Source organism: Thermogladius calderae 1633 (genome assembly GCF_000264495.1).
GTDB classification, from domain to species: Archaea; Thermoproteota; Thermoprotei_A; order Sulfolobales; family Desulfurococcaceae; genus Thermogladius; species Thermogladius calderae.
In genome coordinates, this window is record NC_017954.1 from 676,709 (window position 1) to 734,379 (window position 57,671).

59 protein-coding genes and 1 tRNA gene (3 of these 60 only partly in view) are annotated in these 57,671 nt (G+C 54.6%); 28 read left to right on the forward strand and 32 right to left on the reverse strand.

Translation table 11 applies throughout. From position 1 onward, the window contains the following. A protein-coding gene (locus TCELL_RS03900; RefSeq protein ID WP_014737420.1) for a hypothetical protein crosses the window boundary here: on the forward strand, positions 1-8 show its 3' portion. It extends 592 nt beyond the left edge of the window; the window shows 8 of its 600 coding nt (coding positions 593-600); the start codon falls outside the window, past its left edge; it ends in the stop codon at positions 6-8. Here TCELL_RS03900 and TCELL_RS03905 read toward each other — a convergent pair. From TCELL_RS03905 to TCELL_RS03925, 5 genes are all read right to left on the reverse strand, one after another. Continuing rightward, positions 1-768, reverse strand: partial view of an ABC transporter ATP-binding protein gene (locus TCELL_RS03905; RefSeq protein ID WP_014737421.1) — the 5' portion only. It extends 6 nt beyond the left edge of the window; the window shows 768 of its 774 coding nt (coding positions 1-768); its start codon is at positions 766-768; its stop codon lies off the left edge, out of view. The two genes, TCELL_RS03900 and TCELL_RS03905, sit on opposite strands and share 14 nt — an antisense overlap. Continuing rightward, a complete protein-coding gene (locus TCELL_RS03910) occupies positions 765-1,649 on the reverse strand; it encodes a FecCD family ABC transporter permease (RefSeq protein WP_162097834.1) in 885 nt (294 codons plus the stop codon). The genes TCELL_RS03905 and TCELL_RS03910 overlap by 4 nt, the downstream gene beginning before the upstream one ends. A gap of 88 nt (positions 1,650-1,737) precedes the next feature. Continuing rightward, a complete protein-coding gene (locus TCELL_RS03915; RefSeq protein ID WP_048163071.1) occupies positions 1,738-2,865 on the reverse strand; it encodes an ABC transporter substrate-binding protein in 1,128 nt (375 codons plus the stop codon). Positions 2,866-2,939: 74 nt separating this feature from the next. Further along, positions 2,940-3,722 carry a diphthine synthase gene (dph5, locus tag TCELL_RS03920; RefSeq protein ID WP_048163073.1) on the reverse strand — a complete coding sequence of 261 codons (783 nt, stop codon included), beginning with the start codon at positions 3,720-3,722 and terminating at the stop codon, positions 2,940-2,942. Between the two features lie 3 nt (positions 3,723-3,725). Continuing rightward, complete coding sequence (locus TCELL_RS03925; protein WP_014737425.1) at positions 3,726-5,069, reverse strand: hypothetical protein; 1,344 nt, start codon at positions 5,067-5,069, stop codon at positions 3,726-3,728. A gap of 118 nt (positions 5,070-5,187) precedes the next feature. Here TCELL_RS03925 and TCELL_RS03930 point away from each other — a divergent pair, with 118 nt between their 5' ends. After that, positions 5,188-5,967 carry an isopentenyl phosphate kinase gene (locus TCELL_RS03930; protein ID WP_014737426.1) on the forward strand — a complete coding sequence of 260 codons (780 nt, stop codon included), beginning with the start codon at positions 5,188-5,190 and terminating at the stop codon, positions 5,965-5,967. Here TCELL_RS03930 and TCELL_RS03935 read toward each other — a convergent pair. Then, on the reverse strand, positions 5,964-6,383 hold the full coding sequence (locus tag TCELL_RS03935; RefSeq protein WP_014737427.1) for a hypothetical protein: 420 nt from the start codon (positions 6,381-6,383) through the stop codon (positions 5,964-5,966). The genes TCELL_RS03930 and TCELL_RS03935 overlap by 4 nt on opposite strands. Before the next feature lie 61 nt (positions 6,384-6,444). Between TCELL_RS03935 and TCELL_RS03940 the strand changes: the two genes are divergently transcribed. Continuing rightward, positions 6,445-6,657, forward strand: a complete 213-nt coding sequence (locus tag TCELL_RS03940; protein WP_014737428.1) for a hypothetical protein — start codon at positions 6,445-6,447, stop codon at positions 6,655-6,657. Between the two features lie 23 nt (positions 6,658-6,680). On the opposite strand, the gene TCELL_RS03945 is transcribed toward TCELL_RS03940, so the two are convergent. The 3 genes from TCELL_RS03945 to TCELL_RS03955 form a co-directional block, all read right to left on the reverse strand. Continuing rightward, the gene (locus TCELL_RS03945) at positions 6,681-8,147 is read right to left on the reverse strand and encodes a DUF2139 domain-containing protein (protein WP_014737429.1); all 1,467 of its coding nucleotides are present in this window, start codon (positions 8,145-8,147) and stop codon (positions 6,681-6,683) included. Positions 8,148-8,285: 138 nt separating this feature from the next. Then, on the reverse strand, positions 8,286-9,146 hold the full coding sequence (locus tag TCELL_RS03950) for a protein-tyrosine phosphatase family protein (RefSeq protein WP_014737430.1): 861 nt from the start codon (positions 9,144-9,146) through the stop codon (positions 8,286-8,288). 357 nt (positions 9,147-9,503) lie between these two features. Next, positions 9,504-10,952, reverse strand: coding sequence for an MFS transporter (locus TCELL_RS03955; protein WP_014737431.1), 1,449 nt, complete (start codon positions 10,950-10,952; stop codon positions 9,504-9,506). Positions 10,953-11,078: 126 nt separating this feature from the next. Between TCELL_RS03955 and TCELL_RS03960 the strand changes: the two genes are divergently transcribed. Further along, positions 11,079-11,582 (forward strand): hypothetical protein, encoded by a 504-nt coding sequence (locus TCELL_RS03960; RefSeq protein ID WP_014737432.1) that lies wholly within the window; start codon positions 11,079-11,081, stop codon positions 11,580-11,582. A 46-nt stretch (positions 11,583-11,628) separates the two neighbouring features. Continuing rightward, a complete protein-coding gene (locus TCELL_RS03965) occupies positions 11,629-12,513 on the forward strand; it encodes a hypothetical protein (RefSeq protein ID WP_014737433.1) in 885 nt (294 codons plus the stop codon). A gap of 6 nt (positions 12,514-12,519) precedes the next feature. Here TCELL_RS03965 and TCELL_RS03970 read toward each other — a convergent pair whose 3' ends face one another. After that, the gene (locus TCELL_RS03970) at positions 12,520-13,797 is read right to left on the reverse strand and encodes a vWA domain-containing protein (protein ID WP_048163686.1); all 1,278 of its coding nucleotides are present in this window, start codon (positions 13,795-13,797) and stop codon (positions 12,520-12,522) included. An 8-nt stretch (positions 13,798-13,805) separates the two neighbouring features. Next, a complete protein-coding gene (locus tag TCELL_RS03975; protein ID WP_014737435.1) occupies positions 13,806-14,948 on the reverse strand; it encodes an AAA family ATPase in 1,143 nt (380 codons plus the stop codon). 91 nt (positions 14,949-15,039) lie between these two features. Here TCELL_RS03975 and TCELL_RS07490 point away from each other — a divergent pair, with 91 nt between their 5' ends. Beyond that, a complete protein-coding gene (locus TCELL_RS07490; protein WP_014737436.1) occupies positions 15,040-15,186 on the forward strand; it encodes a hypothetical protein in 147 nt (48 codons plus the stop codon). A gap of 30 nt (positions 15,187-15,216) precedes the next feature. On the opposite strand, the gene TCELL_RS03980 is transcribed toward TCELL_RS07490, so the two are convergent. After that, a complete protein-coding gene (locus TCELL_RS03980) occupies positions 15,217-16,368 on the reverse strand; it encodes a DUF401 family protein (protein WP_014737437.1) in 1,152 nt (383 codons plus the stop codon). Between the two features lie 87 nt (positions 16,369-16,455). Here TCELL_RS03980 and TCELL_RS03985 point away from each other — a divergent pair, with 87 nt between their 5' ends. Then, positions 16,456-16,725, forward strand: coding sequence for a hypothetical protein (locus TCELL_RS03985; protein ID WP_014737438.1), 270 nt, complete (start codon positions 16,456-16,458; stop codon positions 16,723-16,725). Further along, positions 16,722-17,564 (forward strand): XdhC family protein, encoded by an 843-nt coding sequence (locus TCELL_RS03990; RefSeq protein WP_014737439.1) that lies wholly within the window; start codon positions 16,722-16,724, stop codon positions 17,562-17,564. Before TCELL_RS03985 ends, TCELL_RS03990 begins: the two co-directional genes overlap by 4 nt. A 6-nt stretch (positions 17,565-17,570) precedes the next feature. Here the strand turns inward: TCELL_RS03990 and TCELL_RS03995 are convergent, their stop codons facing one another. Further along, positions 17,571-18,752: a DUF763 domain-containing protein gene (locus TCELL_RS03995; protein ID WP_014737440.1), complete on the reverse strand. Its 1,182-nt coding sequence runs from the start codon at positions 18,750-18,752 to the stop codon at positions 17,571-17,573. A gap of 120 nt (positions 18,753-18,872) precedes the next feature. Here TCELL_RS03995 and TCELL_RS04000 point away from each other — a divergent pair, with 120 nt between their 5' ends. Both TCELL_RS04000 and TCELL_RS04005 read left to right on the forward strand, forming a co-directional pair. After that, the gene (locus TCELL_RS04000; protein ID WP_014737441.1) at positions 18,873-19,403 is read left to right on the forward strand and encodes a nicotinamide-nucleotide adenylyltransferase; all 531 of its coding nucleotides are present in this window, start codon (positions 18,873-18,875) and stop codon (positions 19,401-19,403) included. Beyond that, positions 19,393-20,154: a competence/damage-inducible protein A gene (locus tag TCELL_RS04005; protein ID WP_052307214.1), complete on the forward strand. Its 762-nt coding sequence runs from the start codon at positions 19,393-19,395 to the stop codon at positions 20,152-20,154. Before TCELL_RS04000 ends, TCELL_RS04005 begins: the two co-directional genes overlap by 11 nt. A 7-nt stretch (positions 20,155-20,161) precedes the next feature. Here the strand turns inward: TCELL_RS04005 and TCELL_RS04010 are convergent. From TCELL_RS04010 to TCELL_RS04030, 5 genes are all read right to left on the reverse strand, one after another. Next, positions 20,162-20,273: transfer RNA gene (locus TCELL_RS04010), tRNA-Met, on the reverse strand. Between the two features lie 69 nt (positions 20,274-20,342). Next, a complete protein-coding gene (locus tag TCELL_RS04015; RefSeq protein WP_014737443.1) occupies positions 20,343-21,275 on the reverse strand; it encodes an ABC transporter permease in 933 nt (310 codons plus the stop codon). Between the two features lies 1 nt (position 21,276). Then, positions 21,277-22,341 carry an ABC transporter permease gene (locus TCELL_RS04020; protein WP_014737444.1) on the reverse strand — a complete coding sequence of 355 codons (1,065 nt, stop codon included), beginning with the start codon at positions 22,339-22,341 and terminating at the stop codon, positions 21,277-21,279. Further along, positions 22,329-23,909: an ABC transporter ATP-binding protein gene (locus TCELL_RS04025; RefSeq protein WP_048163076.1), complete on the reverse strand. Its 1,581-nt coding sequence runs from the start codon at positions 23,907-23,909 to the stop codon at positions 22,329-22,331. The genes TCELL_RS04020 and TCELL_RS04025 overlap by 13 nt, the downstream gene beginning before the upstream one ends. Positions 23,910-23,943: 34 nt before the next feature. After that, entirely contained in the window at positions 23,944-24,969 is a 1,026-nt protein-coding gene (locus TCELL_RS04030; RefSeq protein WP_014737446.1) for a BMP family lipoprotein, read from the reverse strand. Between the two features lie 165 nt (positions 24,970-25,134). Between TCELL_RS04030 and rimI (TCELL_RS04035) the strand changes: the two genes are divergently transcribed. The 7 genes from rimI (TCELL_RS04035) (at position 25,135) to TCELL_RS04065 (ending at position 32,147) form a co-directional block, all read left to right on the forward strand. Then, the gene (gene rimI / locus TCELL_RS04035) at positions 25,135-25,605 is read left to right on the forward strand and encodes a ribosomal protein S18-alanine N-acetyltransferase (protein ID WP_014737447.1); all 471 of its coding nucleotides are present in this window, start codon (positions 25,135-25,137) and stop codon (positions 25,603-25,605) included. Positions 25,606-25,702: 97 nt separating this feature from the next. After that, positions 25,703-26,986, forward strand: a complete 1,284-nt coding sequence (locus tag TCELL_RS04040) for a homocitrate synthase/isopropylmalate synthase family protein (protein ID WP_014737448.1) — start codon at positions 25,703-25,705, stop codon at positions 26,984-26,986. A 5-nt stretch (positions 26,987-26,991) separates the two neighbouring features. Further along, positions 26,992-28,206 carry a 3-isopropylmalate dehydratase/homoaconitate hydratase family large subunit gene (locus tag TCELL_RS04045; protein ID WP_014737449.1) on the forward strand — a complete coding sequence of 405 codons (1,215 nt, stop codon included), beginning with the start codon at positions 26,992-26,994 and terminating at the stop codon, positions 28,204-28,206. Next, entirely contained in the window at positions 28,206-28,718 is a 513-nt protein-coding gene (locus TCELL_RS04050; protein ID WP_048163692.1) for a LeuD/DmdB family oxidoreductase small subunit, read from the forward strand. Before TCELL_RS04045 ends, TCELL_RS04050 begins: the two co-directional genes overlap by 1 nt. After that, positions 28,703-29,728, forward strand: a complete 1,026-nt coding sequence (locus tag TCELL_RS04055; RefSeq protein WP_014737451.1) for an isocitrate/isopropylmalate dehydrogenase family protein — start codon at positions 28,703-28,705, stop codon at positions 29,726-29,728. Before TCELL_RS04050 ends, TCELL_RS04055 begins: the two co-directional genes overlap by 16 nt. A gap of 157 nt (positions 29,729-29,885) precedes the next feature. After that, positions 29,886-30,926 carry a threonine synthase gene (gene thrC, locus TCELL_RS04060; RefSeq protein WP_014737452.1) on the forward strand — a complete coding sequence of 347 codons (1,041 nt, stop codon included), beginning with the start codon at positions 29,886-29,888 and terminating at the stop codon, positions 30,924-30,926. Positions 30,927-30,986: 60 nt separating this feature from the next. Beyond that, entirely contained in the window at positions 30,987-32,147 is a 1,161-nt protein-coding gene (locus tag TCELL_RS04065; RefSeq protein WP_014737453.1) for a cystathionine gamma-synthase family protein, read from the forward strand. A gap of 14 nt (positions 32,148-32,161) precedes the next feature. On the opposite strand, the gene asd is transcribed toward TCELL_RS04065, so the two are convergent. Genes asd through TCELL_RS04085 form a run of 4 tightly spaced genes read right to left on the reverse strand, consistent with a single transcriptional unit; the run spans position 32,162 to position 36,301 of the window. After that, positions 32,162-33,226 carry an aspartate-semialdehyde dehydrogenase gene (gene asd / locus TCELL_RS04070; protein ID WP_014737454.1) on the reverse strand — a complete coding sequence of 355 codons (1,065 nt, stop codon included), beginning with the start codon at positions 33,224-33,226 and terminating at the stop codon, positions 32,162-32,164. Beyond that, entirely contained in the window at positions 33,223-34,341 is a 1,119-nt protein-coding gene (locus tag TCELL_RS04075) for an amino acid kinase family protein (RefSeq protein ID WP_014737455.1), read from the reverse strand. Before TCELL_RS04075 ends, asd begins: the two co-directional genes overlap by 4 nt. A gap of 3 nt (positions 34,342-34,344) precedes the next feature. Then, on the reverse strand, positions 34,345-35,364 hold the full coding sequence (locus tag TCELL_RS04080) for a homoserine dehydrogenase (RefSeq protein ID WP_014737456.1): 1,020 nt from the start codon (positions 35,362-35,364) through the stop codon (positions 34,345-34,347). After that, the gene (locus TCELL_RS04085; protein ID WP_014737457.1) at positions 35,357-36,301 is read right to left on the reverse strand and encodes a homoserine kinase; all 945 of its coding nucleotides are present in this window, start codon (positions 36,299-36,301) and stop codon (positions 35,357-35,359) included. The genes TCELL_RS04080 and TCELL_RS04085 overlap by 8 nt, the downstream gene beginning before the upstream one ends. Positions 36,302-36,498: 197 nt before the next feature. Between TCELL_RS04085 and TCELL_RS04090 the strand changes: the two genes are divergently transcribed. From TCELL_RS04090 to TCELL_RS04120, 7 genes are all read left to right on the forward strand, one after another. After that, positions 36,499-37,497, forward strand: a complete 999-nt coding sequence (locus TCELL_RS04090; RefSeq protein WP_014737458.1) for an ABC transporter ATP-binding protein — start codon at positions 36,499-36,501, stop codon at positions 37,495-37,497. A gap of 74 nt (positions 37,498-37,571) precedes the next feature. Continuing rightward, complete coding sequence (locus TCELL_RS04095) at positions 37,572-38,306, forward strand: hypothetical protein (protein ID WP_014737459.1); 735 nt, start codon at positions 37,572-37,574, stop codon at positions 38,304-38,306. Continuing rightward, entirely contained in the window at positions 38,303-39,085 is a 783-nt protein-coding gene (locus tag TCELL_RS04100) for a hypothetical protein (RefSeq protein ID WP_014737460.1), read from the forward strand. The genes TCELL_RS04095 and TCELL_RS04100 overlap by 4 nt, the downstream gene beginning before the upstream one ends. A 271-nt stretch (positions 39,086-39,356) precedes the next feature. Then, entirely contained in the window at positions 39,357-40,001 is a 645-nt protein-coding gene (locus TCELL_RS04105) for an energy-coupling factor ABC transporter permease (protein ID WP_014737461.1), read from the forward strand. After that, entirely contained in the window at positions 39,998-40,279 is a 282-nt protein-coding gene (locus tag TCELL_RS04110) for a PDGLE domain-containing protein (RefSeq protein ID WP_014737462.1), read from the forward strand. The genes TCELL_RS04105 and TCELL_RS04110 overlap by 4 nt, the downstream gene beginning before the upstream one ends. Position 40,280: 1 nt before the next feature. Next, positions 40,281-40,949: a hypothetical protein gene (locus TCELL_RS04115; RefSeq protein WP_014737463.1), complete on the forward strand. Its 669-nt coding sequence runs from the start codon at positions 40,281-40,283 to the stop codon at positions 40,947-40,949. Further along, positions 40,943-41,653, forward strand: coding sequence for an energy-coupling factor ABC transporter ATP-binding protein (locus tag TCELL_RS04120; protein ID WP_052307216.1), 711 nt, complete (start codon positions 40,943-40,945; stop codon positions 41,651-41,653). The genes TCELL_RS04115 and TCELL_RS04120 overlap by 7 nt, the downstream gene beginning before the upstream one ends. Here TCELL_RS04120 and TCELL_RS04125 read toward each other — a convergent pair. The 7 genes from TCELL_RS04125 to rimI (TCELL_RS04155) all read right to left on the reverse strand — a co-directional run bounded on the left by TCELL_RS04125 (position 41,588) and on the right by rimI (TCELL_RS04155) (position 50,252). Continuing rightward, on the reverse strand, positions 41,588-42,484 hold the full coding sequence (locus tag TCELL_RS04125) for a ribose-phosphate diphosphokinase (protein WP_014737464.1): 897 nt from the start codon (positions 42,482-42,484) through the stop codon (positions 41,588-41,590). The genes TCELL_RS04120 and TCELL_RS04125 overlap by 66 nt on opposite strands. 234 nt (positions 42,485-42,718) lie before the next feature. After that, complete coding sequence (locus tag TCELL_RS04130; RefSeq protein WP_157864700.1) at positions 42,719-45,502, reverse strand: glycoside hydrolase; 2,784 nt, start codon at positions 45,500-45,502, stop codon at positions 42,719-42,721. Positions 45,503-45,611: 109 nt separating this feature from the next. Continuing rightward, positions 45,612-46,328, reverse strand: a complete 717-nt coding sequence (locus TCELL_RS04135) for a hypothetical protein (protein ID WP_048163083.1) — start codon at positions 46,326-46,328, stop codon at positions 45,612-45,614. A 4-nt stretch (positions 46,329-46,332) separates the two neighbouring features. Further along, the gene (locus TCELL_RS04140) at positions 46,333-47,661 is read right to left on the reverse strand and encodes an ATP-binding cassette domain-containing protein (protein WP_048163085.1); all 1,329 of its coding nucleotides are present in this window, start codon (positions 47,659-47,661) and stop codon (positions 46,333-46,335) included. Next, complete coding sequence (locus TCELL_RS04145; protein ID WP_048163087.1) at positions 47,630-48,223, reverse strand: ECF transporter S component; 594 nt, start codon at positions 48,221-48,223, stop codon at positions 47,630-47,632. The genes TCELL_RS04140 and TCELL_RS04145 overlap by 32 nt, the downstream gene beginning before the upstream one ends. A gap of 66 nt (positions 48,224-48,289) precedes the next feature. Then, on the reverse strand, positions 48,290-49,588 hold the full coding sequence (gene asnS / locus TCELL_RS04150) for an asparagine--tRNA ligase (protein ID WP_014737469.1): 1,299 nt from the start codon (positions 49,586-49,588) through the stop codon (positions 48,290-48,292). Positions 49,589-49,694: 106 nt separating this feature from the next. Next, positions 49,695-50,252, reverse strand: coding sequence for a ribosomal protein S18-alanine N-acetyltransferase (rimI, locus tag TCELL_RS04155; protein WP_014737470.1), 558 nt, complete (start codon positions 50,250-50,252; stop codon positions 49,695-49,697). Positions 50,253-50,301: 49 nt separating this feature from the next. Between rimI (TCELL_RS04155) and coaBC the strand changes: the two genes are divergently transcribed. From coaBC to TCELL_RS04170, 3 genes are all read left to right on the forward strand, one after another. Continuing rightward, entirely contained in the window at positions 50,302-51,522 is a 1,221-nt protein-coding gene (gene coaBC, locus TCELL_RS04160) for a bifunctional phosphopantothenoylcysteine decarboxylase/phosphopantothenate--cysteine ligase CoaBC (protein ID WP_238528994.1), read from the forward strand. Between the two features lie 135 nt (positions 51,523-51,657). Next, a complete protein-coding gene (locus tag TCELL_RS04165) occupies positions 51,658-52,608 on the forward strand; it encodes a cation efflux transmembrane domain-containing protein (protein ID WP_014737472.1) in 951 nt (316 codons plus the stop codon). A gap of 75 nt (positions 52,609-52,683) precedes the next feature. After that, positions 52,684-53,892, forward strand: a complete 1,209-nt coding sequence (locus TCELL_RS04170; protein ID WP_048163090.1) for an aminotransferase-like domain-containing protein — start codon at positions 52,684-52,686, stop codon at positions 53,890-53,892. Positions 53,893-53,898: 6 nt separating this feature from the next. Here TCELL_RS04170 and gcvH read toward each other — a convergent pair whose 3' ends face one another. Both gcvH and glyA read right to left on the reverse strand, forming a co-directional pair. After that, positions 53,899-54,339, reverse strand: a complete 441-nt coding sequence (gene gcvH, locus TCELL_RS04175; protein WP_014737474.1) for a glycine cleavage system protein GcvH — start codon at positions 54,337-54,339, stop codon at positions 53,899-53,901. A 10-nt stretch (positions 54,340-54,349) separates the two neighbouring features. Further along, entirely contained in the window at positions 54,350-55,663 is a 1,314-nt protein-coding gene (gene glyA, locus TCELL_RS04180; RefSeq protein WP_014737475.1) for a serine hydroxymethyltransferase, read from the reverse strand. Positions 55,664-55,728: 65 nt separating this feature from the next. Between glyA and TCELL_RS04185 the strand changes: the two genes are divergently transcribed. Continuing rightward, on the forward strand, positions 55,729-56,832 hold the full coding sequence (locus tag TCELL_RS04185; protein ID WP_048163696.1) for an ATP-NAD kinase family protein: 1,104 nt from the start codon (positions 55,729-55,731) through the stop codon (positions 56,830-56,832). Between the two features lie 5 nt (positions 56,833-56,837). On the opposite strand, the gene gcvT is transcribed toward TCELL_RS04185, so the two are convergent. Beyond that, positions 56,838-57,671, reverse strand: the 3' portion of a protein-coding gene (gene gcvT, locus TCELL_RS04190; protein ID WP_014737477.1) for a glycine cleavage system aminomethyltransferase GcvT. It continues 282 nt past the right edge of the window; only the last 834 of its 1,116 coding nucleotides appear in the window; its start codon lies off the right edge, out of view; the stop codon is at positions 56,838-56,840.

Below are 57,671 nucleotides of genomic sequence, written 5' to 3' on the forward strand. Positions count from 1 at the left end.
CAGGGTAGTCGAGTAGTCTGGTATTAACATGCTCCTACCCGAAAGGGTGGTCGCGACCAGCCGTGTCTTGAAAACTCTTTCGAGGGTACTTACATGCTCGGTTAGTTCTTCGGCTTTGAAGTCTCTTAGTACGATACCCTTGTCGAGCAGTACAATCCTGTCGCACACTAGTGAGGCGAAGACTGGGTCGTGGGTAGACACGGTGACTAGTTTATCCACCGCGATACTCTTGACTAGTATGGATAGGCGGGACTTGTTGTAGAGGTCTAAATGAGTGTCTGGCTCGTCTAAGAGGACAACGAGAGGGTCTTTGACGAGGGCCATTGCCAGTAATACTTTTTGGAGCTCGCCGCTACTCAACTCGTTAAGTGCTCTGTCGAGCAGGTCTGTAACACCTAATATCCGGCTCACCTTCTCGACATACTCGAAGTCTTTTTCGGTGTAGAAAAAGCCCGGCGAGCAGGGGTACCTCGCACTCAACAGAGCCTCTCTCACTCTTAGCTTTATGGAGCTTGGTCGAATGTCCGTGACGTAACTTACGAACCTGTGGATGTCCCGCTTATCGATCTTAACACCTCCCGCGGTGATCGATATGTTGCCCTTATAGTTCACGATGCCGGCGACAGCCCTCAACAGGCTGCTTTTGCCCGCCCCGTTTGGGCCTAGAACACAGTTAACCACACCGTTCTGGAACCTCAGCTTGTCGACTTTCAGCGCGGTCACGCCACCGTATTCCACGGTGAGGCTTGTTACGTCGACTACTATCATCTCGAACCACGCACTTCACGGATCAGTAGCCCGAGGAAGAATAGCCCCCCTAGTGCCGAGACAACGCCCCCTGCTGGCACCTCGCCCACGCTGGCTACCAGAGCTTTCCTCGCGATCAGATCTGTTGCCAGAAGCAAAGTACCAGACGTCACTGACGAGTACATTATGACGACTCTGTTGTCGCTCGTCTTTGTCAAAAGCCTTGTGAGGTTCGGTGTTATAAGACCCACGAACCCGATCGTACCGAAGAAACCGACAACAACACTGGCTACACCCCCCGCTATGAGGGTTGACAGGAGTCGAGTGATAGACGGCTCAACGCCGAGTTGCCTGGAGTAAATGTCGCCGAGTAGGAGCACGTTCAACCTCTTGGCGAGTAGAACATAGCTCACTAAAACGACCGCTGTTGCTGCTATCAGGTACGGCATGTACTCTCTTGAAGGGGTGACAAAGGAGCCCAATAGGAGTGCTTGAGCGTAGGGCTGTTTCTCAAGTATGTAGTATGACAACAGGAATGAAGCACCCGAGAAAACGCTTGCGACGCCTACTCCCGACAAAATGTAGGACACCTCGCTTCCTCCCAGGAGGTTCGCGATGCTTATAGAGAGCAGAAGACCGCTCAACCCGCCCGCGAGGCTTGAGGCGGCAACCTCGGTTATGTCGACAACGCCCGCGACAGCTATGGTTAGATATGCGGCGAACAGAGACGTCGAGCCAACACCCAAAACGTAGTGGTCTACGAGCGGGTTCCTGAGGGATGCTTGAAGGACGCTACCGGCAAAGCCGAGTATAAACCCCGAGAGAAACGCGTAGAGGTCTCTGTGAAATCTGTAGTCCCTTAGAACCGCCGGGATGGGATTGACGAAATCTACCAGGTACACAATTAGAACAGTGGTGACCAGTATCAGGGTATTGACAAGGAGCGATCTCCAAAAAACGATTTTGTCATTGTAGACTCCGGTCATAAACTCAGCCTTTCTTGGTCCGCCTCCCCGTCAGCAACCCGGCTGCGAACGCTATGACGAGAGAAGACACTACTAACGCTAGGACCCAGCTGGACTGGTACGTTGTTTTCTCGATCGTAATAGTCATCGTGAAAGTCGACGTCTCGGTCTTAGTCTCCGTGTACGTCACTGTTGCCGTTTGTGGAGTAGTAGTCGTAGTAGGCAGTGGTACCGCTTTACTCAAGGCGTCGTAGAGTACGCTGGGTACTAGGGCTACTAGTGGTGAGGGCCTACTTAGTATGTCTGTCTCCGTGGAATTCAAGTAAACTACCTTGGCACCCAGGCTAGCTAGACCACTTTTTTCCACGTCTTCACGGGTGACCCCCATAGAGGCCACGATGACCACGTCTGGTCTCCAAGCGGCAATATCCTCGATGCTCACAGCTCTCCATCCGTAGGATCCGGCGGCGTTCTTGAGTCCCAGCCTGGACACGAGGTCGTTGAAGTACGTTGACTTGCCAGCTACCCAAATACCCTGGTATATCCCCACTACGTACAAGACGCTTAACCCAGCGTATCCGCTTAGCAGTCTCTTACCTTCATTTAACTGGGCTTCTATGTTGTTTATTAGTTTGGTTGCCTCGCCCGTTCTGTTGAAGATCAGCCCTATCGTGTATATGTCCGAGTAGACGTCTTCGATACTGGTGGCACTACCTCCCTTTAAGTATACTACAGTGAGGTTGTACTCGACGAAGGTGTTCAGGAGTGGTCTGTGCGCACCAGCGTCTGCTAGGACTAGGCCTGGCTGGAGTGACAGGATTTTCTCGATGCTTATCGCACTCCACCAGTAACCGCCTACATCGGTCACGTTTCTGGACTGGAACTGACTAGAGGCGTTCATAAACCAGTCGCTGTAGGAGTAGTGGTCTACGCCGACTATCTCGTTAGAGAGGTTCAACGCAAGTAGCGTCTCCGTGATAGACGGGGACAACGAGACTACTCTCTGTGGCGTACGCGTCAGGTTGACAACTCTGCCGAGCGCGTCGGTGATCGTCAGCGTACTCGCGTGCGATACGGCGGATAACTCCGTTACGTGATAAAGCGCGAGGGCTGTGAACACCAGTAGCAGCAACGCCTTCTCTTGCTTGGACATTTCGTCCAACACCCTGGCTAATTGAAATACCCCCGGGACCTTAAAAGCGTTGACTCAGCTAGGCCATTGCGTCGCTAAAGACGCTTCACTAGCCTCTCGTACAGTTTCTCCGGTAGACCGCAGTTGTACCTTAAGCTCTCCACCTCCATGAAGTGGAGGTCTCCCGTGACTATGAGGGAGTGCGGGGGGCCGGGGTACTCGTACCCCCCGAGGTTCGGGACTAGATCTGCCACCATGTACTCGTCGCTGAACCCCAACCTCGCTAGCCCCACACCGACTCTCCCGGCTAATAGCCCCTCCTTGTCCCCCTCCAGTAACATGCTTACAGCCTCCTGGACGGTCATCGCCTTCGACTCCTCAGCCCTCCAGTCGAGTAGTATAAGTGTGTGCAGACCTCTAGAGGTGTTGTCCTGTATAACTCTCAGCACGTAGTCGACGGAGGAGGGGTCGTACGTCAGGGTCACAGTCCTGCCCAGCTTGTAGAAGTGAAGCCCACTCCTACTGAAGGCTAGAGAGACCACTGTTAGACCGTTCACGACTTTCACTTCCACACCTCTTTTAGCGGCCTCTACTCTTATGGCCTCGTGGGTTGTGGCTATTAGCGGGTCGCCTGGTACAAGTATAGCTACTTTCCTCCTCGCCGCTTCTTCGACGATCCTCTCAATGCCCACGCCTTCCAGGTCGCTACGCTTAGCGAGCCTGACCTCTTTGCGCCCGATCAGTTCTATGATCCTGTTGATGTCCTCGTGGATGCTAGTGTACGTGTCGATGATTACGAGGTCGGCTGACTCGATCGCCTGGATCGCCTGTAGTGTTAGGTCCTCGTACTTCATCCCTATACCCACTAGCAAGAGCAACACTTACCACCCTATCGAGCGCCAGGCAACTCTCATTACGTAAATGATCGCAGCGTTGTAAACTAAGGTTACCATGATTGAGGTGAGGGGCATAGCGTTGTAGAGGCTCCTGAAGATGAAGTAGGACGTGGGGCTGGACTTTAAGAACGAAATGACGACCGCCAGCGGGTTGTGGTACCCGTAGCTAGCGTAGAATATTCCCTCGGCAGGTTCCCAGCTAGAGTCCTCCACAATGTATATGTCCCCTCCGACGATCACCGCAGTGTAGAACGTAAAAAACGGGTATATCGCGAGGCTCCACATGGGCAGGGCTACGCTCACCTTCCTTAGCTTAAGGCCTAGACCCCCTCCTAGTATGGCCGACATTGCTATGAGAAGGGGGGTCAACCAGGTCAGGTAGTTGAGACCACCCACTTTGTTGAAGACCAATATTCCACTAACGACCAGAACGTAGTAGAACAGCGCTTTCTCCCTGTACACTCCCATGCGGATTAGCTTGTAGAAAAAGTAAGCCATGAACGCTACGAAGGGCACGACCCAAGCCCACGTAATGAACTCTGGTAAGAGCTGGACGTTGAACGATACCGCGTAGAGGGGTATCGCCCACAAACTCAGGTCTTGCGGGTAGCGGAAGCCGTGGAATAAGAGGCTTTTTGCGACGAAATCTACCGGGTCGTACAGTAGGAAGGGGAGCGAGAACAGTACGATAGGCGCGACGAAGTACACAAGAGCCTTTACGAGCGCCTTCTTGAGCCCGTGGCGTTTGAGTATGTAGGCGAAGGGGATCAAGGCGATGAACACGAAAATCTGCTTAAGAAGAGTAACGAGAGACGCTACTAGCAGGCTTTTTTCCGCTTTACCCTCCTCGAGAAGTATCATGGACAACAGGATGAGCAAAGCTACGAGGAGATCGAACTGAAAGCCCGCCAAGGTTGAATATGCGCTCAGATTAATCAGCCACAGTAGGCCGGCCGCGTACCCGTACCTCCTCCGGAGGATGAGATAGATGAAGTTAAAGCTCAATATGAAAGGTATCTTGTCGACCAGGACTACTAAAGGGTTTAAGGGGCCTGCCTCGAACTTGAGTAGGTTTGCGAGACTTAGCCCTAGCCAGTGGAAGAGTAGGAACGTGTAGACTGTCAAAGGAAAGTAGGCTGTCTTCGAAGCTAGAGAATACGTTTTACTCAAGCCGTACTTGGTCGCTATATCGTACCACTGCTCGAAGTACCTGTAATCGTAGTAAGCGGTTGTGAAAGGCGCTGCAAACGCTATGAAGATATTGGCCACTATTAACGGGATCCAAGACCTCTCCAGCCTCTCGACGAAACGATTGACGACAAAGCGCATGTACTTAAACCACCGCACGAGTTTTTAATCGCATTCAAAATCTAGATTAGGCGATCGAAGATAAAAATAGGCTAAGGGAAGATGAGCGGCGGTGAACCCCGCGGACCTAAGTGGACCTGTGGTCTACCTTAAAGCTGGAGGTAGCTTCCTGACGATCAAAGAAAAGCCTTTCAGCCTTAACTTCCGCGCTTTGAGTTCCCTAGCTAGGATCCTGAAGGGGGTTCCAGCCGAGTTACCTTTGGTTTTAGGTAACGGGGGCGGCAGCTTTGCCCACATAGTAGTAAAAGCCATGCGCGATAAATACGGCGCCAGGCCCCTGCTTGTAAGGTGTCAGTCAGCAACACGATGGCTGAACAAGCTGGTGGTCGACTACCTCGTGTCTGAGGGGGTCGATGCCACCTCTATTCAAACAAGCGCCATTATCACTGGGGGGCCCGGTGGGTTCGTAGTCAACCACTTGCCGGTCGTTATGTCGATCAAGAGGGGTATTAGACCCGTGGTTTACGGGGAGTGCGTTTTCACCGAGGATGGCTACTCCGTGCTCTCCACAGAGGCGGTCTTCACACTGCTTGCGGAAAGGATTAGGCCGTCACTGTTCGTCTTCCTCATGGACGTGGAGGGGGTCTACACGTGCGACCCAAAGAAATGCGAGAAACCCGAGCTCGTCTCGAGGATCGACAGCAGTAATGCTACGAGGGTCCTGAAGAGTTTAGGAGATCGGTCAGCTGCCGACGCTACAGGCGGGATATCCGGCAAGGTCAGGTCGGCCATAGAGCTCTCTGCCAAGTTCAGGGTCCCAGTGCTCTTGATGAGCGGGTTCAACACTGATGACGCTGTCAAAGCTTTAACGGGACACCTCGAGGACGTTAGAGGAACTGTCGTCTATATCGAGCGTTAGACTAGGTAGATAGCAAGAGTCCCTTGTGCTAGGTCAACGTAAGGCTCCCTCTTACGCGATACGACAATACACGAGATACGCCTGGTAATAATCAGGTAGTCGATCAAGCTCTCGCCCGGGGTGGTCACTGTCACGTACTCCTCGAACCCTAGGTCTACACTACTTACCACGTATTTTCCCAAGTCTAGCTCCTCGCTACAGTTCACCGCGCTCGCGGGCTTTAGCTCATCGTGTTCCACGTAGATGTACTTCTTTCTCTCGTCGCTCGCTACGCGATACGACTTGGCCTGCTCGAATACCACCCCTCTGGGCCTGACCTCTACGTTGAAGCTCCCCTCAATCGTTAAGGCGTCGTCCGCTAGTTTGACCAAGAGGCCTGACGAACCCCACTTCACGCACTTCCTCTTACTGCTCAACGTCTCACTCTACCTTTTTAAAGAGCCCGAAATGGTTACTTAAATAGTAAGGGGGTTTCCCATGCCGAGGAGCCCAGTCGTGATATTGCGAGAGGAGGCGAGAAAGAGGGGAGTAGAGGTCCTAGATGTATACTCGTTCAAGGAGGTAGACCTGGTTAGAGCTAGGGTGGGGGGCAAGGTCGTTGTTGTCGAGTCAGCTAAGAAGGTCTCGACTCTCACAACAAAGGACGAGGTCGTCAAGTTCGTAGAAGACCTCCTTAAAAAGTCGGCGTGAATGCCAGCAGTGGACCTAAGAAGCTACTCTAGGACTATATACACCACCGCTTTCTCGTCGGGGTTCATCAACTTAAACGAGACTATGTTGTCGTGACTGCTTAGGTCTACTCTGTTCCAGCCCTCAGAAATGGAATAGCTACTAGTGTCGACAAGCCTCGGCGGTAAGCCTACATCGTACTCGCTCACCTTGAGAGTGTTGGGCTTGCTCGAGAATACCCTCAGGTGGGGCTCCTTGTACCCGGTTAATGGTACGCCGCCAAAGACCCTACTGCCCACAGTGGAGCCCTCGACCCTGAAAACGACGGGTGGTTGTCTACCCGTGAGGATGCTCTCCTCGCTTACGCTCAAGACCTCTCTCACCCCGATATCGACCTTGGTGGCGTCCCTTCCTCCCAGGTTGGGGGAGTTGTTCGTGCCGAGTAACACGTCGTTGCCTCTTTTGGTCATACTCGTGATCCTGGCGCCTGTTGCGAGGACTATTCTAGCAACTGGTGGAGTTATGTAGACGAGAACGGAGGGGCCCACGGTGTAGTTCAGAGTCTTGACCAGACTTTTCTTGGGCTCTGCAACGTGTAGGACTCCGTGAGAGTAGGCGTTGAACGCGGCTAGTACACCGCCTCCGATTACGAGGGCGTTGCTCCTGGAGGGCGAGTACTGTGTGCCCGGAAAGTCAAACAAGCGAACAAACAAGGGCTCTTCGACATCGGGCTCTACAGGGTTCCCTACGAGTAGTCCACCCCTGAAGAAGTGCCAGTACCTAGCGTAGGCTGAGACCGCGTAACCACTACCCCTGTTCTCGACGCCTTCACCATCTACGCTAGCAGCGGCCCAGTCCCGGACACTATAGTAGAGCATCCTCTTCTCGTGTGGGTCGTAGCACTGGACCCCGTCTACACCCCTCCTCCAGTCCGGTCGCATGTCGAAGCATGCGAACTCAAGAAAGAGGCTCCCCTTCAATCCCGGGATGTCGCTAAGCCTCTTTAGCTCGCTACTGGACCTATCGAGCTCGAATATCCCGAGGTTGAAGTGTCCGTCGGCCCTAGCAAGTAGGAGTTTGTCGTTCAGCCAGTCGTAGACTATCTCGGATACCTCACCAGCCCATTCTCTCTCACTTCTGGCAGTCTCGCTCCAAACCAGCTTAACAGTCTTTTCGTTGATGTTGTACTCGTGGACGTGGGAGTACTTGTATCTGAAATCGATCTCACCGGCAAACCCCTCTCTTAACTTGTAAACAGCCGGATTGTGAACCCACCCGCCAAAGTATATGTACTCGTCCACGGTCTCGACAGCGTTATACGTGTCCCCGCCCGATGAAGGGCCCGGCCCTAATAGCTCGAACCTATAGACCGTCTCCTCGTTGTCGTGCTGGAAGTGCGCCTCCCCCTCCATTGATATCGTGTAGTACAGGACTTTCCTGTAGTAGGTCAAGCCAAATACTCCGCCACTACCCCACTCGGGGCCGTAACCCGGCTTGAAGAGGTAGTCCATGACCTCACCAGGCTAACTCTCTAATGGTGCGGATAAAAAATGATTTCCTTCTCAGCACACGAACCACAATCCTAGAGAATAAGTTACCCTCACGGTACTCCAGGAGAGAGCCCACAAGAGCTCCGAGGGCCAGGAGCTTTAGAAAACGTAGTCCATGTAGAGACCCGTCTCCACGTGGATGCCTCTCACCCCACTCAACTCCAACTCTGTCGAAACCCCCGTGACTTTGGAGGCTATGTCATCGCACGGCAAGTCGCACAGTAACCTCAAGTACAAGACCCCGCCCTCAACCTCGCCGTCGAGTACGACGACCCTCCCGCTCATGTCCTGGTCTAGCACTACAGCCAGTCTCGCGATGCCGGTAACGTGTTCGACCCCACCGCTTCTCACCCCCTTTATAACGTCTTCAATAGAATTCCTCAGCTCGCGTTTCCCCATGCCGATCAAGTTGCCCAACTCTATCACGAACTGTACAGCTTTGGACAAGTGGAGAAGCCGCTTAGACTCAAGCTCGCTGGCGAGAGCTTGGTATTGGGAGATGACGCTCTCTCTACCCATGAGCTCGACGAGAGTACTGAAGTCTTCGAGGAGCCTGAACTGCCAAGGTATCTCGAAAGCCCCACTGACGATATTCCTAACAGTTTTTACTGCTGTGTAAAGGTCTTGGCCCCTATAGATTAGGTAACTACCAGTGACTTGGCTACTCCTCCCAACACCCCCGGAGCAGTGAACCAGTACCCTACCACCTCTTACGCGGTGTCTCTCGATGAAGTCTATGGAGCCTATAACGTGGACTAGTTCTACGGGGTGAAAGTCGTGAGTTGGAGCATGGTAGACCTCGACGCCTTTAGATGCTAAGGCCATTATAAGGTCCTCGGGCCTTTCCTCTTTTGAAAGGAGGTTGACGACCCCTGTGAACGCGTTTTTCACGATGTCGACGTCGCTGAGACTCGGTCGAGGAGACTGCGCTAGAAGCCCAGGTATAATCCACTTGAACATCACACCACGCCCGCCGAACGGCTATCCATGTCCTCGCCAGCATATAGGCTTAGACATAGTGGAGACAGCCTATTGGTATGTAGCAAAACAACCTGGCGGGCAACGCTAAGTCCGTCTTCGAGCTCTTAGACCTCTGTCGCGGTACCGCTTTCGGCTAGTCGATGACGCAGGTTTTTCTTAGACCAGCTTTATACTGGGCACATGGTGCTTAGGCAGGAGAAATATCCTAGAGGTCTAGCCCTCAACGTGGCTCGCGCTCTGGGTTAATCCTTAGACCTAGCCGGTTTCGCGCGTTCAAACAGCGGTCACGAGAACTGGACAAAAAGTAGTCCGCCTCAGAGCAGGTCTCTTCTACTCCTATAAGCCTCTAAAGGCAGCGGCCTTCTGGCTCGGGGCGGCTTGCTTGAGCCTAGATATTGAGAACGGGATAGCGGAAGCCATTACTATGGACTGAACCAGGAACGAGTACTTTATAGCGTGCCCCAACAAGGCCGTCCCACTGCTTGTCAACAGCGTTGAGCCTGTTTGACTACTGGTTATGAGCATTGATGCCATCTTGTAAGGAATGAAGTTCGTTATAGAGAGCACGGCTATGTTCAAGCTCGCCACAAACCCGACGTTGAAGGATATAGTCCGGAGCGATGAGGCTACACCCCGCCTCTCCGGTGGGACGGACAACATTATACTGCTCGTATTCGGTGAGACGAAAAGGCCTGTGCCCATCCCTAGGAGCGACTCGTACATGAGGATGCGTGTTGTGGTGTTGACTGTGTACAAGCTGAACAACGAGAACGACGAAATAGCGAGGCCTACTGAGGACACAATTGGATATCCGACCAAGTCGGAAAGGTAGCCTCCTAGTACCCCGAAGACTAGAAAAGCTAGCTCGTACGGAGTTATCAGCAGCCCTGTCAGGCTCGGGGAATACCCCTTCACCACCTGGAAGTAAAGTGCCAGGAGCGTCATAGAGGCCCCGAACCCTACCGAGTAGAGGAGTTGCGCTATTATACCCCCTGTGAAAGCCCACGACTTAAACAGCCGTAGGTCTAGTGCCGGACTCCTGGTTCTCAACTCGTTGAAGACGAAGAGCGTTAGGGCCACGAAGCTCAGGGCGAGATTTGCTAGAGAAACGTCGGCAAAACCATATCCGTGGAGTGTCAACCCTACGAGTAGGGCCGACATGAAAGCTGTGAATAGCGTGAAACCGGTGATGTCTATGACAGGCCTCTCCACTGGTACGTAGATGTCTTTCAGCCTCGCGTGGGACCATAAAAGAATGAACAACGAGATCGGCAACTGTACTAGAAAGATCCACCTCCACCCCAGGGCATCGATTATGAACCCGCTTACCGACAACCCGACTAGAGCGCCAACTCTCCACGATACCTGGTTTATGCCCAGCCATGTCGCCAACCTCTCTTTCGGGACGTAGTCGGTGAGCAGCGTGATCGTTAACGACATCAGAAAGGCCCCTCCAATACCCTGGAGTAGCCTCGATACGATGAGGACTGTTGAGTTTGGTGCGGCGCCGGCCGAGAGAGCGGAGAGCCCGAATATGGCTACACCGAGGTTGAACAACCTCACTCTACCATACAGGTCTGCCAGTCTACCGACGACCAACTGGATTACAGTAGACCCAAGCATGTACCCCTGGATAATCCAGATCGACTGCCACAAGTCCGCGCCGAGGCTAGAGGCTATAGTAGGTAGGCCCACTATGGCGAGCCTTGCGTTAAACCCTGTAAGGAAGTTGACAAGCGTGGTCACGGACAAAACTTCCAGTATCCTTCTGAACTCTTGCTTCATATTATTAACACACCTTGACGAGTCCTGGTTAAACTTTTCGACTTCTAAAGCATACGAGGCTTTTAAATGAGGCCAGACCCGACGGCTTAAAAACCGTTATTCTGGGCATTCAATTCTGGTGTAACAATGTCTGTTGAAGTGACCGGCAACGCTTTAGCCGACGCGAACGAATTCCTTGAGGACGAGGAAAGGCTCTTAGCAATATCGTACTCTATCGATGTCTCCATTTCATTGTACACGGTGGGTAGCGAGGACGAGAAACACGAGGCCACCAGGCTCATCTGGGCCAGCATCAACGACTGGCTCGGACTCGTAGGTCCGCTAGGCTACTACGAAGGGCTTGTTGACCATGTTTCGAAGTTGAACCTGAAGAAGATATGGGATGCAAATATCGACCAGGAGCTTGTCGAACTGGCACTTCACGCGGGCTGGTACTGTAAGAGAGCGGAGCTACTGGACCTCCGAGATAACGAGTCGCTGGAGTACTGTAGAGACGTGGCGCTAGAGCTGTTCAAGGCCCTAGGGTCGGACCTCAACCATGTATTGGATGTCTTTAGGGACGAGTCTAATCAGCCCGGCTTCTACTCAACCCTCATCGGCCTAGCGATGGTTCTCTCCTCGAACGCCTGATTTTTATCCTAGTTGCGCTATTAACGAACTCCCGAGGTCGACCAGATTGGATAAACCCGGGCTTAGCATCAAATTCGAGCTATTGCTTGTCTATGTAGCCGTCGCGGTTGTGCTCGTCGTCATCCAGCAGCTAGTTCAGCCTTCTGTCTTGTACGGCGTCTTCCCAGACAACACGGGCGTCAACATAGCCCCTGTGGGGCGTGTAGCTGTTGTGATCACGGACTTCAACGACGCTAGAGGAATATCTGCTAGTACCTACTTGTCCGGGTTCGTGCCGGCTCTACAAATAACGCCGGCCAATAGGGGTGATGTCCTGGTTGTGAGGGGCTACGGCCCGGACTGGATCCAGATAATACTACTAGTCGTCGGTCTAGGCGTACTGTCTCTGGCGATCTCGAGGACGAAACCTAACGTCACCTGGGACAAGGTACATGCGCTACTAGTACTCATCTTAGTCGTGGCCGCCCTGTCCACCTATACTTACTACACGGTAGCAGTAGAGAAGAACCCTGTTATGGCTGGCTGGTATGCTAGGGTCACCGACAGGCCCTTTGACAAGATCAACATCACAGGCGTAGGGTACGAGCTAGGCGTCCTAGACTTCTTCAACGGGAGTTACTTGCTAAACGTAAGGACAAACGCTAGTGTGATAGCCATATACACGCCTGGGGTGGGCCTAGTCTACTGGCAGGGCTGTTTAGGGACTGAGGGCGTCCAGTACATGTCCAAATACTTCACCACCGAGAACCAGACATACGTCCTAATTCAGCCCTGGAACTCCACTGTCTACTACAGTAGAATAGAGTTCGCGAGGTATAGGAGCGGAATGGAGGGCCTAGTATACCTCACGATCTCGGTTGCTTTCTTGGCCTTATCGGTTCTGGTACAGGTGTTATACCCAATTTTACGCCGGCGCCTGGTCAGTGAGTAAGAGTGTTTACCTTGGGATCGCGTCAACAACCGTTAGCAGGTCTCCCGACCCGAACTTCTCCACTCTGAGGTACCTGTAGGATATCTTCTTCAAGCTCTTGTTCTCGCCACCAACCATGACTGTGATAAGCCTTGCCCCGGCCTTCCTTAGCCCGTAAGTGACCTGTTGCTCGGCGATCCTGTCGATCCCGTCAGTGATCAGGACTATGTCGGAGACGTTCTTTGTCTGCCCCGTTCTCAGGTCTGTCGTCGCGGTTATGATGGCCCTTGTGATATCGGTACCCCCGCTCCCTCTCACGCTCGCTATGTAGTCTATCATCTTTACAACTCGCCTGGCTTTCAGCTTTCTCTCGATCTTGACGAGAGGGTACGTTATACTGTCGAAGAACCTGAAGTAGAAGTCCCTGAACTCCCTACTAGCCTTCATGAAGATTGCGAGCGCCACGGCTTTAGCCCACGTCATCTTCAACCCGTCCATGCTACCGCTCTTGTCGAGGAGGACGTAGACGGGACCCTTACCCTTGCTTAGGACTTTCTTGTACAGCAAGAGCCTTCCCTCGACGAACCTGAGGTCGAACAACTCTTCTGGCAGAGCCAAGTTCGAAGACGCTACTCTCTCGACGTCCCGACCGAGCTCGTACCCGTCGTACTCGCCTCGCTTGAAGTTCTGCTTCTCTTCGGTTGTAGTGAGCATCCAGGGCTTGAGACCCTTGATCAACTCCAAAATCTTTGACACGTCCAGGTTCCTAGCGAGCTTTAACAAGTCCATGGAGTACTCCTCTAGCTCGTACAGGCTCGAAGACCCCGGTTGATCCCCTTCGGCTATCTTCTTTAGCGCTTTCACGTTGTCTACGATGCGCGCTGTCGCTTCTACCGCTCTCTCTACTCTCTCTCGGATGTTCTTCTCTTGACCCTCCTTCCCCTCACTCGGGTGATAACCTCTCGTACTCTCCTCTATTGCCTTGATTAGCTCGCTGGCGAAAACAGAGGCCGCCAGTGAGCTAGTGAAGGAGTCGAGTACCGTCTTACTCCTGACCTCGCTGAACCTCCGCGACTCAAGTAAACTCTTAACGACCGCGTAGTGTCTCTCCAGACCTTTTTCGACGTCGTCCACCAGGACAGGTGCTGGGAGGTAGAAGGAGTAGAAGAAGTCGGTGCTCAACGCCTCATTTAGGTCTGGCGGTCTACGGCCCTGGATCAACGTTATGAGCCTTATTACCTTATAACCCCTGTACTTGACGACTGGGTCGTCGTAGTTGATTCCTGCCAACACGCCCTTGGCCATCAATACCACTACAACGAGAGCTTCTTCCTGATCACCTCAATTAGCTCCTCGACCTCTACTAAGAGCTTACTAGCCCTCTCCCGGATCCGCTGGTCACCGGCCTCCTCCGCCAGTTTCCTGACCCTCTCTTTCACTGACTCGAAACTCCTCAAGTAGTCGACTAGCCGGGGGTCGAGGTCCGACAACTTACCGATGTACCTGAACGCCTCCTTGACGTTATTCTCGATCTCCGAGAGCTCTCTCGCGAGCCTCTCGCTCGCCTTGACCTCCTCGAGCAAGATGCCGTAGACCTTCTCGTACTCCTCCCTGTCACGTGCTATTATGTACTTCAAGACCATCAAGTCTTCCTCGACAACCTTCATCCTCCCGTTGATCACCGCCATCGCCGCGAGGGCCTTCAGGCTCTTCCCCTTCCTCCTGTCCGTTATGTGAATCCCCTGGTCCTCGAATATAGCGAAGAGGCGTAAGACTTTGTCCTTCACGCTCTTCACGTCGACCGAGAGTACTAGCTTGTTCAACTCTCTTATCTCGTCCATGGACAAGACGGGCCTTGTCGCCCCGAAGCCTCTAATCTCGATCTCCCAGGCCGCGTCCAGTAGGCTGCTCCACTTGTCCTCCTCGACGGGTCTGACGAAGTGCCTGAAGAGGAACCTGTCGTACAATGCTTGTAGCTCCGGCTCGTCGGGTACGTTGTTGGACGCCGATATGAGTGTCCACAGCGGGACTCTTATCTCGTTGTAGCCGTCGTAAATTATCCGCTCGTTCATCAGCGTCAAAAGAGTGTTTAGTATAGCCGAGTTTGCGTTGAATATCTCGTCTATGAACGCTATCTCCGCCTCGGGGAGCTTGTTATTGGTTATTCTAACATACTTTCCCACCTTAAGCGCATTTATGTCGATCGGCCCAAAGAGCTCGTCCGGCTCTGTGAACCTTGTGAGCAGGTACTTGAAAAACCTGGCGTTTATCAGCTCGGCCGCCCTCCTAGCCATCGCCGACTTCGCAGTACCCGGCTCGCCGACCAGGATAACGTGCTCTCCTGTCAAGACACCAAGGCTTATGACCAAGGCCTCCTCGTCACGACCCACAAAAGGCCTGGAGAGCTCCTTGACAAAAGTGCTTGCCTTCTCGAAAAGTTGTTGTATACTACTCATCCATACACCTTCTATCCTAGTTTAGCTTACGGGACTATTTTATCTTTACCCGCCTCCTTTTAAACAAAGAAATCACCCATAACAAGCAGGGGTGTCGACGACCCGCGTCAATAGGTTCAAGAAGAGGACAAGCTACTGGATGTGGCTCAGGCTAACGGGGACTCAGGTCTACACGGACCCACTCGCATACACGGTTTTCGTGAGTAAGAGGAGGCTTGAGGCTACTTCGACTGCCTGACCTCGTTGACGAGTGGCCAAAGCGAGTCTTCTACAAGAACATCTTCAATATGAGGCCCGTTATCACCGACAATGCGGTCGCCGGTAAGAGGTACTTGTACACCCGCCTCAGGTTAGCCTTGTAGAACTCGGCTGAGAGGACAAGGCAGGCGTGGACTGGGCTGAGCATACTACCGGTAAATCCGCCTAAAAACCCGTAGAAGACGTTCGCCGGGTTTAAGTAGGGCCTGAAGACCGGGAACGCGATCGAGCTGAAGGTGAACTCGAACCCCGTAGCTATCACAATGAGTGCCGTTACCACGAATATGGAGACCTCGACCTGTCTGAGGAGGGTTCCTAGCTCGTATGCCAGGCCGCTCTCGGATATGGCATGCCCGTAAACCAAGCTTGCGGCGACTAGGACTAGGATAGGGGGGTTCAAACTATACTTCAGGGCTCTAATGTGTTGTTCCAACTGGACTTTGTATACGAGCGTGTAGACCAGTATCGTGATGAGAACCGAAAAGAAGACGTTGATGTTGAGCACTAGGTTGAGGACGGCTATGGATACGAAGGGCCACAGGTGTACGAGGCCCCGCAGCTCCCTTCTTTTGACCGTGTTCCTAAGTCTCATAAAGTAGAAGAGGAACGGTAGTCCCGAGGCTATGCTCGCCAGGATTATGGGGAGGTTGTTTAAGGAGATCTCTCTCACGTCCATACCGGTTATGTACGAGGCTATTATCACTCCTTGATACAGTGGCCACACAGTGATCCATATGTGTCTGAACCAGAAGTTCAAGAAGGTCTTTTCCTCCGGCGTTAACTCAGCTTTTTCGTACACGTCGTTGACCAAGGTGGCCGAGACGTAGGCGCCTCCAGGCATCGGCAACAGGCCGATCACTGCGGGTATTGAGACACCCGCTAGTCTAGGGCTTACAGACTCTAGCGACTCAACCACCTGCTTAGAAATCGAGCTCCCCCGGTACAACTCGGCGAGGTACATAGCCGCGACTAGTGAGGCGAACGTTACGAGAAAGCTCTGGTTGACTGCGTGCCACCAAACTACGGGAAACGTGGATCCGTAGGTCACTATCGAGAACAGCGTGAGCGAGGAGAGGACAGAGATGTAAGGCTTAAACCCCGCTACTAGTGTGCCTATCATTAGAGCTAAAGCCGCTATGAAACCGGCTGTTAACACGGACATCCCAGATCACTTAAACGAGGTTCTTGAAGACTTCTTGGTTCGCCTTAAATAGGGAGTGCTCCGATTTAAATCCGACAAGTGACCTGCATGATTGCCAGGCTCACCAGGAGGACGATCATAATCCAGGAGGCGTACTCGCACTGGGACATACAAGACGTGTTGAACGACATCAACCCTATACTTTTGACAGGTAATTACCAACCAGTGTACTTCTTCGAGGGGTCGCCAATAATAGGGCAAGGAGGCTTCCACGTAATGATAAAACTCTCTAAAGAACTCACGGAGAGCGATTACAAAGTGATTAGGAGACTGTTAATGATGAGGGGCATAAACGTCGTCGAGGAGGATAGGATATGAAGCCGGAGTTCCTCTACAGTAAGTTGATAGAGGAGCTGTCTAAGAACAGAAGCGTAGCAGTGGTAACCCTTATATCCAAGGAGGGTAGTGGTCCCAGGGATATTGGAGCCCAAATAGTAGTGACAGAGGACGGGGCCAAGTACGGGACTATTGGCGGGGGGAGCCTCGAGAAGATAGTGGTCGAGGAGGCATTGAAGGCCCTGAGCGAAGGGAAGCCCAAACTCCTGAAGCTAGCTCTAAGGAAAGACAACATACCTAAAGACGCGATAGCTACTAACCAGATGTGCGGAGGAGTCGTAGAGGTCTTCATAAACGTCATACAACCCTCTCCTAGACTGATATTGGTTGGCGGGGGCCACGTTGGCAAGCCGATCGCGGACATCGCAAATATGGTTGGGTTTAGGGTCATCGTGATAGACGATAAGGAGGAGCTGGCCAACCCTGTTCGGTACCCCTACGCCGAGAGTGTGATCGTGGGGAAGCCCGACGACGAGGTCGGAAAGCTGCAGTTCGTCAAGAGCGACGTCCTAGTGATCGCCTATGGAGAGGTCGAGACGGACTACAGGGTTCTCAAGAAGCTGGTCGAGGTTAAGTTCCCCGGCCACGTCTGGGCTCTTTGTAGCCGTAGCAGGTGTGCGTGGATGTTGAAGAGGTTAATGGACGAAGGCTTCAACCTAGCCGATTTCAGGGGTAGGCTCCACATGCCTGCTGGCCTCGACATTAGTAGCGACACACCGGAGGAGATAGCTGTCAGTATACTAGCTGAGGTAATCTGCGTTAGAAAAGGTTGTGCAATGCCTGTGAAGTCTATGGACGTGTCGAACGTACTGATCAAGTAGCGAGGGCTAAATGTACTTCCCCACAACTCTAATCTTTAACTCCCTTAGTTTCTTGAACGCCCTGAGCTTGTCCTTGTCCCCTAGCTTGGCCCTGTTGATGATGTCCTCTAGTGTGGACACGACTTCCTCTGCCTCACGTCTCCTGACCCTATAGGGTACCCCGTCCTTCCCACCGATCGCGTACGAGTACACGAACGGGTCTAGAGGGGTGTCTACGCGGTCGTCGAACCCGGGTGGCTCGTCGTAGACGAGGTGGCTCACCAGGGCGAGCGCCCTCATGGTCTTAGCTCCCACGCCTCTCGCTAAGACGAGGTCTTCAAACCCGTCAACCACGACGTCTATGCTCTTAAACAGCCTGTGGACCTCGAACGGGTGCGGGAGAGGCTGGTAGACCAGCAGACCCTTGTCGCCGTACGCGACCCGCGTTATGGAGCCCGAGCCTGTCTCTGCAAGGTAGGTGGTCAAGCCCACTTGACCCTTCAGGCTGTTGTAGACCTGGCTATAAAGACTGGAGACTCTCTCTAGCCCTTCTTTCACTAGGTCGTCTAGTACACGCCTCAGCCCCTCGGCTCTGGAGTCGACGATGTTCAACACCTTGCCTGACGGAGTCCCGGAGACTGCCTCATGGGGGTCGCTGAAGAAACTCGTACCATGCTTCCAATGGTACCTCCTCGCAGTCTTCTTCTCTAGGTTCATGCCTTGCTGGACAATGCTCCAGACGCCGTTCTCTGACAGGAAGAGGGCGTGGTGGTAGAGAGTGTAGCCTGCCTGGAAGAGGGCCGAGTCCACTTTAGCTACCAGCCTCGACGCCTTCTCGAGTTCACGGACCTTCTCGTCGCCTAGGTCGAACAGCCTAGTAGCGGCCGCGACCTCCTGCGGGACCCTCCTGGCGTTGCCCCCCTTCCCGCCGAGTACCAGGAGGCCGAGGTCGGGGCTCCTCCACGTGACGCTCTTTAAAACACCAGTTAGCACTGTTGTAGACCCGCTACTGTCCCAGTCCATACCTATGACGTTGTTGAATCCCTGGAACCACAGCGGGTTACTAAACCTCTCGACGACCTTGTCTGGGCCGAACTCCTCCACCATGATCCTGAGTATTGCTAGAGACATCCTCTCCATAATCCTTAGTAGCCATGTAGGCACAGAGCCCTCGTGTAGGGGTAGCTCAGCCACGCCTTCCAGAGACATGGGCTACCTCTTCTTCAGTACTCAATTCTAGCATACGTCCCTTATAAGGCGGGGTGAAAGAGTTAAACCTCTGCGTGGATTATAGTGGTCTTCAGAGTACGAGCGAAGGGTTGAGCGATTTTGAAGAGGGCCCTATTCATTGGGAGGTTCCAGCCTTTTCACATCGGGCACTTGGAGAGCGTCAAACACATACTGTCAACTTACGACGAGGTCGTGGTAGTCGTGGCCGCCGCCCAGTACAGCTACACGATGGAGAACCCCTTTACTGCCGGCGAGAGGGTCGAGATGGTCAAAAGGGGGCTGGGCCCCCTCTACGAGCGGTCTTACATTATCCCGATCGATAACGTCCCAAGTAACTACGAGTGGCCGAGGCATGTGTTGAACTACACCCCGAGAGCAGAGGCTGTATTCAGCAACAACAGGTTTGTTAGGATGTTGTTCCAGGAGTACGGGTATAGGACTTACGAGACCCCCCTCGTCGAGGGGGTCAGTGGCAGTATCGTGAGAAGGCGTATGGCCGAGGGAGGAGACTGGAGGAGTCTCGTGCCCCCTCCTGTGGCGTCCCTCATCGACGAAATAAACGGAGTCGAACGGGTTAAGTCCCTGTACGCGATGAGGGTCTCCATGAGAGGCGAGAGGTTTGAAGGCTAAGGCTTCTATAATGGTGATCGGGAGCGAGATACTGAAGGGGGTCACTCTAGACACCAACTCCAACTGGCTGGCTAGGAAGCTCACTAACCTCGGCTTCGAGGTAGTCAGGATCCTAGTAGTCCCAGACTCCATAGAGGACATCTCGTGGGGGCTACGGGCACTGCTAGAGCTTTCCAGTCTTATCGTGACCACCGGCGGGCTCGGCTTCACCGAGGACGACATCACAGCAGAGGCGATCGCCAGCTCGTTGGGCTTGAAGCTCGATAAGAACGAGGAGGCCTTCAACATGATCAAGGCTAGGTACGGGGACGAAGCGTACAAGTACGTCAAGGCGGCGTTCATACCTGAAAAAGCGAGGCCTCTCCCAAACGAAGTTGGTGTTTCGCCCGGGTTCCTGCTGGAGTTCCAGGGGAGACTCGTCATCGCATTGCCGGGAGTCCCGGCCGAGATGAGGGAGATGTTCGAGAGGTACGTTGAGCCACTGCTTCAAAAGGTAACAGGGAGAGTCTCCGTGAAGGCGTCTATTGTGACAGGCCACATGGTGGAGGCCGAGGTGGACGGTTACATTAGAGACCTCAGGAGGCTGAGCGACGTCTACATTAAGACCCATGCCGAGAGGCCGGTGAAGGTGACGATCGTTGCCTACGGTAATAGCGCTGAGGACGCCTGTAATAGGCTTAACGAGGTCTTAGGCGAGATCTCCAAGAGGCTTAGAGTAGTCCACGTGGAGAAGACGGGGACTTGTAAATAGGAGCGAGTGCCGCCGCCGGGATTTGAACCCGGGACAACCGGATCTCCCCTGGGCCACCAACCTCGGTGACGTACCACCCGTATGAGTCCGGCGCTCTAGCCGGGCTGAGCTACGGCGGCTCCATCTTTAGAATAGAGATTGAGGAATCTTATAAATGTCAACGCGTAGACAAAAAGTGTTGAGCGTGTTCACTCCCTGATGTAGGGTCTCCCCAGCCACTTGGGGCCTCTTGCTTGTCTAGAGACTATTACGAGTGCTAGTGTTATGATCAGGTACGGTAGGGCTAAGAGGAAGTATACAAGGTCTGGGCGGCCTATAGCGTTGAAGTAGCTCTGAGTCGATATGGCCACCGACCACGATAGCCCGAACAAGAGTGCTCCTGCGAACGTCCTAACGGGGCTCCACTTACCGAAGTACACCAAGCCTATAGCTATGAAGCCTATCCCGTAAGTCAGGTTCTCGTAGAAGACCTGGGTAATGCCAATGCTCAAAAAGGCACCCGCCAACCCCGCTAGTCCTGCACCAACTAGCACCGAGACAGTCTGGATCATCGAGACGTTAACACCCATAGCGTCTGCGGCCTTGGGATTCTCGCCTACGCTCCGTATCCAGAGCCCGAGCTTCGTCCTGTTAATTAGTAGCCAGGCCAGCGGGACTAGGGCGTACATGAAGTACACCATGTCGAGCTGTTGGAAGAGCGAGGGGCCGATCACGGGTATATTCGCGAGCACGGGCACGCTCAGCGGCGTGGGTGGTGGGAGGTAGACCTCCTTCTCGCCGTATATGGTCCTGTAGAAGAAGTCCGACAACCCGAAGCCGAGGAAGTAGAGGCCCATTCCCGTGATAGCCTGGTTGAGTTTAAGGTAGACAGACAGGACTGCCAGGATTAACCCCATTAAAACCCCGACTCCAACGCCTGCCAGATACCCTAGGTACGTGTTACCCGTCTGGAGAGACACGTGGAAGCCTATGAAAGCGCCCAGGAGCATTATGCCGTCAATGCCCAAGTCTATAACCCCCGCTCTCTCGCTGATGACTTCGCCTATACCAGCTATTGCGAGCGGCGTGCTCAGCGTGACGCCAAGCGACAGGATCGATGAGACGATTCTCTCGAGGCTCAAGTCAGCTCACCTTTACGAGCTTGATCTCGTAGAACGCGAAGAGCGTGGTCACTAGAACGAACAAGTATATCAGGCCTTCCAACGCCTTCGAGAACGTGTAGGTTAGGTGGGTCGCGGTCTGGAGGAACGAGCTACCGCTGTAGATTGTCCCGAACATTATGGACGCGGCGATCACGCCCAGCGGGTGGTCTCTGGCCACTAGTGAGACTATGATCGATGTGTACCCGAGACCGATGGAGATCCCCTCGAACAAGTAGTGGAGGTTCCCGAGCACCTCCACGCCCCCAGCTATCCCGGCTAGTGCTCCACTATAACCCATGCTCAGGACGATGACTCTCTCCACGCCGAACCCTGCGTACCGGGCTAGGTCGGGGTTTGACCCAGTGACCCTTATTTTGAACCCGACTTCCGTGTTGAACAACAGGAAATAGGAGAACACAGCTAAGGCGACTGCTATGACCAAACCAGCGTTCAGTCCCGAAGACGGCTCTAGGATTGGTAGCGTGGCTGTGACTGGAGGCGACATTGGGTAGAGCTGGGGGCCGGGTAGTCTGAGGGGGCCTCTTATTATCCACTGGAGGATCCTGTAAGCGAGCCAGTTTAGAATAACGGTTGTCACGACCTCGTTCACGTTCATGTAACCCCTGAGAACGCCCGGTATGGCGGCCCAGAGAGCTCCCCCTACAGCTGCTAGTAACATCGCTAATACGACTACGAGGGCTGGGTGCAGCGTCTGTTGTAGTTCGACTGCCACGTAGGTGGCGAGGATTGCCCCTACAATATACTGCCCCTCGGCGCCCACGTTGAGGACGCCAGCCCTATTCGATATAGCTATTCCGGTCGCCATGAGCATGAAGAGCGTGGCCTGTACGAGCGTCTGCATAAACCCCGGGAAGGTGGTCAACGAGCCGCTAACAAACGCGGTGTAACCGGATATGGGGTCTACACCGGCCCACACCATCAATAATCCTCCAACAAAGAACGCTAGCGCGAAACTGGCCACCGGCGCGAGTACTATCGCAAGAGGTTTAGCAGGCTTAGGCCTGATCCTGATCACGTACCCCATGCCCTCTCGACCTCCTCCTTACTCATTCGCTTCGCACAGGACATCATAAGACCGACCTCCTCCATACTCAGCTCCCCGGGCCTGAAAACACCCATAACCTCACCGTTACATAGGATGACTACCTTATCACTCAACTCGAGTACTTCCTGGAGATCGCTCGAGATCAGCAGGACTCCCGCGCCCGCCTCGCTCATCTCGACGATCATCTTTCTAACGAAGTTGGTGGCGGCGATATCTAGGCCTGCTGTGGGCTCGCCTGCTATCACTAGGAGCGGCTTTCTTTCGAGTTCTCTCCCCACGATCAGCCTCTGTATGTTCCCCCCTGACAGCTTCCCTGCGTTGGTGAAGACGCTCGGGGTCTTCACACTGAACTTTTCCACAACTTTTTTAGCGTAGTCGACCATCCCCTTCTTGTCAAGTACCCTTAACCCGATCCTGTCAAGCAGACTTTTCCTACCCTCGAGATGCACCTTCTCTAAGTATATGTTCTCGTACACCGGTAGTTCAGCCGCAACACCGTATCTCAACCTGTCTTCAGGGATCAGGGACACCCCCATCTTGATCCTCTCGGCTGTAGGGGAGCGAGTAATGTCCTTCCCCTCTAGCAGAATCCTACCCCTCCACGCGGGTCTCAAGCCGTATATCGCTTCAGCAAGCTCTCTCTGACCACTACCAGCGACTCCGGCGACGCCGACGATCTCGCCCTTCCTGACGACCAGGTTAACGGCTTTCAGGGAGTCCTCTCCCCTGTCGCCTTTCACCCACAAGTCAACTACCTCGAGTAGTTTACCGGCCGGTCTAACATGCTTTCCGAACTTCTCCTCGATATTAACTGCTCTCGAACCTATCATAAGCGTTGCCAGCAGTTGCTTGGTAGCCTCGTGTCCAGCGAGCTCACCTACTACCTTACCTGCTCGCATGACCACGATCCTGTCTGCGATCTCCATGACCTCGTCTAATTTGTGGCTTATGAAGACAACGGATATCCCCCTACTCTTCAGGTTGCGTATGGTCTTGAACAGCTCTCTTACCTCGATCGGCGACAATACCGATGTTGGCTCGTCTAGTATTAAAACCTCCACTCTCCTGTAGAGCGCCTTAAGTATCTCTACTTTCTGTTTTTCGCCCGCCGACAACTCGTATGCCTTCTTCAAGGGGTCTACGTAAAGCCCGATGGTTTTCATGAACTCGTCGATCTCCTTAGCCAGCTTCTCCAAGTCGTAGAAAACTTTAAACTTCTCCGCTCCCAGAACTATGTTCTCCGCTACTGTCAAGTCGTCCACTAGTGTGAAATGCTGGTGAACCATCCCTACACCGTTCTCAATCGCGTCCCGCGGCGAGCGGTGCAACACTTTTCTCCCTTTAATGTGTATTTCGCCCTCGTCAGGAAGGTAGAGGCCGTACAGGACGTTCATCAAGGTGGTCTTACCGGCACCGTTCTCGCCTAGTATGGCTAGTACTTCGCCCCTACAGATCTTTAGGTCGACGTGGTCGTTGGCTACGACCCCTGGAAACCTCTTGACTATACCTCGCATCTCAACTATGGCTTGGCACTCGTTAGAACTCATGGGGGCCACCGCAGAGGTGTTTGGGTGGAAAAAACTAAGGAGTGAACCCGGTGCTTATAGTCCCGTTTATAATCCCCTTTATCACGTCCTGTGCTTTTTGCCATAAGTCGCTAGGACAGGCGCTACCCTGTATAAGCTTAATCCCGCCGTTGGCTAGGTCAGCCCAGTAGTACTGTCCTCCACTAGCTAACTTCCCTGACAGGTAGTCGTTGTAGAACTGGGAGTACACGGCACTCCAGTCCCACACCTCTCCTACCAGCAACTGCTCGGCGTATAGTTCTGGGTGATACGTCGAGCTCGGCATTATGAAGACGCCGGGGAACTCCTTTACAGCGCTTATTGCGCCGAGCTGGACTCCGTCACCCATGGACTTTATGACGTCTACGTGGTACTGCTGTATGAGACTCTCGGTAGCCAGTTTAGCCTTTGTCACGTCGTGGAAATCACCAGTGTAGACTACGTGTAAGACCTTGTCCGGGTCGTAGCCAGCGTACTTTATACCGTTCCTTAGGCCGATCTCGCACAAACCGAGCTCGGAGACATTCATCCCGGCTACGTAGCCTATCTGCTTCGTTTTAGATATCTGGATGGCTATATACCCCTCGACGAAGCAGGACTGGTCTGTCCTAATGTTCGCTCCGCTTACCTGTGGTCCTACGTACTCTTTGGCTCCAGCTATAGCGAGGTAGTAGACGCCCGGAGTCTGGCTGGCTATCTGCGCGAAGGGCGGGCCGAACTGAAAGCCGACACCGACGATTAGTTTGTACCCCTGCTGGGCGTACGACTTAGCGACGCTAACGATCTGCGTAGGGTCGTAGACTCCTTGAACCCACGCGTACTTGACTTCGGGGTGAGATCCGACAAACGATAACATTGACTGGTATCCGGCCTCGTTCCACGCCGTATCTGTTATACTTCCAGGAAAAATGAACGCCATCGCAACCTGCATCGGTGTCGTGACCGTTGTAGCTGGTCGCGTGACATTGGCGACGTAGTAGCCTACAAGACCTGCAACAACAGCTATTATAACTATAATTGCTACCAACAAGCTCTTACTCATACCACTCGCCTATTGTTATATATTTCCTTGGTTGGAATAAATAAACGTAGTCTTTTTTTATATGCTTTATTACAAAAACCCCAAAAATCAACACAACTAGATAGACTGTTCGAGTAAGCCAAAATATTAGGAGTCAAAGAGATCGCATGAATTCTGGTCGTGTAGATGGCGGTGGCCGGAGTCGAGATAAGAGCGTCTAGGGAGGAAGACATCCCCACACTACTGGAGATCGAACGGGAGTGTTTCCCACCAGACCTGGCTTACGACAGGTCGGTCTTCGAGGAGCTATTTACGATTATTAACGGGGTTGTACTAGTAGCCGAAGTAGGTGGAAGAGTCATTGGGTACGCGGCTGGGGTCGTCGAGGAGGGTTATGGGCACGTAGTCTCGATTGCTGTGGCTCCCAGCTGGCAGGGGAAAGGGGTCGGGTCACTCCTTCTCGAGAAACTCGAGGAGAAGTTGAGGGGGCTCGGAGCGGCGTGCTTTGTGCTAGAGGTCGCTGTAGACAACGAGAGGGCACTAAGGCTCTACACAAAGAGTGGTTACCGTGTAGTACGCGTACTCAAAGGTTACTATGGTGGTAGAGACGGGTTTCTAATGGTCAAGGGCTGTCTATACTTAAACGAGCATGCATAATCGGAAGTGTACAAGTTCGGTCTTTCACCGTTTTCTTTATATGTCAAAAGTTAACGTTTATATATGGGCTGATTCTCTATGTATTCCACGATAAGCCATGGATCGGCTGTTTAGGGACGTTTTCCCGTTTACCGAGCCTCCCAGGGTCAAAGTCGTTAACTGGGCTAAGACTGTCCTCTCCAAGATCTACTTGACCGACACGACACTTAGAGACGGGCAGCAGGGGTGGAAGTACCTCAGTGTAGAAGAAGGGCTCGAGATCTACGAGTTACTCCACGAGATCGGGGGCAAGGGGTCTATACGCTCAACAGAGGTCTTCCTCTACACGGGGCGTGACAGGGCTCTCGCAAAGGCTATAATGGAGAAGGGCTACGAGTACCCCAAGCCGGTGGCGTGGATCAGGGCTAGTCTCCAGGACCTCAACCTGGTGTCCGAGACAGGTCTAGACGAGGCCGTCGTTTTGATGTCGATATCGGACTACCACATAGTCTACAAGTTTAACTCGACTAGAGACGTGGTTATCGGTAAATACATTAGCGTAGCTGAGGAAGCCTTCAAGAGGGGTATTAAGGTCAAAGCGTCTCTAGAGGACGTGACCAGGGCGGACCTGGACAACGTGGTGATACCCTTCCTCCAGAAGTTGATCAACCTGAGCGAGAAGTACGGAGTTCAGCTGAAAGTCAAGCTACCTGACACACTCGGCGTGGGGATGCCTTTCGAGTTCGTTCCGCCGCCACGGGGTATACCAGCCCTCGTCACACGCATCAGGGAGAAGACGGGCCTACCAGAGGAGGACATCGAGTTCCACGGGCACAACGACCTGGGGCTAGCTGTAGCGAACCACCTTGCAGCCTGGTTTTACGGCGCGGCGTCCTCCAACGTCACACTTCTGGGTATAGGGGAGAGGGCGGGCAATTGCCCCCTGGAGGTCATGGCGATCCACTACGCTGGCATAAAGGGGTTGTCGGACATTAACCTTAAGCCCCTGGGGAGGGTCAGGGAGCTATTCGAGAAGATGGGGTACAGGGTGCCAGATCATCTGCCCATACTTGGCAAGAACGCCTTCAAGACCAAGGCCGGGATCCACGCGGACGGTCTGCTCAAGAACCCTGAGGTTTACCTGCCCTTCGACCCCTACTACCTCTTGGGCATCCCCGTGGGCGTCGAGATCACCCCCCACTCGGGGAGGGCCGCCGTGGCTCTCTGGTTAAAGCAAGTACTGGGCGAGGACTCTATCTCGAAGGACAGCCAGGCAATACAGCAGATCTTCGACGAGGTAGTCCAGCTCTTCGAGAAGACTGGTAGGACACAGCCCCTTACAGACGAGGAGATGCTCGAGATCGCGTCGAAGTACTACCCAAAGTTGAGGGAAAAGCGGTGATTTAATTGCCGTTTATCGAGAGACTTTTGTCGAAAAGGCTCGGCAAAGAGGTCTCTCCGGGAGACATGGTCTTTGTACCCGTTGACCTTGTCTACGCGCACGACGGTACCGCCCCCCTCGTCATAGAAGTTGTAGTCAACGAGCTCAAGCTGGAGAAGAGGCTCGCGCGTAACAAGGCCTTCTTCTTCATAGACCACGCGTCCCCCGCTCCGACACTGGCTGCCGCGTCTGTTCACAAGAAGATGAGGGAGTTCGCGTCGAGGTTCGGGATAGGCCTCTTTGACGCCGGCGAAGGGATCAGCCACCAGCTCGTGATCGAGAGCGGCCTGGCCGGCCCAGGCGAAATAGTGGTAGGAGCAGACAGCCACACGCCCACGGTAGGCGTCACAGGAGCCCTAGCCTTGGGTCTCGGCAGTACAGACGTCGCGGTTGCCCTATCCTACGGGTACACGTGGTTCACGGTTCCCGAGACCGTCGAGGTGGTGTTGATGGGCACCCTCAAACACATGGTGATGGGTAAGGACGTCGCACTTTGGCTTCTCGGGTTGAAGGACGTGGAGAAGTTTCACGGGAGGGTAATCGAGTACGCCGGAGACCTACAGGCGATCGGACTCGATGGTCTTGCGACGCTGACCAACATGTCCACGGAGATGATGGCAGTGACCTCAGTAGTACCCCCCGAGGGTCTACGCGAGCAGACCAATGGATCGTGGATGGGTAGTGATTACGTGGACGAGATCAGCGTTCAACTAGACGAAGTAGAACCCATGGTCGCGAGGCCGCCCGACGTGTTCAACGTAGCTCCAGTGAGCTCAGTTGAGGGCGTCGAGGTCGACCAGGTGTTCATAGGCTCGTGTACGAACGGCAGGTTGGAGGACATGGAGGTAGCCGCGAAGATCGCCAGAGGGAGGAGGGTTAAGAGTGGTGTGAGGTGTATAGTCGCACCGGCCTCGAGGAAGGTCTTGTTAGAGTCTCTTGATAGAGGCTACATTGATATTCTCTTAAAGGCGGGGTGTATACTGTCGCCCCCGACATGCGGTCCCTGCGTAGGAGCCCACATGGGGCTACTAGCAGAGGGCGAGGTCGCCGTGTCTACTACCAACAGGAACTTCCCTGGTAGAATGGGACATAGGAAAAGCGAGGTCTATCTCGCCTCGCCTGCTACGGCCATGGCTTCCGCTCTGACCGGGAGAATAACCGACCCGAGGGTGTTCGCATGATCATAAGGGGGAGAGCTATCAAGCTAGGAGACGACATCTCTACAGACCACATAATATCCGGTAAGTATAAGTTCGAGTTCATAGACGACATATCCAAGATGATACCCCACGTGCTAGAGGACGTGATACCCGAGTTCTACAAGAAGGTCAGTAAAGGGGACATCATAGTAGCTGGGAGGAACTTCGGTAAGGGTTCTAGTAGAGAGCACGCGCCCAGGCTCCTCAAGATGGTCGGCATAAGTGCCGTTGTAGCTAAGAGCTTCGGCTTCATATTCTACCGGAACAGCGTGAACATCGGTCTCCCGGTCGTCAAGGCGAAAGTCATACCGGACACGGCCGAGTCGGGCGACGTAATCGAGGTCGACCTGGCGAGAGGGATCGTACGCGACATCACTAAGGGTGTGGAGGAGAAAGTGCCCCCCTACCCTCCCGAGTTCCTGGAGGTGATCTCGGAGGGGGGTATTGTGGAGTACATAAAGAAGAGAGGTGGCTTACCGTGGTCTACAAGATAGGGGTCGTTAGAGGAGACGGTATAGGCCCCGAAGTCGTCGAACAGGCGCTGAGGGTTTTGTCCTTCATCGGCAACTTCGAGTTCGTGGAGCTGGGTATAGGGTACACCTACATGAGTAGACACGGCGAGCTCTACCAACGAGACTTCTTCGACGTTGCGAGGGGTCTGGACGCGGTTTTGAAAGGCCCGCTCAACACCCCTTGGGACAGGCGGGACTTTAGGAGCTTGAACTACCTGATACGTAGAGAGCTCGACCTCTACGCAAACGTCAGGCCCTTCAAGAGCTACGAGGGCTTGTCCCTGGGTAGGTTCGACTTCACGATCGTCCGCGAAAACCTCGAAGACCTCTACGTTGGCGTTGAGGGCGAGGTGGGGGGTGTAGCGGTCTCGGTCAGGTTCACCTCGAGACAAGAGGCCGAGCGCGTATCGCGGTTCGCGTTCGAGTACGCTAGACGCGAGGGGCTCGAGAAAGTGACGCTGGTGCACAAGGCCAACATCTTGAAGTACACTGACGGGCTACTACGCGAGACATTCTTTGCGGTCGCCAAGGATTACCCGGATATCAGGGCCGAGGAAGTGCTCGTCGACACATCGGCGTACAAGCTAGTCAGGGAACCCTCCTCGTTCAGGGTGATCTTGACCCCCAACCTCTACGGTGACATCTTGTCCGACCTAGCCGCCGCACTTGTTGGGGGGCTAGGCCTTTGCGGGTCAGCCCAGATCGGGCCTCGGACAGCCGTTTTCGAGCCGGTTCACGGGGTAGCCTTCGATATAGCGGGTAAGAACCTCGCAAACCCCTACGGCATGCTGGAGGCGACGAGACTTCTCTTGAAGTACCTCGGGTGGTCGAGGGGTGACAGTAGCTTGTTGAAGTGGAGCAAGGCTTTAGAGGGCGCTATTAGGAGAGCAGTCCAGGAGCAGGGAGCGGTCACACCAGACCTGGGGGGTAAGTACCACACTAGCGAAGTGGGAGACGCGGTACTGAAGAACCTCTCGAGTGAAAACAGTTAAATCCTCCTCGTCGTAATATACGTCCTTCAATGCTTGGAACGGGTGTTAGCTTGGAAACGAGTTAAACCCGATAAGGGAAGACGTCTTCTTAAGATGTATCAAGTGCGGGGCCGTCTATAGGGGCGACCCCCGCCTCTTCAAGTGTCCGAGGTGTGGTGTGCCTCTCGAGGTTGTCATCAAGGGGTTGCGGTTCGAGACATCAAGTGCGAGGGGTGTGTGGAAGTACAAGCTGATGTTGCCGGTGAAGAAGGAAGTCGAGCCTGTATCGCTCGGTGAGGGCGACACCCCTCTCATACCCTTGAAGAGCCACAAGCGGCTGTTTGTGAAATTCGAGGGCGCAAACCCCACGGGAAGCTTCAAGGACAGGGGTATGACCCTAGCTGTCACGATCGCAAAGTACATCGGTGCTAAAAGCGTCGTGGTCGCTAGCACCGGTAACACCTCGGCATCGGCGGCCGCGTACGCGGCAAAGGCTGGGCTCGAGTGCCTGGTCTACTTACCCAGGGGCTCAGTGGCTAGAGGCAAGCTCTTCCAAGCCCTACTACACGGTGCCAAGGTGGTCGAGGTGGACGGGAACTTCGACGAGGCTCTAGAAGAGGTTATTGCGAGGTATGTCGACAATACCCAAGGGCACGTATACCCTCTAAACTCAGTAAACCCCTGGAGGCTCGAGGGGCAGAAGACCATAGCGTTCGAGATATACCAACAACTAGGGTTCGTACCCGAAAACGTGGTCGTACCCGTCGGTAACGCCGGCAATATATACGCTATATGGAAGGGGTTCAGGGAGCTCCGCGAGGTTGGGGTTACTGACAGAGCACCTAGGATGATAGGCGTTCAGGCCGAAGGCGCCTCACCCGTCTTCAAGACATGGCTCGCAAAAGCCGACGAGCTATTACCCGTTGAGAGACCGTATACGGTGGCTACAGCAATAAAGATCGGGAGACCCGTGAACTGGCTAAAGGCCCTCACTGCCGTTAGGGAGTCGAACGGCTTCATGTTATCGGTCAGCGATGCCACTATCTTGGAGGCGCTCAAGACACTCGCGAGGAGCGAGGGGATCGGCGTAGAGCCCGCCTCGGCAGCACCATTAGCAGGGTATAGAGTTGCGCTCGAGCAGGGGCTGATAGGGCAGGACGAGACCACTGTGCTCGTAGCCACAGGTCACGCGCTGAAAGACCCCGAGGTAAGGTTCTGAAGACGGCTTATTAGACAAGACTTTTCCGTCGATAATCTATCAACCCTCTTAGGTGGGAGTATGAGGACGGGCACTAGACTTGTAGACGTCGAGGGATTGAACGACCCGTACGGGTCTCACATACCACCAGTTTACTTGAGCGCAGTGTACGAGTACGTCGACTACGAGCAAGGCCTAGCGAAGTACACGGACCGGGGGACCTACGTTAGATACGGTAGGGAGGAGAACCCTACGGTCAGAGTCCTCGAGAGGCTCCTGAGCTCGCTAGAGGAGACGGAGGACGCCCTGGCGTTTAACAGCGGAATGGCTGCCGAGACTACGCTGTTCCTCTACCTCATGAAGCCCGGTATCAGGGTGGTGATGTCGGCGGAAGTCTACAGTACGACCTACCTCACTGTCCGCAACCTGGTTGAGAAGGTAGGGGCGAAGCTGGACCTCGTATTCCCATCGGCGAGGGAAATACTCGAGTCCGTGGGCAGGGAGCCCGCAGTCGTGTTCGTGGAGACCGTCACAAACCCGACGTTGAAGGTCGTCGACCTCGTAGAGCTGGCAGAGGGATTGAAGGACACGGGCTCCACTCTAGTAGTCGACAACACATTCGCGACCCCTCTCAACGTAAAGCCGTTTAAGCTGGGGGCCAGGTTTGTCGTCCATAGCTTGACCAAGTACATTGCGGGCCACAACGACGTAGTCGGAGGCGCTCTACTGGGTACCAAGAAAGAGATATCTGAGCTGTGGGATTGGCGGCGTATGACAGGGTCAATAATGCCACCATTTGAGGCGTACCTCGTGTACAGGGGCGCGAAGACTCTCGAGGTCCGATTCGAGAGAGTGTCCAAGTCCGCTAAGGCAATAGCCGAGTTCTTGGCGGAGCACAGTAAAGTGGAGGGAGTCCACTACCCGGGGCTCGACAAGGACGAGTACCACCCGATCGCCAGGAGGCTCTTCGCGACAGGCAACTACGGGGGCGTTCTGAGTTTCAGGGTCAAAGGAGGCTACGAGGGGGCACTGAGGTTCATGAAGAAGTTAAGGGTGATAAAGAGGGCGCCAAGTCTCGGGGGGACCGAGTCGCTTGCGGTACTACCAGCCAAAGCGGGCAGTATGTACCTGCCCGAAGACCTCCGGAGGAGACTCAAGATAACCGAGAACCTGGTCAGGTTGTCGGTGGGTCTCGAAGACGTGAACGACCTTATAGAGGACATAGACCAGGCTCTAGCCTGAAAACGGGAAAACTTTTAGACGAGGCCCTTCTTCACCAGTAGCTCTGCGATTAAGACACCGTTACCGGCAGCACCTCTAATCGTGTTGTGGCCCAGCACCACGTACTTAACCCCGCCCATTACTTTGTCCGGCCTGACACGCCCAACTACGATGCTCATCCCTTTGCCGGCCTCCCTGTCGAGGCGTGGCTGTGGTCTATCGGGCTCTCTCTTCACTACCAACGGCTTCTCGGGCTGCGAGGGCAGGTTCAGGCCCTTTATCTTGTTCCCCTTGAACTCCTCCATGGCTTTAATGACCTCTTCCACATCTATACTCCTCTTTTCAAGTTCGGCGAACACAGCGATCGTGTGGCCTTCGAGCACCATAACCCTGTGACAGCTGGCGGTTACCGCGAAGCTGTTGTTGAGCGTCACTCCCTCGCCTCCGACGCTACCCAGCAGTTTGAGTGTCTCCTCCTCCACTTTCTCCTCCTCTCCCTCGATGAAGGGTATCAGGTTGTCCATTATCAACATAGACGGTAGACCTGTCAGGCCTGCCCCCGATATGGCCTGCATAGAGGATGCGACGACTCTCCTTAGGCCGAACTCGTCTAGCAGGGGCTTGAGGGAGAGGGTCAGTATAGACGTAGTACAGTTGGGCACCTTTACTATACCACCACTCCAGCCTCTACGCCTCCTCTGTAGCTCTAACACCTCCACGTGGTCGGCGTTGACTTCGGGTAGTAGAAGGGGTATGTCCGGCTCCATCCTCATAGGGCTGGCGTTAGAGACCACGACCAGCCCTCTCCTGGCGAGCTCTAGCTCCACGTCGACCGAGACTTCGGCGGGGAGAGCTGAGAACACGATGTCCACGCCTTCGCGGGCGATCGAAGCCAGGTCTAGGGGCTCCACTGGTAGGTCAGCTACTTTATCAGGGAGTTGGGAGTCTAGAACCCACTTCACGCTCTCACCGTACCTCTTGCCGGCGCTCTTGCCCGAGGACTGTAATAGTGTGATCTCAAACCATGGGTGGTCTGCCAGCAAGGATACGAACCTCTGCCCGACGAGCCCCGTAGCCCCTAGAATCGCGGCCTTCTTCACGATCCCGCCTCACCTATCAGGTTCTTGTGGAGTAATCTAACAGCTCTGGGAATATAATCTTTAGGAATATATACGACCACCGAGTGTCTACCTACTCCGGCCTCGAGACCTTGGATTTCGACGTCTTCGCTTTCAAGGACCTCCACCACCCTCCTAATAGTCCTGAGCCTACTGCCGTCCTCACCTATTACCACGACCCGTGGGTGGGGGCTGAGGGACGCGTGTATGATTTTAGGCCCCTTGTCCCCCTCCTCCAGCTCTCTCATTACTGATGAGCCAAGGTGCTCGTAGTCGCCTATTCTAACAACGGGCCCCGGGAAGAAGAGGAGGGGCTCGAACGTCTTCGCGTTAAACCTTTTGACGCCGTGTCTAGCCGCTTCGTCTGCTTCACGGTAGCTTAGGCACTTCACTACTCTTGGTTTAACGCCTAACTCCGGGTCAACCGAGTACACCCCCTTAACGTTCGTTATTAGTCTTACCTCTCCTATACCGCCCAGCGCTGCTATGGCAGTAGCGGTCAGGTCCGACCCGCCTCGGCCAAGTGTTGTAGTCACACCCTTCTCGCCGCTCCCGATGAAACCCTCGATGACTATTACCACGTTGTTCTCGGAGGCCGTTTTGACGAGCCACTCTACCCTTGGCTCGGTATTCTCGTAGATGATCGAGGCGTCTCCGTGTCTGGAGTCAGTCTTGATGACCTCCTCCGCGTCTACCCTCACCACCCTCCCCACCTCTGTCTCAATCGCGCTCGAGAGGACCAGCTTACTGGCTTTCTCACCGTAGGAGAGAACTATGTCGCCGAGTACTGGTCGCTCGAGACCCGCCTTTATCGCTTTGAGAGGCACCTCTGCCAGCCCTCTTACCTCTTGCTCGAGCTTCTCGCCTCCTATTCCGCGAGCTAGCTCGGAGTAAAGCTCTACTACCTCGTGGAAAGCGTTTATGTCCCCTTGTAAGGTAACCAGGAGCTTGTCTGTGACACCCTTAGCCGCGGACACGACGACAATAGGTAGTAGCCCGGCCTCGTACAACTGTCTAACATAGCCGGCGGCTCTAACGTAGCTGTCGATGTTCGACAGGTTCGACCCGCCGATTTTTACTACGACGAGGGCACGCACCCCTCACACCTCCCTCAACGCGATGGCTAAGATGTCGTTTGCCACGGTGTGAGCTGTCTCTACGCCGCCCCCACCCTTCCCCATGAAGAAGTAGCTTCCCGTGTCAGTCTCGATTACAACACCGTTCATAGCCCCCCTCACATGGTACAACAGGTCGCCCGGCTCTACTTTCTCTAGGGCAACACGGGCTTTCTGACTCCTGTAGTCTATAGAGCTGACCTGCTTCCAGGCTTTCCCCTCCTTTATCGCCATCACGACTTCTCTCAGGCTTAACCCCCTCAGGCTGACCCTCTCAATGCTCTTGAAGTCCACAGGCTTTCCGATGACGTTGGAGATTATCGTCAGCTTTGCGGCGGCGTCATACCCGTCTATGTCGATAGAGGGGTCTCTCTCGGCTATACCTAGTACGATCGCCTCCTCGACCGCCCTCTCTACCTCGACCAACTTCTCGTGGGCTAAGCTCAAAACGATGTTACTCGTCGTGTTGAGTATCCCTCTCACGCTGTACACGTCCTGTAGCTTCATGTGATCAAGCAGAGACAAGAAAGAGGAGGCACCCATAACGGTAGCCGTGTACTTCAGGACGAGGCCACGGGACCTGGCCAGCTCTGTCAGCCCTTTAAAGTCGAACACCAGAGGGGACTTGTTAGCTGTCGCAACATGGGCTCCCTCGTTGAGCGCGAACCTTATGTTGCTGAGCCCCGGCTCGCCGGTCTCGTAGTTGGCTGGTGTGAGCTCGACGTGTATGTCTGGCTTGGTCTTCTCGTAGAGCTCCTTCAGGTCGACGTACTGTTTGGCAACTTCTAGACTCCTTAGACCGGACCTTGGGGTCTCCAGCATTTTAAGTAGTTCGACTGGTCTAAGGCCTTCGGGTTTGTAGACCATACCCTTCGAGTCGACCACGCCTACGACTACGATGTTGACGCCGTGCTTGGCCAGCTTACTGCTCTTGAAGAGCAACGTCTTCACTAGGCCTCTACCAACGTTGCCGAACCCTACAATGACGACCCTCTGTTCAGCCACCCGACACCACCTCTACCCCCTGGTTTGAGAATCTCGAGGCCAGGAGAGAAGCCTTCACGCCTTTAGACTTCAGAAAGTCAAGTATAACACCGCCTATTCTGGTGATCTCGTCCAGGTCGTCGTGTATGTAGAACACGGACGGTCCAGCCCCCGCAATGTTGAAGCCGTAGGCTCCCTCGCGGAGCGCTATATCCTTCATCTCCCTGTACAAGGGGATGAGCTTTGACCGGCTTGGCTCGCAGATCTCGTCCTCTGATATAGCCCTGCCTACCAACCTTAGGTCGCCCTTGATCAAGCCGTAGACTAGCTTGGCGAGGCTAGAGGACTGCTGTACGTGTGTCTCTAGGTCGATTTTGCCGGGTAGGATACTCCTTGCTACGTAGGTCTTTTTCTCAGTCCTCGCCCCGGTCTCTGGGATCACCACACCTACGTGTATCTCTTTCGGAATCTCGATCTTGTAGGCCTTTTTGTACTTCGTGTCGACTATGACGACACCCCCCAGCAGGCTAGCTGCCACGTTGTCGTAGTGGGCGACCCCCGAGACAAACCTCTCTCCTTCACCGGCTAGACTCAGTACCGTCTCCTCGTCTACAGAGCCGGCGATGAGAGACAACGCGAACGCGGCTCCGGCCGCAGTGGCTCCGGAGCTCCCCAGGCCAACTGAGACGGGGACGCCCTTCCTCACGTAGATCTCGATGTCGCATGAACTGAGCCACTTGAACTTCTCGAGAGACTTTACGGCGACAGCGTGGGCGTTGTTGCTACTGCCGGTGAGCACCGGTACGTCCGAGTATACCCGCACTAAACCGGTACCAGGCGAGGCCTTGACGTGGACGAGGTCGTGTAGCCCCGACAACGCCACGGCGAGTACGTCAAACCCGGGGCCAAGGTTTGCTATAGAACCAGGCGACTTGACTACGGCTTCACGATCACACACGTAGGGTGCACTACGTTTCACCTCGCTAAGCGTTTAGAGAGACTACTTATGCTGCGGCTTAAAAACCTTACCCGTTTAGGCAAACACCCCACATAATTCCCATCCATCAAACGTAGCAATATTCCTTTGTCTAGGCTCACGTACTGTGAGCTATGTATTTAACTCGCTCGGTCGATAACCCCTTCTCGGAGCACATTATGGTTAAGTACGCTATCGAAGTCCTCGACGTGAGGAAGACCTACCGCCCGAGAGTGGGGTTGCGGAGTAGGTCTGTTGTCGAGGCGTTGAAGGGGGTGACCCTCAGGGTTCGCAAAGGCACGATTCACGCTCTATTAGGCCCCAACGGGGCAGGTAAAACAACGTTAATCAAGATCGTAGCCACCCTACTAGCCCCTGACAGCGGGGCTGTATACGTGGGTGGGTACGACGCCGTTAAGGAGGCTAGTCGGGTAAGGGAGATCATCGGGGTAGTCCTAGACGTGAGTAAGGGGTTCTACGGGTCTCTCACGGGCTTCCAGAACCTCGTCTTCTACGGTCTGTTGAAGGGTTTCTCAATGGAGGACGCGCGAAAGAGGGCGAGAGAGGTGATCGAGCTGGTCGGCTTAGATGAGCAGAGCGCTTTCAAGAAACCCTATTTCTCGTACAGCCTGGGTATGAGGGCTAAGCTGAGCCTGGCGAAGGCGCTGTACACAGACCCGGAAGTCTTGTTGCTGGACGAGCCCACACTAGGCCTGGACGTGCCTAGCGCTATGGAGGTCAGGAATATGCTGGTCGAGTCGGCGAGGGCGGGGAAGACGATACTGGTCACGGGGCACAACATGAGAGAGATCGAGGAGATAGCCGAGGAGGTTACAATAATAAACAGGGGGGTCGTCGTCGCTCAAGGCGGTATCCAGGACTTGAAGAGGTCGCTGGGCCTCGTCAACATCCTGTACCTAAAACTCCGTGAAGAGGGCTCTGGCAAGTACCTTACCCACATAGAGTCGAGCCTGCAGGTGGCTAGGACGGAGGTCTCGAGGAGTAGCGGGGAAGTGGCCGTCAGGGTCTACGTTAGAGACCCGAGAGATAAGATTATGGAGACCATTACGAGGATCCTCGGCGAGGACCCCCGTCCACTAATCGACTTCTCTATCGCAGAGCCCTCGTTGGAGGACGCATACCTAGCGGTAGTCGGGGGCGATCGGCCACGGTCCTGAACCTCTTTAAAGCCACGGTATACAGGGAGGCTCTGTGGTTTAAGAGGTACTTCTCCGACTACCTAGGTCTGTGGTTGACCCAGGTCGGCTTCGCCGTCGGCGTGTTAATGACGCCCGCTTACATCTACGGTTCGCAGAGCGTGGTATCGAAGGCGGGGGAGCTTTTCGGGGTAAAGCCGGCCTTCACAGACCTGCTCGTATTCTCGATGGTCTTGTCGGCGTTGCTGGGCGTCGTCGCAATAATCATTGGAGACGTGGTGGGCACCCTCTACTACGAGTTCAAGATCGCGGAGTCTACAGTGCTGATCTTTGAGGCCACTGGTCTGACGCACTACATCGTGGTGAACGCCGTGGTGAGGTCCATCGTAAACACCCTGCTATCCTCGATATACCTCCTCCCAGTTCTCGGGGCGTTGAAAGGAGCCAGTGGACTGATCACGTATCTCGTGGTGGTTATGATACTTGTCCCTGCCGGGGTGACGCTCGGTCTTCTGGCTAGTATAGTCGGGCTGTCAGTGATATACTTTGTCGACGTCAGAAGGCCGTGGTCTATTGCGCAGCTGTTACCGCCAGTCATACTCGCCTCGAGCGGTGTCTACATACCTGTCCACATGATACCGCTGGCTTTGAGAGTCGTAGGCTACATCACGCCAGTGCCTTTTGTTGTCGAGACACTACAGTGGATCACGCTGCTCTTCAACGAGTCGAGGATAGCCCAGTACCTGTTCTTCCTAACTGCCATCTACGCGCTCTACGTGACGGTCTCCGTTCTCGCGATAAATAGCGTGGACAGGGTTGTCAGGAAATGAGCCTCGTCAGAGAAGTTAGAAGGTCTCTGCTTGTGGGCTACGGGATGTTTAGGATGCACTTGACGAGCTACCTGTCTTCCACGCTAAACGCGCTCCTCTGGCTGACGTTGTTCTTGGCACCCTCCGTGGTCTTCAGTAGCGACCCGCTTTCAGCATTGCTCTATTTGACCCCTCCCGTTATTGGGGTGAACATCGTGCTGTTGAGTATAGGGCTGAGCCAGGAGTACGTCACGTGGTTGAGCGAGGGCGGGGAGCTAGACGACCTAAGACTGGCAAACCTCACGCTATGGAAATACGTGGCTGCCACCTTCCCCTTTGACTTCCTGGTAGTCGGCTTCGCGCCGTTCCTGCTCTCAGCCCTCCTTCTATCATGGTACCTAGGTATAGCACCCACGTGGCTGTTCAGGCTGAACGCGGCGCTCTTCGCACTATCTATACCCGTCTTAATGGCCTCGGGCCTACTAATGGCCTCGTTGATCGGCCTGCTCTACTTGAAAAACCCGCTTGCGAGAGTTTTGAGTCAGATCATACAAATATTGTTCGTAGTAGTCCTCTTTTTACCCCCAAGATACCTGCCTGAACAGTACATGGCACTCCTAGTCCCGGGCCTCGTGGCGGTGGAGCTGCTCAGAGCCTCCTTCGGGTCTAACACGATCTCTACTAACCTACTCGTGTCAATGACTGTACCGGCCGTCATATCATACCTACTCCTATCACTCCTAGCTTCAAGGCTTGTCGAGAAGCACTTCTTGAAGTTCGGGGTCGAGACGAGGTACTAGCAGGCCCCCGCCCGCAACATAGTACAAGTCGGCTTGAACCAGCCCCCCAGCGCCCGCGGCTACGAAAACGTACACGGCCCTCGTACCACGTGGAGACGGGTGGGGCGGCGATCTCGCGGGCTCGACTGTGCCCTCTCCCATAGTCCACAAAGCACGGGAGGGGGCGGACTCCCCCGTGTAGTAGTGTGGCCTGTCCGAGAAGAAGACTGTTAGGTCTACTTACCGCACCGTTTTTAAAGGTGCACTCAATCCCGTTATTTGGTGCACTCAGATGCACATACCCGACGGCTACTTGGACTTGTGGTCTAGTCTAGCGACTTACGCGTTAGCGGGCATATACTTCATTGCTTCCACCAAGCTCGGAAAGCTCAGGCTCTCCCCCAGCGAGGTCTCCGAGGCGACGGCGTTGGCAGCGCTCATCTTCGTCGCGCAGATGCTGAACTGGCCGATACCAGGAGGTACCAGCCTCCACTTCGTTGGAGGGGCCCTAGCCGGTATTATTCTCGGGCCTTTCAAAGGCAGCCTGGTCATCGCAATAGTCCTCCTAGTCCAGTGCCTTGTCTTCCACGATGGTGGTATAACTGCCTTGGGGGCCAACATCATCAACATGGCTATAATAGACGTTTGGGCCGGCTACCTGGTCTACAGGCTAGCGTACAAGGCCCTCTCGCCCAAGCTAGGCGACGCCAAGTCCGGGTTCGTCGGAGGGCTTATAGGCGGCTGGCTCGGCCTGACGCTCGCGGGTAGTGCCTGCGGTGTGGAGATCGGGCTCTCACCGTCGTTCCCCTACGGCGTATTCATAACCGTACCGATAATGGGCGGCTGGCACGCTGCCCTGGGGGTTGTCGAGGGGGTTATAACAGGGCTGGTCGTCTACTACCTGAAACTCAGGCACCCCGAGGTGATCAAGTCGTGAAGAAATCGGTAGTACTACTGGTAGTGCTACTGCTGTTATCGCCGGTATTCGGTGTTTACCTGGCTAACATGGTGGGGTACCATGAACCCCTGGACATCGCGGGCGAAAAACTGAACTTGACAGACATCTCTGACGAGATCAACTGGACCTTCCTAAAGGACTACACAGTACCAGGCCTGCCCGAATGGCTTGGTTACGTAGTCTCCGGAGTGCTCGGAGTCGCCTTGATCTACTCTATAGGGCTGCTGCTACGTAAAGTAGCAGAGAGGAAGAAGTAGCGTGAGCTTGCTATCCGAGTTCTTGAAAGCCGCGTCGAGGGTTCTCGACGAGGCGTACGCGGGCACGGACAAGTCTTTCCCTCACCCGGGAGCTTTTTTCTTAATGTCCCTGGCACTCTCCTTCACGTCGGCCGTCCTCAACTCGCCCGTTCTCTGGATAGCAAGTGGTCTCTACTCCATCACGTGGGGTATTGTACTGAGGCCCCGGCTGAAGCCTTTGCTGAGTATAACCTCTATAACGCTCCTATTAGCGCTGGTACCCGGTGTACCCATTCTTTTCACGGGGTTTGATGCGCTGAAGTACCCTGTGTCATTGGAGTCGCGGACGCAGGTTTTCGCGTTTTTCGTGGCTCGCGTCGCTCTGTCTCCGATGCCATTAATAGTCTCCCTCACAGGGTTTGGCTGGGCCAGCATATCGGCGAGCCTCCGAGGTAGTAGAGTACTCAGCAGGTATGTTAGCAAGGTCGACTTCTTCCTACTCAACACCAAGTACCTCACGGTAGTCTTTGCGGACTACCTAGCTGCACGCGAGTCGAGGGTCGTGTTGAGGGCGAGGTCTACCCTTTGGAGAGCCCTAGCTATGACGATCGCAGACATAATAGGGAAGTTCACAGTGGTATCAAGAGACCTGGTCAAGGCGTACGAGTCCAGGTGTGTTGAGAATTGCTGAGGCTGTCCGGCGTCTGGTTCAAGTACCCGGGTTCGAAGACCTACGTCCTCGAAGACTTCAGCCTCGAAGTAGGTGGTGGCGAGTTAGTGTTGTTGACGGGTCCAAACGGCTCGGGTAAGACCACTGTGCTATTGATCGCGGCCGGCCTCCTCGAGCCGCAGAAGGGGTCTGTCGAGTTCGAGGGCAGGCCGTTGAAAAAGCAGCTACCCGAGGCTAGGAGGCACATCGGGCTTCTGTTCCAGAACCCGGAGGTCATGTTGTTCAACCCAACCGTCTACGACGAGGTCACGTTTGTACCAAGGCAGCTCAGCAGGGACAAGAGCTGGATCGACAAGGTGGCCAGAGACTCGATCAGGACCGTTGGGCTGCCGGAGACGTTCTTGAACAGGAGGGTTCAAGAGCTCAGCTACGGCGAGAAGAAGTTGGTCGCCCTCGCCTCCGTCATCTCGTACAGGCCTAAGATACTCCTACTAGACGAGCCCTTTGAAGGGCTCTCGCGTAGGGCGCGGGAGAGAGTCGCGTGTGTCGTTAAGGAGGCTGTGAGGAGTGGTTCCGGTGTGCTCCTGGCCTCGCACGAGCCCCCTCCAGAGCTGGCGGGGGTTGCCAGTAGGGTTGTCGATTTGGGGAGTAAAAAATCTCTAGAGGATCCTGTCCAGGGCCTCAACGATAGCGGGTGCTATGCTGACTCTGCTGATAGGGCTTAGAACGGTGTTCGTGCCCACGAGCTCTTTTAGGCCGAGTCTCATCAACTTGCTGTAGGCGTCTCCTATCAGGAGAGGGTGGACGGCCGCGACGTAGAAGTCTCTAGCCCCTAGGCTTCTGAGGGCTTTGACGGCTTCGACGATCGTCCCTCCAGTGCTGATTATGTCGTCGACTATCACCACGTCCTTACCCTCGACTTTGACACCCCTCGCCTCTACTACGACCTTTTCGGCTGTCAGCCTGGTCTTCTCCAGCACGCTGTACTCCAGGCCGCCGAGCTCCTCCGCCATCACCTTCGCCCACTGCTCCGCCTCCTCGTCCGGGCCTATCACCACGGCATTTGTCAGGGAGTAGTGTTTCTTCAAGTACTTGCCCAACTCCCTGACACCGGTTATGTTGTGGAAGTTGGCTCCGAACAGAGAGCTCGGGTCGCTGATCCTGTGGAGGTGCATGTCCACGGTCACGATGTGGTCGACGCTGACCGTTTTGAACAGCTTGGCAAGGATCTGTATGCTCACCGCCTCGCCTGGGTTGAACCTGCTGTCCTGCCGGGCGTAGCTCATGTAGGGGATGACGGCGACCACCCTCCGCGCACCCAGGTCTCTGAGAGTGTCGAGTGTGTAGAGGGTCTCGATAACAGCCTCGTTGGGCTCCCTCTGAAGCGAGTTGACGTAAACCACGTCCCTCCCCTGCACGTCGCTCAGTACACGTATGTAGGTCTCGCCGTCGGGGAACTTCTTTACCTCCACAGTCCCCAGTTCAAAGCCTTTTAGCGAGGCTATCTCCACTGCGAGGTAGTCCCCGTTTCTGCCCCCTAGAACAAGCGGTTTCAAAGTCCCACACTCTTTTAATAACAGATTTCCCGATAGGGGACTAATAAACGCTGGTCGTAACACAGAGGCCCGGCTTCGGATAGTAATAGCCGAAAGGGCCGGGTAGACGTGTAGAATACCCCCCGTTAGTGTCTCAACGCAGTGCTGTGTCTGAGCTACGTTTGGCCCCCGTTCAAAGTCGGTGTACTAAGCCGACGTAATTAGGGGTGAAGGTGTATTGGGTTTGGGGAAAAATCAGTTGTATCCCAGGGTGACCTTTGCGTAAGCCCAGACAGCCGTGTTAACAGACACGGCGATCTTCGCCCTGTACTGCATCGTGTACTTGACGAGGTCTTGCGAGCCAGTCCAGGTCATCCCCTGTATTGGCGTAACATATACGTACGCCCCTGTCCTGAGGTTCTTGTACCCGAACGTGTAAGTGGAGGTCGGGGAGTTGACCTGGCTTAGAGAATTACCGTATAAGAGGTTGTTGAAGAAGTCCACGGAGTAGCCGATAGCCGTGTACAGAGTCCCGTTCTTCTTGACTCCAAGGTAGTCCACGTATATGTAGTTAGCAGTGTTGTACAAGACGTAGTACTTGTAGAAGTCGGGGTAGCCGTCGCCGTCGAGGTCGGGGGCGTTGAGCCTGACCACGACTCTCCCGTTAACGGAGTCGTAGTAAGCGTACGCGATCGTGTAGACGGCGTTGTAGTAGTTCTTCCCCGTCGCCGCAAAGTAGTCGTCGGCGAACAGCCCGACATGGCTGTCACCGTACCACATGTCGCTCCAGGTACCCCAGTAGACTGCGGGGGCACCTATCCCCATGAAGACCTTGTTACTGGTCTTGTTGTACATGAACACGTAGGGCGCGGCACCGCCCTTGTCGTCTATGAAGGCGAAGATGTACGGGTTGTATATTATCGTCTCGTTCCTCCCGTCCCAGTCGAAGTCGCCGATCATGTAGGAGGCCTGGGTTACTAGGCCCCTCCTGGTCGAGTCCAGCCACTTAGCCGCCTGCAGTAGGACGTTGACGAGCCGTAGGTGGTTCCACACGTTGAGACCCCAGCCCGCGACGTCGTACATACCGTCCTTGTCCCAGTCGCCCCCGTCGTGCCACGCTGTCTCGTATAGCATGGCATTGGCTACAGCTATTGCGAGCCACCACAGCTCGTTCTTAGGAGTGGAGTCGAATAGCCCTCCTGGAGCCAGTAGTCTGTAGATCACAGTGTTGTTCGGCGACCCGTTGAAACTGGTCTTGCCGAAGACGTCTCCAAAAGGCATGGTGGTGTCGGGTAGAACGTAGTTGGGAGAAGTCTGCCCACTACCATACCACGCGAAGCTCTTCTCGGTCGAGGTCCCCCAGTACCAGCCGTCGTAGGCCCTCCTGTAGTCGTACGGGTAGTTGTGCACCCACGTCTTCAGGAGCGCGTAGGTGTCGTACCCGCAGTAGAAACCAGTGACGGGGGTCCAGTACCCGTTTCTCAACCAGTTGACAACGTCGTCTGTTGTCACCACCTGGATCCACGGGTGCATAGCTATCCAGGTAAGGCTGTTATTATACCTGCCAGGGTTGTAGGGGTCCCACCCAGCTATGCCCGCAGCCTTCTCCCAGTCGTCAGCGTACACGAATATCATCTGCTGGTCGCTATTAGTCGCAGCCCAGACGTACTTCTTCCTCAGGTCGATGTTTAGCCCGCCGTCCGTGTTCGAGAGTAATAGTTGCTGGGTGTCCCAGTCTATGAACAGGACGTAGAGTGTTCTACCCGCTGTCTTCGTGGTGTCGTACTGGTGGGGCTTGTACTTGTTGGTGCCGGGGCTCCACTCGTCGTGGTGCGTGTTACCGTCCAAGATCACGGCGTAGTAGTACTTGCTGATAGTGTATGCGATACCAGTCCTCTCGTCGTCCCACGTCCTCTCGGGCACCCAAGCCGTCAGCGGGGTGTAGCCAAACACCTGCTGGGTGTACCACTTAGTGAAGTTTGCGGAAGGGTCGTTGAAGTTGTCGTAGAAGTAGGCGGTTATGTGCTCAGCCCACACACCGCCTATGGGGACGGCTACTCCTCTGGAGATCAGACCTTTGATGTAGCTAATGAAGCCAGGGTCCCACCAGAGATAGCTGGCCATGAGCGTCCCGCTCATGTGTATGGTCACGGGTATCCTGCGTCCAGTCCTGTTGGTCAAGTAGTCGTGGACGTACAAGATGTAGCCGTAGCTGTTGATGCTGGACGGGTTGTTCAGGGCCCTGTTATCGGTCAGGTGCTGGTTGCCGTGGTGGACGAAGACGACCTTGGCGGTCCCGCAGTACTGGTCGCTGAAAACAGCACCGCTCCACTCCGCTCTACCGCTCCCGACGCTTATGGTGTTGGGTATCACGTCGGAGACCTTACTCACGCCGTTGTAGACCACGACCGTGGCGATCTTGGCCCACACCCTCGTGGTCGAGGTCCAGCCGTACTGGGCTAGTAGGCTTGTAGGAATAGCGACCTCCACGAGGTCCCACTGGCTATTGAAGGACACGCTTAACCCGGTGTTGACCAACACCTTGTTCCACTTGTAGTCGTAGACCGTGTAGTGAGTGGAGTCGTATATGGCGACCGCCAGGACCCAGTTGTAGTCGGGTAGGTGGATCCCGTAGCCCTGGTACTGTACATAGTCTGGCACCCACTCTTGGTACCCTGGTGCACCAGTCCACCCTATCAAGATGTAAATGTTGAGCGCGTCGTTGACACTACCATAACTAGCAGTCTCGGCCCCGTACGAGAGGTCTAGGAAGTCGAGCCTCATGAAGACGTAGGATGTGCCAACCGTGTAGTACCATGCGAGGAGGTCTCTGCTAGTAGACCAATCGGGTACACCGTCTAAGAGGTCGCCAGCCGGGTCGAGCGCGTGACATGAGGCGTAAGGCCAGTCGAAGCCCACACCGTCAACGGTCACGGGTTCCTGCGCACTTACGTGTATAGGGGATACTGTTAAGAATGTTATCAGCGAGTACACGAGTACTACAATTATTGTAAGTCCTAGTACTTCCTCTCTTTTCAAGACTATACCACCTTGACACTTCTTTACTTGAACATCATAGCTTAAAAACATGAAACAATATTTAGCATATGTTGTTGTTTCATCGATTGATTAAACGTGGATCGAGCTCCTAGATTAGGTATAGGAGTAGAAACCCGGTAAAGGGCGTGATAAGAGATATCGAGAAGAAAAGCAGGTCGTTTATGTGTTTGGCTCCTGTCCTCCCCCAATCGGGGACGGGGTCGGGTAAGCCGTACAAGTAGACAGCTTCGTTTACCTGTATGCCGTACTCGACGGTGTATAGCAAGAGCGGCCTGAGCGCTAGGACGGTCTTAGTCTTCTTCAGTCTCACCACAACCAGTACCTCTGAGTATGCCGAGACTATGCTGCCAATGTGCGTCATAACCAGGGCTAGCATACGTCCCGCCCTCTTTAATCCAACCTTGTCAGCAAGCCAAACGAGCTCTCCAGGCCTGACTGTCTGCAGAAAGACGCTGATCGCCAGGAAAGCCTCGACTAGTAGGACGGTCGAGTAGAGTGTGAACTCGGCGCTCAACAGGTTGTAGAAGAGGAAAATCCCGACAAGCCTCATGACCAAGCTAATGGTCACGAAGATCCCTATTACTGCGACCGCCCTAAGTAGCGTCCTCATACCACTCGCGACCTTGAGTATGGATAGTTCCACGACTGCGACTACCGCTGCTACGAGCCAGCTAGACGGCTTGGGTTGGGAGAGAGAGGCAAGCACAATGGTGACAAATAGTGACATGGTCATAGCGACGCGGCTGGCGAGAGATGCTTCGAGGCTTTTACCGTATCTGAGAATCTCCGAAAAACTCCTTAGCAAGTTCTCACCCTACGAACCCCTTTTCTGTGAGAGTGCCGTCACGGAGCTCTACAAGTCTGAAGCCCTTGAGGTAGACTAGATGCTCGGTACTGCTAGCGGCGACTAATATGGTCTTAGACGTCTCGGCCAGCCTCCGTCCGATCTCCTCCCTATCTTGGTACGTCAAGCCCGAGAAGGGCTCATCGAGTAGCAGGAGCTCGTGCCTCGAGTTAAGGGAGAGCTCTACGATGAAACGGACGGCCTCACCCCACGACAGCGTGAAAGGGGACCTGTCCTGAGACAGAGCACGCACTAAGTGAAGGCCTAGCGAGGCGTGGCCGGCCCCTACGGCTTTAACTTCCTCCGAGAGACTCCCCTCGGTGAAGTAGAGGTAGGGTATCTGGGGTAGGTAGAGCGTTTCGGCTCTTCTAACGACCCTCCCTTTCTCGGGTCTTAACACGCCCGCTATTAGCTTGAACAACGTGGTCTTACCCGACCCGTTTAAGCCGTATACCACTACCTTGTCCCCTCTCCCGACCGTCAAATTGAGTCTGTTGAGACTCAAGGAACCTACGTGGAGTGAGACGTCTCTGAGCTCGAGTAGCACGTCCCTCTCCCCGAACGCAGGCTTCTCGGGAATTACGCCCACCCCCGCAGTGTCTTCGCTTGTATTTACATCGTCCACTTGGCTCAGAACACCGTTCTTCAGTAACAGGACTTTGTCTGCTAGGTCGAGCAGCCTCTTGAACCTGTGTTCCAGCACGACGACAGCTACGTCGTAGAGTTTGAGTATCTCTATGGCGTTCCTAACCTCCCGAACACCGTTGTCGTCAAGCCACATTAGTGGCTCGTCGAGTACTACGATGTCGGGGCTTGAGATCATAGACTTCGCGATGCTCACCCTCCTCAGCTCTCCCCCCGAAAGCTGGTCGACGTGCCTGTCTAGGAGGTGCGAGATCTTGAAGACCTTGCTGACATTGGAGATGGCCTTCTCGGCGAGGAACTTCGACCTGTAGACCTGGTGCGCGTAGGACATTAGGTCCTCGTACACGACTGGGTAGACAAGCGCAGCTCTCGGGTTTTGCGGGACAACCTTGACCCTGTCCTTCACGTACTCCCAGCTTTTGTCTGTCAGTTTGACCCCTCCTATCTCGATGACGCCCTCTACGTCTGCGTGGTAGAGTTGGCTCGCGACGCTCGTGATCGCCCTAACAAAAGTGGTCTTGCCAGAGCCCGCCCCGCCCACTATCAGAGCGACTTCTCCCTTACCGACCTCTAGGTCGAGGCCTTTTAGAACCCAGTCTCCACCAGGGTACCTGACTCTAAGACCCTTCACCCTGAGAACTTTTGACATGAGGTAAAACACCCACTTTCTCAAGCTCCCTGACGATCGGTAGCGAGAGCCACGTCACGTAGACTGCTATGATGACGTTGAAGACGCAGACGTATGGTAGGGCCATCAGGGTTAGCTGGAGCCCCTGACCGTAGCTCTCGACCCACTTGAACAGGACGAAGTAGAAGGGGTCTATGGCGAGGTTTAACACGAGCATGCTGACCGTGCGCGACGTAGCTATTAAAGCTGTGGCCAACACGGCGCGGGACTTCGCTGCGAACCACCTCCTCTGATAGAGGATGTAGAAAGGCAGTATAGTGAAGCCCTCGGCAGCGACTTTCATGAACGGCCCTATCGGGTCTTGGGGCTTGTACAGGAGGAGCCCTATGTAGAAGACCGGTAACCCGGCGAGCACGGTGAGACGGGGGTTAAAGAACATCGAGATGGCTAAGGGTATGCCAGTGAGGTCGAATAACAAGTACTGTGCTGGGGGGAAGGGGATGTTGAATAAGTGGAGTATCACGGACAAAGCTATCAGGGAAGCCACGACACCAATGTTCTCTGCTGTACCTTTAGCTGGCAAGCAACCACCTGTCAGGCTCACATTTTAGAATCAACGGGTAGTTAAATAAAACTCGCCCATCGGTCTCTAGGGGTATATCCTACCCCTGAACCTCGGGAACGGTATGGCGTCCCTTATGTGGTCGAGCCCAGCGATCCACATCAGTAGCCTCTCGATCCCCAGCCCGAAACCGCTGTGGACTACGGTTCCGTACTTCCTGAGGTCCAGGTACCACTTGTAGTCGTCTACGTTGTACCCGTTCTCGATTATCCTCTGCAGCAGCTTGTCGTAGTCGTCTTCACGCTGGCTACCCCCGACTACCTCCCCGTAACCCTCGGGGGCAAGCAGGTCGAAGCCTAAGACGACTCTCGGATCCTCCGGGTCTAGCTTCATGTAGAAGCTCTTGACCTCCTTGGGGAAGTGCGTCACGAAGAACGGTCTGTCGAACTCCTGCGTGAGTAGCCTTTCCTCGTCCGCGCCCAGGTCGCTACCCCACTTTATATCCACACCCTTCTTTTGGAGTATCTCGATCGCCTCGTCGTACTTTACCCTAGGGTAGGGTGTCTCCACGGCGGTCTTCAAGAAGTCCACGTTCCTGCCAAGCGCGTCCAGCTCTCTCCTCCTCTCCTCTAGAACCCTGTCGACGATGTGGGAGACGAGGTTTTCTACTACTCTCATCATGTCCTCCATGTCGTACCACGCGGCTTCGGCCTCCAGGTGCCAGTACTCTGCGAGGTGGCGCCTAGTCCTACTCTGCTCGGCCCTGAAACTAGGGGTGAGGCTCCAGACCTTCTCCAAGCTGAATATCATGACCTCGAGGTACAGCTGAGCGCTCTGGCTCAAATAGGCCTGCTTTTCGAAGTACTGGACTGGGAATAGAGTAGCACCGCCCTCGCAAGCCGAGGCGGTGAGTATGGGTGGGGTCACCTCCCACCAGCCGTCCTTCTTGAACCACTCCCTACCCGCGTCGAGTATCGTGTGCTTGATCTTCCATATCGCGGTGTACTTCGGGCTCCTAATGACGAGGTGCCTGTTGTCTAGGAGGTACTCGACCCCCTCACCACCCTTTATAGGGAAGTCCCTGCTGTAGCCCAGTATTCTGAAGGAGTCTGCTACGACCTCATACCCTGTTGGCGCCCTAGGCTGCTTTGTTACAGTACCACACGCCTCGACGCTAGCCTCTAAACCTATGTCCTTTAGCGTCTTGACGAGCTCCTCCCCCAGGACAGCCTCGTCTACTACTACTTGGATTACTCCTGTCGAGTCCCTTACCCTGACAAAAGCCTTGCCTCCTACCACACTCCTACGGTAAATCCAACCCCTTAGACAAACCCTCTTACCCGCCATATCGTCGCTTAGTAGCTCGCTGATCTGATGGAAGAACATCCACGCCCCCCGACACCATGATAAGCCATAGGTCAATATAAACAGGTTGCCGCATTAAACTTTGGGAACACGGTACGTTATGCCCGTCGAGACCCGTCGGGGGCGTCTATAGAGGCCTTGCCATCACGTAGGCGTCTTCCCCGTCTAGGTAGTAGCCCCTGGCCACCTTGACGACTTCGTAACCTAGCTTCCTGTACAAGTTTATCGCGGGCTGGTTGGAGACCCTGACCTCTAGGTAGGTCTCCTCGCACTTGTAGTTGTTCTTCATACTGTGTATTCCATGCGCCATCAAGGCGAAGCCTAGGCTCTTACCCCTGTGCTCCTTTAGTACCGCTATGCTTACTACGTGCCCGCTCCTAATTATGAAGTGCCTGAAGAACCCGGGCTTCCACTCCACTCTGTTCATTATGTATCCCACGACCCTGCCGCTTGGGTCTACGGCAACGTAGAAGGCTTTACCGTAGTGCTCGTAAAGCTCGTAGAAGAACTCGTCTGGGTAGTGCTCTGGAAGCGACACCATGTTTATCTCGATGACGCTCTTTATGTCCTCCCTCGTCGCCGGCCTAATTGTGTAGTCGGCTGCTTCAGCGGCCAACCTCTTCTTGGCCTCTTCAAGTATCTCTTCTATGCTGGGCCTCTTAGTCTCTGTTTTCAAGTCGTCCACCAGGACGTTATATATGCTCTGGCGAATAATCTATTTTACGGTGACATAGTTGAGTTTGCCTGAGGAGATCAAGCCCAGGGAAGTGACGCCACTAAGAGAGAAAAAGATCGTTCTCGGCTTGACGGCGAGTAGCGCGGTTTACAGGTCGATAGACCTTGCTAGAGAGCTTATGAGGCTGGGCGCTAGCGTCAGGGCGGTCATGACGAAGGCCTCCACGAGGCTGATAGGGCCCGATCTAGTCTACTGGGCCACGGGATGGGAACCGTTCATTGAGTCTACGGGGAGGACAGAGCACATCGACCTAGCTAAGTGGGGTGATGCGATGGTGGTAGCCCCTGCCACTCTAAACACGATGGGGAAGATAGCAAGCGGAGTCCTCGACGAGTTGCTCCACTTGACCGCTGCCACCATGATGGGGGACGGAAAGCGAGTGGTTTTCGTGCCAGCCATGAACCTTAGGTTATACAACTCCCCGCAGTACAAGAGGGTAGAAGAGACCCTTAGGTCCTACGGCGCTGTCATAATAAGGCCAATGATAGAAGAGGGTAAGGCCAAGTACCCCCCGCTCCCGGATCTCGTCCACTGCGTCGAGGCAACCGTCAACAGGGGGGCGGATCTAGAGGGTAGAAGAGTCCTGGTGACAGCTGGTGCCACAGTCCAAAGGATTGACCCGGTAAGGGTCATTACTAACCCTAGTAGCGGTCTGATGGGTGTCCTTGTGGCTAGGGAGGCGGCCTGCAGGGGCGCTGTCGTCGACCTGGTCTATGGGAGAATGAGCCTGCCGCCCCCGTACAACGTTAACAAGTACTACGCTGAGGAGACAAGCGACATGGCGAGTATAGTTAAGGAGCTAACCGCGACACACGTATACGACGCGGCGGTATTCGCGGCCGCACCAGCGGATTACAAGCCGGTGGAGACAAGCCCAACCAAAATACCGACTTCGAAAACCGAAAGGCTCACTCTCACTTTAGTCCCCACAGAGAAAGTCATAGCCTCTGTGACGAAGAGGCCGAAGGTAGTAGTGGCCTTCGCGGCAGAGACGTCTTCCGGTAGAGAACTCGTCGAGAGAGGTACGGCCAAGCTCGCCGAGTACCAGGCAGACCTAATGGTTGCACACAACGTACTGACAAGGGGTGCCGGCTTCTCTGAGAGCTACCTGGACTCCGTCCTGATAACCCCCAGCGGGGTTAGAGAACTCGGCTTTATGCATAAGCTCGAGCTCGCCAGGTACATAGTCGACTTCGTGTCCGGGAACTTGCCAAAGTAACTCCCCAACGATGAAAAAGGTATATAAGAGGCGCATAATATCACGCAAAAGAGGAGCTACGTACTACTTTTGAACAGGGAACTACTCTCATCTAGGTTGCCGCCTTCACTCGAGAGTTGTTTCGGGTGAAGTGAAATGGCCAACCTTACCTTGAGGCTTAAATGGGCTAGTAGAGTCCTAACGTACACGTTTGCACTCGGGTTACTCGGCGTTTTAATCGACTCGGTGTTCGTTGTCTTCCTGAACAACATAATACTGTTCACAGACTTGATACACTGGGTCACGGACTCGCTCCTAGAGCTAACCCTGCTACTTGGGCTATACTTCGCGAGCCGCCTGAGTAGGAGGTACCCTATGGGTGTTGTGGTCCTGGAGTCGACACTGGGCCTGTTAATAGCTCTAACCGTGGTCGGCGTCTACTTCTACGTCTTCTACGACTTCTTGAACGGCCTTCTATACGCGAGTGAAGAGGCTGCTGTTAACGTATACTCCAGTATTGCCACGATCGCCGGGACCGCTCTTACCGTCTTGGCGTACACCACGTTGAAGAAAGGGTTCGAGAAGTACAATGTAGAGACTCTTAGGTACGAGTCCACGCACGCGCTAGTTGACGTACTGGCAGGTGTAACAGCCACCGCGGGGATACTAGTCACATCTATAACAAGGAGTACGGCTCTAGAAGTACTGTTCACGGTCGTGTTGATGATGTTCATACTCCACAGCGTACAGGGCATAGTCAGCGACAGCGTGTCCCTGATAAGGGGCGAGAACCTCGACTACAAGATGAGCCTCGCAGTAATGAACAGCATCCAAGACCTTCTGGCTACTGCGGGGGCCCGCGTTAAGTCTGTTGAAGCAAGGAAGCTCACGTCGTTCTACGTGATCAGCGTCGAGGTGTACATCGACCCCCTCACCACGATAAGAGACGCTTTCAAATTGAGGAGGAAGATAGTCAAGAGAGTGGTCGAGCTCTACGACACGGTATACCACGTAGACGTCAGATTCCACCCGGAGGTCACGTTTGAAAGGGTTACGGAGGGCGAGAGGTCTCGGGGAAACGAGTTGAAGGCGAGGAGGAAGAGGTAAGTGCTTACCTGTCCACTGAACTAACGCTAAGAATTTATTCTCTAGCGAAACCCATTATGCAATTGTGTGGTGTTGATGTCAGCGGCTTACAAGTTCTCCTACCGGGTAAACTTCGTTAAACCATCCCCGATAAGGACTCTCGTCTCAAAGATATCGGCGATCTCCGCTACGAGAAAAGTTGTATCGTTTGCGGCCGGCGAGCCGGACCCCAACGTAATACCGAGAGACCTCTACTCTACTATTCTCGGCAAGGTCCTCCACGAGGAGGCCAAGTCCTGCAACTACTCTCCAACTGAGGGGCTCCCCTCGCTCAGGAAATCTATTGCTGATTTCATGTGGAGGTACGAGGGCGTTAAGACCAGCGAGGACAACGTACTGGTGACGGTTGGTGGGAGTCAGGCGATCGACCTACTAGGCAAGCTCTTTATAGACCCTGGGGATCACGTGATCCTCGAAAACCCCAGCTATGTTAACACGATGGTCGACTGGGAGTTCTACGGGGCACGGCTTGTCGGTGTCGGCGTCGATGCTGAAGGGGTTGATACCCAGAACCTCGAGGCTGTCGTGAAGAGACTTCTATCGGAGGGTAGAAGGGTAAAACTCGTCTACACGATACCCACAGGACACAACCCTGCCGGGGTCGTCATGAGCGAGGATAGGAGAAAGCATTTAGTCGAGATCGCGTCGAGGTACGACCTCCTGGTCGTCGAGGACGCCGCGTACAATCACTTGGTCTACGAGGGTAGCTACAAGCCGCTCTCCCACTACGACAAGGAGGGGAGGGTTGTCTACGTCGGAAGCTTCAGCAAGGTGCTCGGGACGGGTCTACGCATAGGCTGGCTCAATGCCTCCTCCGAAATAGTGGAAGTCGTAAAGGCGATTAAAGGCCCCAGCGACATGTGCGCTCCAGTCCCGATGCAACTTCTGGTAGACCGGGTCTTAAGAGAGGGCCTATACGACCAGATAAAGAGGAGGGCCGTGGAGGAGTACGCGAGAAAGCGTGACACTATGATGTCCGCACTGGACGAGTACGTCCAGGGAGCCGTGTACAATAGGCCGCGCGGTGGCATGTTCATACTGCTGAAACTCCCCGTAGACGTAGACTCGGAGGTCTTCGCCGACAGGTTACTGGAGAAGTACAGCGTGGCGGTAGTCCCCGCAAAACCATTCTACCTCGACGACTCCGGGAGGAGTAGCATCAGGCTCAACTTTACAATGGTTAAAGCAGACGAGATCGAGGACGGTATTAAAAAGCTCGGGCTTCTAATCAGGGAGCTCGCCTAGTAAAGGTCAGTGGGCATGTCTCCTGATCTTCTCGGCGTAGGCCTCGGGTTTCAACAGGCTGTTGAGTTCGTTCAGGTCCTTGATCTCCAGCTCGAATATCCAGCCCTCGCCGTATGGGTCTTTGTTTATCAGCTCAGGTGTATCGGTGAGCTTCTCGTTGACCCTGGTAACTACACCTGACACAGGTGCGTAGTAGTGGGAGGTCGCCTTCACAGAGTCTAGACTCCCCACCGCCTTCCCCTTCTTCACCTCTGTGCCAACCTCCGGTAGCTCGACGCCGACTATGTCTCTGAGCTCTTTCTGAGCGTAGTCTGTTACACCTACAATGCCTTTGTTGCCCTCGACCTTAATCCACTCGTCGCTCTCGGTGTAGAGCCTGTCCGTCTTCACCACGTACTTCTTTTTCCCCACTTCTACCACTATCTCCCCGCTAGACACACTACCCACCTACCCGGTGTTATGGATGCAGTAGGAGAGACAATAACTTTACCTCGTCCTCTCTCGAGATCTTGAAGCAGTACTGGACCTCGAGGAACTCCTTCCTGAACTCGATTACTTTTCGCCTGACCTCCGCTGGGTCCCTCTTGTCCACGACTACCTGCTTGATGAGCTCGGCTATCTCGTCCATCTCCCCCTCTCTCATCCCCCACCTCGTGACCTCCTGCACGCCTATCCTGATACCCGAGGGGTCTTTCACGTCCTCCGGCCTGTCCCACGGCAACATGTTCTTGTTGACTATTATGTTCGCTTCTTCGAGGGCTGTTGCCACCTTTGTACCCCTGCCGTGCCTCGAGACGTCTAAGACTACCTGGTGGCTCTCGGTGTAGCCCTTCTCCTCCATCACGACCTTGATCCCCCTACTCGCTAGAGCCTGAGCGAGGGCCTTGGCGTTCTTCACAACCTGGCTTGCGTAGTCCCTCCCGAACTCTCTCATCTCGAGGGCCGTGATCGCGGTGGCGGCTAGTCTGTGTAAGTGGTGGTTGGAGACGAACATGGGGAATATGACTTTACCTATCTCCTTGTAGTCCTCCTCTAGTCTCGTTGCGAACAGGCCTCCTTGTGGTCCCGGAAACGTCTTGTGCGTCGAGGACGTTATGACGTCGGCTCCCTCGGTGAGGGGGTTGGGCCAGACTCCCCCCACGATGAGGCCTAGTACGTGTGCGACGTCGTGTATCACCTTGGCACCAACGCTGTGCGCGGCCTCAGCGATCGGTCTAGTGGGGTGGGGGAATATGTAGAGTGAGCCCCCGAGCGTGACGATCTTGGGCTTGACTTCTTCGATCAGTTTAACCGCCTTGTCCACATCTATATTCCACTCCTCGAGAGAGAACGGCATGTCTATCTGCTCTATCCCGAGAGCGCCTAGTGTGCCGTAGCGTGTGTGGCTAACGTGCGCCCCTGCTTGGACTGGCGCCACTACAGCCTTGTCCCCGGGCTTGGTGAAGGTCCTGAAAGCAGCAGCGTTGGCTGTAGTACCGCTGACCGGTCTTAAGTCAACGAACTTGGTGTTGAGCAGTTGGCCCATGAGTTCTGAGGCCTTCACCTCCAGTTCGTCGACGTACTTCAGCCCCTGGTAGAACCTCTTGAACGGCTTGCCTTCGGCGTACCTGTGCATCATGTCGTTCAAGTACAGTAGCATCGCGAGCGGCGACATCACGTTCTCGCTCGCTATTAGGTTGATCGTCTCCCTCTTCCTGTACCTGGTATGGGTGGTCGTAAGGTCGTATACGTGCTTTAGATCGGGGTACTTTGATAGTAGGTCCTCTAGCATTAGACCCCTTCACCTTCTTATTGTTTATACACGTATATAAGGATAACAGAGAGCCAGTGGTAGTAATGAGAGTCGGCTTCATAGTCAACCCGTATGCAGGGCTTGGGGGCGTTATAGGTAGCAAGGGGACCGACGAGAAGGCCGTAGCAAGGGCTCTCTCGCTGGGATACCAGCTGATCGCCCCTAGGCGTGCGCTCGAGTTCCTCCGGAGCATGCGTTCGAGGGAGTTTAGAATAGTGACGGCAGCGGGCCTAATGGGCGAGGAGGAGATAGCCGAGGCGGGTCTTAGCGAGCTCGTGGAAAAAGTCGTTGGGGAGAGAAAAGTTTCTACGACCAGGGAGGACACTATTGCGTCAGCCACTGAAATGCTTCGTGCGGGAGTCGACATTATCGTCTTCGTGGGGGGCGACGGCACTCTAAAGGACGTTTACAGCGTAGTCGGAGCCTCGGTGCCAGTCTTGGGCGTGCCCAGCGGGGTTAAAGTCTACAGCGGGGCTTTCGCGTACACACCACGTGACGCAGCCGGGATTCTCGAGGCCTACTTGCGTGGTAGCGGGTCTGTCGTCGAGGCGGAGGTCGTGGACGTAGACGAGGAGTTGTTCCGGTCGGATAAACTAAGCCTAAGAGTTTACGGGTACGTCAAGACTGTGAGGGTTGAGGGCCTACTCCAGCCTAGCAAAGGCACTGTGGTAGCTCCCGACGACGAAGAGAACAAGAGAGCGATAGCTAGGTACCTGTACGAGACAATGGAGGACGGCGCTTACTACATACTGGGCCCTGGTAGTACGGTGAAGGCTATAGGGGAGTTCTTACAGGACGACCTCACGCAATTGGGAGTAGACGTGGTACTCAACAAGAGAGTTGTATTGAAGGATACTTGGGAGAGGCCTCTGCTGGACATAGTCGGTAGAGGTACGAAGACGTACGTTGTCGTCACACCGATTGGGAGACAGGGCTTTATATTCGGTAGGGGTAACCAGCAGATCTCGCCGAACATACTGAGGCTTATACCAAGGGAGAATATCATCGTGGTCGCGACTCTGTCCAAGATCCGCGAGCTGGACTACTTAAGGGTCTACACTGGAGACGAGGAGGTTGACAGCAAGCTCAGGGGCTACTACAGAGTGCTAGTAGACTACGGTCAGTATATGGTGAAAAAAGCGGTTTAACCCCCTTACTTCTTGACGATGAATGGGAAGTCGACTATCTTGGCCTCGTGCCTCTTGCCTCTGACTTCTACTTCAACCTCTTCTCCCAGTATGGCGTACCTGGTGTCTATGTAGGCTTGCGCTATAGGCCTCTCTAGGATAGGCGAGTACATCCCGCTAGTGACCCATCCAACCCTGACGTCCTCGACGTAGACGGCGTCTCCGTTCCTGGGCACGATTCTCCCGGCTTCTTTCGAGAACTTCAGGCCGTACCTCACCCACCTAGGCCCCTCCTTGCGACAAGCCCTGAGAGCCTCTTCTCCGAAGAACCCTCGTTTACTCCAAGATACGGCGCCCATCCCGTACCGTAGCCCGACAGCGCAGGGGAACCTCGAGGGGTCTTCGCCGTACTCGTTCCCTCCCAACACGAAACCAGCCTCGATCCTGAGAGTGTCCCTTGCTATGAGGCCCGCCGGCTTAACCCCCAGCTTCACGAGTTGCTCGACCAGCTTAACCGCCTCGGTCGGTCTAGCCCATATCTCGAAACCGTCCTCTCCAGTCCAACCACTCCTACTCACGAGGTAGACGCTGGCGTTGCCGATTACCTCGTTCTGCCTGAACTCGAGTGGCCTGAGCCCTGAGGCCCAGCCCGCGCCGAGAGCCTCCATGACCCTAACGCTCTCTGGACCCTGTAGCGCTAGCATGGAGTACTCGCTCGTCAAGTCCGAGATCTCGACTTTGGAGCCTTTTTCAGTCTTGACGGACGCGAAGAAGCTCTTCATCTTCTCCGTGGCTAGGGCGTTCGTGACTATCAGCCACTCCTCGTCGCTCAGCTTGTATAGCATCTCGTCGTCCTTCAC

Bases quoted from the DNA above. Each gene is read 5' to 3' on its own strand.
- TCELL_RS03915 (WP_048163071.1), bottom strand. From the start codon at position 2,865: ATGTCCAAGCAAGAGAAGGCGTTGCTGCTACTGGTGTTCACAGCCCTC.
- TCELL_RS03925 (WP_014737425.1), bottom strand. From the start codon at position 5,069: ATGCGCTTTGTCGTCAATCGTTTCGTCGAGAGGCTGGAGAGGTCTTGG.
- TCELL_RS03940 (WP_014737428.1), top strand. From the start codon at position 6,445: ATGCCGAGGAGCCCAGTCGTGATATTGCGAGAGGAGGCGAGAAAGAGG.
- TCELL_RS03945 (WP_014737429.1), bottom strand. From the start codon at position 8,147: ATGGACTACCTCTTCAAGCCGGGTTACGGCCCCGAGTGGGGTAGTGGC.
- TCELL_RS03950 (WP_014737430.1), bottom strand. From the start codon at position 9,146: ATGTTCAAGTGGATTATACCTGGGCTTCTAGCGCAGTCTCCTCGACCG.
- TCELL_RS03955 (WP_014737431.1), bottom strand. From the start codon at position 10,952: ATGAAGCAAGAGTTCAGAAGGATACTGGAAGTTTTGTCCGTGACCACG.
- TCELL_RS03960 (WP_014737432.1), top strand. From the start codon at position 11,079: ATGTCTGTTGAAGTGACCGGCAACGCTTTAGCCGACGCGAACGAATTC.
- TCELL_RS03970 (WP_048163686.1), bottom strand. From the start codon at position 13,797: ATGGCCAAGGGCGTGTTGGCAGGAATCAACTACGACGACCCAGTCGTC.
- TCELL_RS03975 (WP_014737435.1), bottom strand. From the start codon at position 14,948: ATGAGTAGTATACAACAACTTTTCGAGAAGGCAAGCACTTTTGTCAAG.
- TCELL_RS03980 (WP_014737437.1), bottom strand. From the start codon at position 16,368: ATGTCCGTGTTAACAGCCGGTTTCATAGCGGCTTTAGCTCTAATGATA.
- TCELL_RS03985 (WP_014737438.1), top strand. From the start codon at position 16,456: ATGATTGCCAGGCTCACCAGGAGGACGATCATAATCCAGGAGGCGTAC.
- TCELL_RS03990 (WP_014737439.1), top strand. From the start codon at position 16,722: ATGAAGCCGGAGTTCCTCTACAGTAAGTTGATAGAGGAGCTGTCTAAG.
- TCELL_RS03995 (WP_014737440.1), bottom strand. From the start codon at position 18,752: ATGTCTCTGGAAGGCGTGGCTGAGCTACCCCTACACGAGGGCTCTGTG.
- TCELL_RS04020 (WP_014737444.1), bottom strand. From the start codon at position 22,341: ATGGGGTACGTGATCAGGATCAGGCCTAAGCCTGCTAAACCTCTTGCG.
- TCELL_RS04025 (WP_048163076.1), bottom strand. From the start codon at position 23,909: ATGAGTTCTAACGAGTGCCAAGCCATAGTTGAGATGCGAGGTATAGTC.
- TCELL_RS04030 (WP_014737446.1), bottom strand. From the start codon at position 24,969: ATGAGTAAGAGCTTGTTGGTAGCAATTATAGTTATAATAGCTGTTGTT.
- rimI (WP_014737447.1), top strand. From the start codon at position 25,135: ATGGCGGTGGCCGGAGTCGAGATAAGAGCGTCTAGGGAGGAAGACATC.
- TCELL_RS04040 (WP_014737448.1), top strand. From the start codon at position 25,703: ATGGATCGGCTGTTTAGGGACGTTTTCCCGTTTACCGAGCCTCCCAGG.
- TCELL_RS04065 (WP_014737453.1), top strand. From the start codon at position 30,987: ATGAGGACGGGCACTAGACTTGTAGACGTCGAGGGATTGAACGACCCG.
- TCELL_RS04090 (WP_014737458.1), top strand. From the start codon at position 36,499: ATGGTTAAGTACGCTATCGAAGTCCTCGACGTGAGGAAGACCTACCGC.
- TCELL_RS04100 (WP_014737460.1), top strand. From the start codon at position 38,303: ATGAGCCTCGTCAGAGAAGTTAGAAGGTCTCTGCTTGTGGGCTACGGG.
- TCELL_RS04105 (WP_014737461.1), top strand. From the start codon at position 39,357: ATGCACATACCCGACGGCTACTTGGACTTGTGGTCTAGTCTAGCGACT.
- TCELL_RS04140 (WP_048163085.1), bottom strand. From the start codon at position 47,661: ATGTCAAAAGTTCTCAGGGTGAAGGGTCTTAGAGTCAGGTACCCTGGT.
- asnS (WP_014737469.1), bottom strand. From the start codon at position 49,588: ATGTTCTTCCATCAGATCAGCGAGCTACTAAGCGACGATATGGCGGGT.
- TCELL_RS04165 (WP_014737472.1), top strand. From the start codon at position 51,658: ATGGCCAACCTTACCTTGAGGCTTAAATGGGCTAGTAGAGTCCTAACG.
- TCELL_RS04170 (WP_048163090.1), top strand. From the start codon at position 52,684: ATGTCAGCGGCTTACAAGTTCTCCTACCGGGTAAACTTCGTTAAACCA.
- glyA (WP_014737475.1), bottom strand. From the start codon at position 55,663: ATGCTAGAGGACCTACTATCAAAGTACCCCGATCTAAAGCACGTATAC.
- TCELL_RS04185 (WP_048163696.1), top strand. From the start codon at position 55,729: ATGAGAGTCGGCTTCATAGTCAACCCGTATGCAGGGCTTGGGGGCGTT.